This is a genomic window from Tessaracoccus sp. OS52, assembly GCF_020687685.1.
In the GTDB taxonomy this organism is placed as follows: Bacteria; Actinomycetota; Actinomycetes; order Propionibacteriales; family Propionibacteriaceae; genus Arachnia.
In genome coordinates this window covers 171,161-227,053 of the sequence record NZ_JAJEWM010000003.1, presented here as the reverse complement: position 1 = coordinate 227,053, position 55,893 = coordinate 171,161, and the positions used below count along the sequence as shown (strand labels likewise).

General features: G+C 68.3%; 52 protein-coding genes (2 of these 52 only partly in view). 23 read left to right on the top strand and 29 right to left on the bottom strand.

Annotated elements, in window-relative coordinates:
* From LKO27_RS12180 to LKO27_RS12155, 6 genes are all read right to left on the bottom strand, one after another.
* Positions 1 to 523 carry the 5' portion of a deoxyribonuclease IV gene (locus tag LKO27_RS12180; protein ID WP_370630022.1) on the bottom strand. The gene continues 275 nt to the left of window position 1, outside the view, so 523 of the gene's 798 nt are visible here — the first part of the coding sequence; its start codon is at positions 521 to 523; its stop codon lies beyond the left edge, outside the window.
* 97 nt (positions 524 to 620) lie between these two features.
* Positions 621 to 3,221: a glycoside hydrolase family 3 N-terminal domain-containing protein gene (locus LKO27_RS12175; RefSeq protein ID WP_227737780.1), complete on the bottom strand. Its 2,601-nt coding sequence runs from the start codon at positions 3,219 to 3,221 to the stop codon at positions 621 to 623.
* Between the two features lie 292 nt (positions 3,222 to 3,513).
* Entirely contained in the window at positions 3,514 to 4,962 is a 1,449-nt protein-coding gene (locus LKO27_RS12170) for a hypothetical protein (RefSeq protein ID WP_227737779.1), read from the bottom strand.
* 165 nt (positions 4,963 to 5,127) lie between these two features.
* Complete coding sequence (locus LKO27_RS12165; RefSeq protein WP_227737778.1) at positions 5,128 to 7,221, bottom strand: MDR family MFS transporter; 2,094 nt, start codon at positions 7,219 to 7,221, stop codon at positions 5,128 to 5,130.
* Positions 7,218 to 7,640 carry a MarR family winged helix-turn-helix transcriptional regulator gene (locus tag LKO27_RS12160; RefSeq protein WP_227737777.1) on the bottom strand — a complete coding sequence of 141 codons (423 nt, stop codon included), beginning with the start codon at positions 7,638 to 7,640 and terminating at the stop codon, positions 7,218 to 7,220. The genes LKO27_RS12165 and LKO27_RS12160 overlap by 4 nt, the downstream gene beginning before the upstream one ends.
* Positions 7,641 to 7,724: 84 nt before the next feature.
* On the bottom strand, positions 7,725 to 9,668 hold the full coding sequence (locus LKO27_RS12155) for an alpha-glucosidase (protein WP_227737776.1): 1,944 nt from the start codon (positions 9,666 to 9,668) through the stop codon (positions 7,725 to 7,727).
* Between the two features lie 261 nt (positions 9,669 to 9,929).
* On the opposite strand from LKO27_RS12155, the gene LKO27_RS12150 reads away from it, so the two are divergent.
* Together LKO27_RS12150 and LKO27_RS12145 are read left to right on the top strand one after the other, a co-directional pair.
* A complete protein-coding gene (locus tag LKO27_RS12150; RefSeq protein WP_227737775.1) occupies positions 9,930 to 11,441 on the top strand; it encodes a DHA2 family efflux MFS transporter permease subunit in 1,512 nt (503 codons plus the stop codon).
* 154 nt (positions 11,442 to 11,595) lie between these two features.
* Positions 11,596 to 12,192, top strand: a complete 597-nt coding sequence (locus LKO27_RS12145) for a DUF305 domain-containing protein (RefSeq protein WP_227737774.1) — start codon at positions 11,596 to 11,598, stop codon at positions 12,190 to 12,192.
* A gap of 52 nt (positions 12,193 to 12,244) precedes the next feature.
* On the opposite strand, the gene LKO27_RS12140 is transcribed toward LKO27_RS12145, so the two are convergent.
* From LKO27_RS12140 to LKO27_RS12130, 3 genes are read right to left on the bottom strand one after another with little or no spacing between them, the layout of a single operon-like run.
* On the bottom strand, positions 12,245 to 12,865 hold the full coding sequence (locus tag LKO27_RS12140) for a peroxiredoxin (RefSeq protein ID WP_227737773.1): 621 nt from the start codon (positions 12,863 to 12,865) through the stop codon (positions 12,245 to 12,247).
* Positions 12,862 to 13,836, bottom strand: a complete 975-nt coding sequence (locus LKO27_RS12135) for a cytochrome c biogenesis CcdA family protein (RefSeq protein ID WP_227737772.1) — start codon at positions 13,834 to 13,836, stop codon at positions 12,862 to 12,864. The genes LKO27_RS12140 and LKO27_RS12135 overlap by 4 nt, the downstream gene beginning before the upstream one ends.
* Complete coding sequence (locus LKO27_RS12130; RefSeq protein WP_227737771.1) at positions 13,836 to 14,138, bottom strand: glutaredoxin; 303 nt, start codon at positions 14,136 to 14,138, stop codon at positions 13,836 to 13,838. The genes LKO27_RS12135 and LKO27_RS12130 overlap by 1 nt, the downstream gene beginning before the upstream one ends.
* Positions 14,139 to 14,261: 123 nt before the next feature.
* On the opposite strand from LKO27_RS12130, the gene LKO27_RS12125 reads away from it, so the two are divergent.
* The 4 genes from LKO27_RS12125 (at position 14,262) to LKO27_RS12110 (ending at position 18,253) form a co-directional block, all read left to right on the top strand.
* Complete coding sequence (locus tag LKO27_RS12125; protein ID WP_227737770.1) at positions 14,262 to 14,963, top strand: response regulator transcription factor; 702 nt, start codon at positions 14,262 to 14,264, stop codon at positions 14,961 to 14,963.
* Positions 14,960 to 16,087, top strand: coding sequence for a cell wall metabolism sensor histidine kinase WalK (locus LKO27_RS12120; RefSeq protein WP_227737769.1), 1,128 nt, complete (start codon positions 14,960 to 14,962; stop codon positions 16,085 to 16,087). The genes LKO27_RS12125 and LKO27_RS12120 overlap by 4 nt, the downstream gene beginning before the upstream one ends.
* 94 nt (positions 16,088 to 16,181) lie before the next feature.
* Positions 16,182 to 16,787: a DUF305 domain-containing protein gene (locus tag LKO27_RS12115; protein WP_227737768.1), complete on the top strand. Its 606-nt coding sequence runs from the start codon at positions 16,182 to 16,184 to the stop codon at positions 16,785 to 16,787.
* A 41-nt stretch (positions 16,788 to 16,828) separates the two neighbouring features.
* Positions 16,829 to 18,253: an NAD(P)/FAD-dependent oxidoreductase gene (locus LKO27_RS12110; protein WP_227737767.1), complete on the top strand. Its 1,425-nt coding sequence runs from the start codon at positions 16,829 to 16,831 to the stop codon at positions 18,251 to 18,253.
* Between the two features lie 117 nt (positions 18,254 to 18,370).
* On the opposite strand, the gene LKO27_RS12105 is transcribed toward LKO27_RS12110, so the two are convergent.
* Positions 18,371 to 19,777, bottom strand: coding sequence for a glycoside-pentoside-hexuronide (GPH):cation symporter (locus tag LKO27_RS12105; RefSeq protein WP_227737766.1), 1,407 nt, complete (start codon positions 19,775 to 19,777; stop codon positions 18,371 to 18,373).
* Positions 19,778 to 19,816: 39 nt separating this feature from the next.
* Positions 19,817 to 21,757, bottom strand: a complete 1,941-nt coding sequence (locus LKO27_RS12100; protein ID WP_227737765.1) for an AarF/ABC1/UbiB kinase family protein — start codon at positions 21,755 to 21,757, stop codon at positions 19,817 to 19,819.
* Positions 21,758 to 21,863: 106 nt separating this feature from the next.
* On the opposite strand from LKO27_RS12100, the gene LKO27_RS12095 reads away from it, so the two are divergent.
* From LKO27_RS12095 to LKO27_RS12085, 3 genes are all read left to right on the top strand, one after another.
* The gene (locus tag LKO27_RS12095) at positions 21,864 to 22,010 is read left to right on the top strand and encodes a hypothetical protein (protein WP_227737764.1); all 147 of its coding nucleotides are present in this window, start codon (positions 21,864 to 21,866) and stop codon (positions 22,008 to 22,010) included.
* Positions 22,011 to 22,104: 94 nt separating this feature from the next.
* Complete coding sequence (locus tag LKO27_RS12090; protein WP_227737763.1) at positions 22,105 to 23,889, top strand: long-chain fatty acid--CoA ligase; 1,785 nt, start codon at positions 22,105 to 22,107, stop codon at positions 23,887 to 23,889.
* Positions 23,889 to 24,233, top strand: a complete 345-nt coding sequence (locus LKO27_RS12085) for a hypothetical protein (protein WP_227737762.1) — start codon at positions 23,889 to 23,891, stop codon at positions 24,231 to 24,233. Before LKO27_RS12090 ends, LKO27_RS12085 begins: the two co-directional genes overlap by 1 nt.
* 4 nt (positions 24,234 to 24,237) lie before the next feature.
* On the opposite strand, the gene LKO27_RS12080 is transcribed toward LKO27_RS12085, so the two are convergent.
* Positions 24,238 to 24,789 (bottom strand): 4'-phosphopantetheinyl transferase superfamily protein, encoded by a 552-nt coding sequence (locus tag LKO27_RS12080; protein ID WP_227737761.1) that lies wholly within the window; start codon positions 24,787 to 24,789, stop codon positions 24,238 to 24,240.
* 51 nt (positions 24,790 to 24,840) lie between these two features.
* Between LKO27_RS12080 and LKO27_RS12075 the strand changes: the two genes are divergently transcribed.
* From LKO27_RS12075 to LKO27_RS12050, 6 genes are read left to right on the top strand one after another with little or no spacing between them, the layout of a single operon-like run.
* The gene (locus LKO27_RS12075; protein WP_227737760.1) at positions 24,841 to 27,462 is read left to right on the top strand and encodes an AMP-binding protein; all 2,622 of its coding nucleotides are present in this window, start codon (positions 24,841 to 24,843) and stop codon (positions 27,460 to 27,462) included.
* Complete coding sequence (locus LKO27_RS12070; protein WP_227737759.1) at positions 27,459 to 28,499, top strand: iron ABC transporter substrate-binding protein; 1,041 nt, start codon at positions 27,459 to 27,461, stop codon at positions 28,497 to 28,499. Before LKO27_RS12075 ends, LKO27_RS12070 begins: the two co-directional genes overlap by 4 nt.
* Entirely contained in the window at positions 28,483 to 30,018 is a 1,536-nt protein-coding gene (locus tag LKO27_RS12065; protein WP_227737758.1) for an iron ABC transporter permease, read from the top strand. Before LKO27_RS12070 ends, LKO27_RS12065 begins: the two co-directional genes overlap by 17 nt.
* Positions 30,015 to 31,091 (top strand): ABC transporter ATP-binding protein, encoded by a 1,077-nt coding sequence (locus tag LKO27_RS12060; protein ID WP_227737757.1) that lies wholly within the window; start codon positions 30,015 to 30,017, stop codon positions 31,089 to 31,091. The genes LKO27_RS12065 and LKO27_RS12060 overlap by 4 nt, the downstream gene beginning before the upstream one ends.
* A gap of 54 nt (positions 31,092 to 31,145) precedes the next feature.
* Positions 31,146 to 31,520: a rhodanese-like domain-containing protein gene (locus tag LKO27_RS12055; protein WP_227737756.1), complete on the top strand. Its 375-nt coding sequence runs from the start codon at positions 31,146 to 31,148 to the stop codon at positions 31,518 to 31,520.
* Positions 31,517 to 32,272 carry an SGNH/GDSL hydrolase family protein gene (locus LKO27_RS12050; RefSeq protein ID WP_227737755.1) on the top strand — a complete coding sequence of 252 codons (756 nt, stop codon included), beginning with the start codon at positions 31,517 to 31,519 and terminating at the stop codon, positions 32,270 to 32,272. The genes LKO27_RS12055 and LKO27_RS12050 overlap by 4 nt, the downstream gene beginning before the upstream one ends.
* 2 nt (positions 32,273 to 32,274) lie before the next feature.
* On the opposite strand, the gene LKO27_RS12045 is transcribed toward LKO27_RS12050, so the two are convergent.
* From LKO27_RS12045 to LKO27_RS12005, 9 genes are all read right to left on the bottom strand, one after another.
* On the bottom strand, positions 32,275 to 32,832 hold the full coding sequence (locus LKO27_RS12045; RefSeq protein WP_255622560.1) for an A24 family peptidase: 558 nt from the start codon (positions 32,830 to 32,832) through the stop codon (positions 32,275 to 32,277).
* Positions 32,833 to 32,886: 54 nt separating this feature from the next.
* A complete protein-coding gene (locus tag LKO27_RS12040) occupies positions 32,887 to 33,774 on the bottom strand; it encodes a type II secretion system F family protein (protein ID WP_227737753.1) in 888 nt (295 codons plus the stop codon).
* A 2-nt stretch (positions 33,775 to 33,776) separates the two neighbouring features.
* Positions 33,777 to 34,691: a type II secretion system F family protein gene (locus tag LKO27_RS12035; protein WP_227737752.1), complete on the bottom strand. Its 915-nt coding sequence runs from the start codon at positions 34,689 to 34,691 to the stop codon at positions 33,777 to 33,779.
* Between the two features lie 26 nt (positions 34,692 to 34,717).
* Positions 34,718 to 36,262, bottom strand: a complete 1,545-nt coding sequence (locus LKO27_RS12030) for a CpaF family protein (RefSeq protein ID WP_227737751.1) — start codon at positions 36,260 to 36,262, stop codon at positions 34,718 to 34,720.
* On the bottom strand, positions 36,259 to 37,419 hold the full coding sequence (locus tag LKO27_RS12025; RefSeq protein WP_227737750.1) for an AAA family ATPase: 1,161 nt from the start codon (positions 37,417 to 37,419) through the stop codon (positions 36,259 to 36,261). Before LKO27_RS12025 ends, LKO27_RS12030 begins: the two co-directional genes overlap by 4 nt.
* Entirely contained in the window at positions 37,416 to 38,195 is a 780-nt protein-coding gene (locus LKO27_RS12020) for a Flp pilus assembly protein CpaB (RefSeq protein ID WP_227737749.1), read from the bottom strand. The genes LKO27_RS12025 and LKO27_RS12020 overlap by 4 nt, the downstream gene beginning before the upstream one ends.
* Positions 38,196 to 38,214: 19 nt before the next feature.
* Complete coding sequence (locus tag LKO27_RS12015) at positions 38,215 to 39,201, bottom strand: pilus assembly protein TadG-related protein (protein WP_227737748.1); 987 nt, start codon at positions 39,199 to 39,201, stop codon at positions 38,215 to 38,217.
* The gene (locus LKO27_RS12010; protein WP_227737847.1) at positions 39,189 to 39,527 is read right to left on the bottom strand and encodes a TadE/TadG family type IV pilus assembly protein; all 339 of its coding nucleotides are present in this window, start codon (positions 39,525 to 39,527) and stop codon (positions 39,189 to 39,191) included. The genes LKO27_RS12015 and LKO27_RS12010 overlap by 13 nt, the downstream gene beginning before the upstream one ends.
* A 141-nt stretch (positions 39,528 to 39,668) precedes the next feature.
* Entirely contained in the window at positions 39,669 to 39,854 is a 186-nt protein-coding gene (locus LKO27_RS12005; RefSeq protein WP_227737747.1) for a Flp family type IVb pilin, read from the bottom strand.
* Positions 39,855 to 39,946: 92 nt separating this feature from the next.
* On the opposite strand from LKO27_RS12005, the gene LKO27_RS12000 reads away from it, so the two are divergent.
* The 6 genes from LKO27_RS12000 (at position 39,947) to rplI (ending at position 45,323) form a co-directional block, all read left to right on the top strand.
* The gene (locus LKO27_RS12000) at positions 39,947 to 41,422 is read left to right on the top strand and encodes a VWA domain-containing protein (protein ID WP_227737746.1); all 1,476 of its coding nucleotides are present in this window, start codon (positions 39,947 to 39,949) and stop codon (positions 41,420 to 41,422) included.
* A gap of 106 nt (positions 41,423 to 41,528) precedes the next feature.
* Positions 41,529 to 42,965: a GH1 family beta-glucosidase gene (locus LKO27_RS11995; RefSeq protein WP_227737745.1), complete on the top strand. Its 1,437-nt coding sequence runs from the start codon at positions 41,529 to 41,531 to the stop codon at positions 42,963 to 42,965.
* A gap of 609 nt (positions 42,966 to 43,574) precedes the next feature.
* Positions 43,575 to 43,862 (top strand): 30S ribosomal protein S6, encoded by a 288-nt coding sequence (gene rpsF / locus LKO27_RS11990; protein WP_227737744.1) that lies wholly within the window; start codon positions 43,575 to 43,577, stop codon positions 43,860 to 43,862.
* A gap of 130 nt (positions 43,863 to 43,992) precedes the next feature.
* Positions 43,993 to 44,517 (top strand): single-stranded DNA-binding protein, encoded by a 525-nt coding sequence (locus LKO27_RS11985; RefSeq protein ID WP_227737743.1) that lies wholly within the window; start codon positions 43,993 to 43,995, stop codon positions 44,515 to 44,517.
* Between the two features lie 101 nt (positions 44,518 to 44,618).
* Entirely contained in the window at positions 44,619 to 44,861 is a 243-nt protein-coding gene (gene rpsR / locus LKO27_RS11980) for a 30S ribosomal protein S18 (protein ID WP_227737742.1), read from the top strand.
* A gap of 15 nt (positions 44,862 to 44,876) precedes the next feature.
* Entirely contained in the window at positions 44,877 to 45,323 is a 447-nt protein-coding gene (gene rplI / locus LKO27_RS11975; RefSeq protein WP_227737741.1) for a 50S ribosomal protein L9, read from the top strand.
* A 74-nt stretch (positions 45,324 to 45,397) separates the two neighbouring features.
* Here rplI and LKO27_RS11970 read toward each other — a convergent pair whose 3' ends face one another.
* Complete coding sequence (locus LKO27_RS11970) at positions 45,398 to 45,793, bottom strand: MmcQ/YjbR family DNA-binding protein (RefSeq protein WP_227737740.1); 396 nt, start codon at positions 45,791 to 45,793, stop codon at positions 45,398 to 45,400.
* A 93-nt stretch (positions 45,794 to 45,886) separates the two neighbouring features.
* On the opposite strand from LKO27_RS11970, the gene LKO27_RS11965 reads away from it, so the two are divergent.
* Positions 45,887 to 46,627 carry an SDR family oxidoreductase gene (locus tag LKO27_RS11965; RefSeq protein ID WP_227737739.1) on the top strand — a complete coding sequence of 247 codons (741 nt, stop codon included), beginning with the start codon at positions 45,887 to 45,889 and terminating at the stop codon, positions 46,625 to 46,627.
* 6 nt (positions 46,628 to 46,633) lie between these two features.
* On the opposite strand, the gene LKO27_RS11960 is transcribed toward LKO27_RS11965, so the two are convergent.
* The gene (locus LKO27_RS11960) at positions 46,634 to 47,983 is read right to left on the bottom strand and encodes a 6-phospho-beta-glucosidase (RefSeq protein WP_227737738.1); all 1,350 of its coding nucleotides are present in this window, start codon (positions 47,981 to 47,983) and stop codon (positions 46,634 to 46,636) included.
* A gap of 199 nt (positions 47,984 to 48,182) precedes the next feature.
* Here LKO27_RS11960 and LKO27_RS11955 point away from each other — a divergent pair, with 199 nt between their 5' ends.
* The gene (locus LKO27_RS11955) at positions 48,183 to 49,316 is read left to right on the top strand and encodes a PfkB family carbohydrate kinase (protein WP_227737737.1); all 1,134 of its coding nucleotides are present in this window, start codon (positions 48,183 to 48,185) and stop codon (positions 49,314 to 49,316) included.
* A gap of 9 nt (positions 49,317 to 49,325) precedes the next feature.
* On the opposite strand, the gene LKO27_RS11950 is transcribed toward LKO27_RS11955, so the two are convergent.
* The 6 genes in view from LKO27_RS11950 to LKO27_RS11925 are tightly spaced (at most 34 nt apart) and all read right to left on the bottom strand, a layout consistent with a single transcriptional unit that may run on beyond the window.
* Positions 49,326 to 50,192, bottom strand: coding sequence for an oxygenase MpaB family protein (locus tag LKO27_RS11950; RefSeq protein ID WP_227737736.1), 867 nt, complete (start codon positions 50,190 to 50,192; stop codon positions 49,326 to 49,328).
* Between the two features lie 34 nt (positions 50,193 to 50,226).
* Positions 50,227 to 52,560, bottom strand: a complete 2,334-nt coding sequence (locus LKO27_RS11945) for a pyruvate dehydrogenase (RefSeq protein ID WP_227737735.1) — start codon at positions 52,558 to 52,560, stop codon at positions 50,227 to 50,229.
* A 7-nt stretch (positions 52,561 to 52,567) separates the two neighbouring features.
* Positions 52,568 to 53,404 carry a carbohydrate ABC transporter permease gene (locus LKO27_RS11940; protein WP_227737734.1) on the bottom strand — a complete coding sequence of 279 codons (837 nt, stop codon included), beginning with the start codon at positions 53,402 to 53,404 and terminating at the stop codon, positions 52,568 to 52,570.
* Positions 53,401 to 54,345 carry a carbohydrate ABC transporter permease gene (locus LKO27_RS11935; RefSeq protein ID WP_227737733.1) on the bottom strand — a complete coding sequence of 315 codons (945 nt, stop codon included), beginning with the start codon at positions 54,343 to 54,345 and terminating at the stop codon, positions 53,401 to 53,403. Before LKO27_RS11935 ends, LKO27_RS11940 begins: the two co-directional genes overlap by 4 nt.
* 5 nt (positions 54,346 to 54,350) lie before the next feature.
* Positions 54,351 to 55,667, bottom strand: coding sequence for a sugar ABC transporter substrate-binding protein (locus tag LKO27_RS11930; RefSeq protein WP_227737732.1), 1,317 nt, complete (start codon positions 55,665 to 55,667; stop codon positions 54,351 to 54,353).
* 26 nt (positions 55,668 to 55,693) lie between these two features.
* On the bottom strand, positions 55,694 to 55,893 hold the end of the coding sequence (locus LKO27_RS11925; protein WP_227737731.1) for an aminotransferase class V-fold PLP-dependent enzyme. The gene runs 1,021 nt beyond the window's last position; the window shows 200 of its 1,221 coding nt (coding positions 1,022-1,221); its start codon lies off the right edge, out of view; it ends in the stop codon at positions 55,694 to 55,696.

The window sequence follows — 55,893 nt, the reverse complement described above, 5'->3', positions numbered from 1 at the left end:
GGCAGGTGTCGAGGCAGAAACCGACCGAGTCGATGTTGTCCGAGTCGCCGATCGCGGCCCACAGCAACTCGATGGCCTCGACGGTGCGGGCCATCGCGTGGTCGCCGCCGGCGGTGTTCTCGATGAAGATGGGGACGTCGAGCTTCAGCCCGTCGACGGCCTTGCGCCAGTTGGCGAAGCCGACGGCGTAGTCGTCGTCGGCCGTGACGTGCCCGCCGTGGACGATGACCCCCCTGGCGCCGACGGCGGCGGCCTCGGTGACCACCTGCTGCAGGAGCTTGCGCGACGGGATGCGGATCCGGTTGTTGGTGGAGGCGACGTTCAGGGCGTACGGTGCGTGGACGTAGAGGCCGAGGCCCAGTTCCTCCGCCGCGGCGCGGAGTCCGGCGGCGCCGCCCGGGTACTCGGTCACGGGCTTCTTCCAGCTCTGCGGGTCACCCAGGAACATCTGTGCGATGTCGGCCCCGCGGGACTTGGACTCGACGATCGGGTCGTCGCGACGGACGTGGGCTCCGAACTGCATCATGCCCGCCAGCCTAGCCGGATCGCGACCGCGAGCCAGCCGAGAAGCGCAGGAGGGGCGCCCGCTGTGGGCGCCCCTCCTGTCCATCGTTTGTCGGTCACAGCAGGCCGACGATCACCTCCGCCCGTCCGCCCAGATCGGCCTGGGCGTCAGCCGACAGGGTGTCGGGCTTCTTCGGGTTGTCGAGCAGCCGCTGGAACCGCTCCAGCGCAACCGTGGCCGGCTCGGTGCGGCCCTCGGCCTGGTGCTTGCTCGCCTGCTCGAGTGCGCTGGTGAGCTGCTTGGCGATGGGTCCCGCCACGTCACCGGAGGCGATGTGGGCTTCGAGCTCCGCGGCCAGTTCCGCCAGTTCGACGCCGGCCTCGTAGGTCAGGCCGAACCCGAACGGGAAGAGCGTGTCTTCCGCGTCGTAGCCGGGCAGGTCCGGCGCCTGCGTCTCGATGGCCTCGACGTTGTTCGCGAGCGCGAACGGCATCTTGCCCTGCGGGGCGAAGTTGCCGGAGAGCACATCCCAGAGCGCCGCGTCGGTCACGCCGAAGCCGGCGACGATGGCGCCAGCGTCCTGCAGGCCGCTGGCCTCGTCGAGGACGTAGGGCTGGCGGAAGTAGACGCTCAGGACGGTGTTCTCGGCGCCGACTTCGTCCATGACGGCCTGGATCTCGTCGAGCGACGGGGTGATCTTCCAGGACTGGGACTCGGCCATGCCGGTGAAGTCGAGGATGTTCGACTCCCACGGCAGCGCGCCACCGAATCCGAGGCGGTTGTCCGTGCACGACGGCGTCGGGTTCGGGTTGTTGATCGCCTCGGTGCCGCCCTCGAAGACGCACCGGTCCGACGCTCCCCACGGGCTGTTGCCGTCGAGGCCGGGGACGCCCTCCAGGACGACGGGGTTGTGGCCGTACTCGGGATCGAGACCGCCGACGACGTAGAAGTCGGCGTTGGTGCTCAAGTCATCGGTATCGGTGAACGAACGGGTGGCCGGGTTGAACCAGCCGGTGTCGGTGAAGTTGGACCGATACGCACCGGTGACGGAGCGATCGGTTGCCGCCGTGACGTTGATCACCGCGACGTCAGCATCGGCAGCCGCCTCGACGCCCGCCTCGTTGCCGTTGATGACCTGGAAGCCGGCCTCGGCCACCTGGTCCTCGTTGTAGGCGCCCATCACGAAGACGTCCTGGTTGCCCGCCAGTGGCAGGACCCCGCTGTTCTGGAGCAGCACGACAGACTTGCGCTGCACTTCCTGCGCGACGGCGCGGTGCTCGTCGGCACCGACGGTGGCGGTCGCCACGGCCGGGTCGACGTAGGGGTCCTCGAAGAGGCCCAACTGGAACAGCGGTGTCAGGAGACGCTCTGCCGCGAGGTCGACGCGCTCCTCGGTGATGAGACCGGCGTTGACGAGGTCGAGGATGACGCTCACGTTGCTGAACCCGGACAGGGTGTCCGTGCCGCCGTTGACGGCCGCAGCGACGCGCTCCGGGACGGTGGAGTCCTCCAGGCCCCAGGCCCGGTCGTTGATGATGCCGGTGTCGGAGTTGACGTAGCCCTTGAAGCCCAGCTGGTCACGCAGCAGCCATTCGACGATCTGCTCGGAGAAGGCGAAGCCCACCTCGTCGAAGGTGACGCCGTTGTAGGTCACGTCGACCGGGACGCCGTAGTACGGCATGATCGCCGCGACGCCCGCGTCGATCGCGGTCTGGAACGGCTTGAGCGCGTCCTCGAAGCCGCTGCCCGGGTAGGTCTGGTCCTTGCCGTGGGCGTAGTGCGGGTCGAGGCCGAGGGTCTGTGGACCGCCGCCCGGGAAGTGCTTCATCGTGAGGGCGACGTCGGTGTCCGGGGACAGGGACACGCCGTCGGCGTCGACGGGGCCCTGCAGGGTCTCGACGAGGGTGCCCATGATGTCGGCGCCCAGGTCCGAGTCCTCGGTGAAGGTCTCGTGGACGCGGTACCAACGAGGATCGGTGGAGAGGTCGGCCATGTAGCCGTACATGCCACGCAGGCCGATGGAGGCCCACTCGTCGCCCATCACCGTGGCGAAGTCCTCGACGACGCCCATGTACTCGGGATCGCCGAGGGCCGCGGATGCGACGCCGGCCTCTTTCGGGAAGGCGCTGAACGCGCCGGCCGCCTCGTTGATGCCGACGCGCGCGTCGTGGTCGATGTGGTTGCGGGCGTTGGACTTGAACAGCGACGGGATGCCGAGCCGGGTGGCCTCGGTCATTTCCTGGACGGCGTTGGTGAATTCGGCCGCCTGGGCCGGGGTCACGCGCGGGGTTCCGGATGTGCCGCAGGGGGTCGACGCGGAGTCGACGACGTTACGGAGGATGAACCGGTGCATGTATTGGTTCTGGATGTAGTCCGTCGCCGGGTTGGCGACGGTGCCCTCACACCCCGCGTTGAGGGTGTTGATGAGCATGAGGCCGGATTTCTCCTCGATGGTCATCTGGCTGACCAGGTCGGCGACACGCTCCTCGACTGACAGCCTCCAGTCCTCGTACGGGTCCAGTGCTCCGTTGTCGTTGAGGTCCTTGAACTGCAGCGCATCATGCTCGATGACGTCCTTGACGCGTGCCTCGAGCGTTGGCTGCTCCACCGCAGCGGCTGATATTGGCGTCGGCGCGATCGTTGCGCCGACCCCGAGGCCCAGTGACAGTGCCATCACTGCGGCCCCCAGTACCTTCCGAGACTTCGGTGTACTCATTCGACTACTCCTTCGGGTCGTGGTCATCGGCTGCCCCTTTGCGTCGATGACCGGGTGTGAAGGTAAGTCGGGGCCCGGGCCGGCTTCAAGCAGTTGCAGTCGTTTGCCCCGACCCTTCCCTGAGTCCTACGTCACTGAGTCGTCACTCGAAGCGGTTCGCCGCTCCTCGAGGTCCGGAGTCCGGCTCGGCCGTGACGTGCCCGCCGTGGACGATGACCCCCCGGACGCCGAATTGGGGGTTTCGTTGTGGAATGACCCACAACGAAACCCCACTCGGCGTCCAGTCAGGTAATCAGCTGAACCGGACGATGTTGTTCAGCACCCACTTGTCGCTGACGGTGTACGTCCAGCCCTCGGTTGCTCGGTCCCAGTTCGCGGTGGCGACCTTGGCCTGGGCGTAGCTCCGGCAGCCATTGCCGCCCGTCACCGGGGTGTCGCAGTCGGTGCGCCAGCGACGTCCGTCCTTGGCGGTCCAGGAGCCGGTGTGCCCGAGCGGGTTGTTCGCCCAGAGCTTGCGGGTGCTGGGCGCGTAGGTGAGGTTGTTGAAGGTCCAGTCGGTGACTCGCGTGTAGGCGCCGGCGATGTACCTGACCGTCGTGGCGAGGATGTCGGTGCGGCAGCGGATGGTCTGGGAGTACGACTCGCAGGTTGTCTTCCACTGGCGGCCGTTGAAGTCGTGGAGGCCGGGGGTGGAGTAGATGCTGGTGGCGGTGCTCGGGCTGGCGACGAAGCCGCGGGTGTCCCCGCCTTCGAGTAGCGCCGTCCCGACGATCTGGCCCTGGGTGTTGATGTCCGCGACGTCGATGAGCTTGAAGGCGCGGTTCTTGACAACGAGATCGTTGAGGTCGTGAATGGCACCGTCGTGCCAGACCACCGCGGTGCTCTCGCTTCCCGCGGAGGTCTCACTCCACGACCTGCCCGCGATGACGCCCGAGTTGTTGATGACTTCGGCGCAGGTGTTCCGGTGCTTGGCGAAGCTGGGGAGCTTGCTCCAATTCCCGGCGGCGTCGTAGTAGGACGGCGTCGACGGGATCCCCACGCAGCTGACCAGCTCGCCGCGGTCGTTTGCGGCTCCGGCGCCCAGGTTCCGGGCGCCGCTCGGGGCCTTGAGCGCCCGGGCCACGCCGTCAGCCCACAGCACCGGAGTCTCCACACCGTCGCGCTGCGCCAATCCCGCCACAAAGCGCCCGTTCTCGGAGATGCGGCCCGCCACGGGGGAGGTGTATCCCTGCGGAGCGGCCAACGGGGTCGCGCGGTCCGGTCCGTCGAGGAGGAACGGGGACGCGTCGCCCAAGCCGTTTGTGACTGCCACGCCCGTCCCCGAGATGTTGACCACGCCTTCGCGCACTGGGTTGGTGACGTAGTCCGTGCCGTCGCGATCCGCAAACCAGATTGCCGGATCACCGGCTTCATCGAGCGCGTCAGCCACCACCCGGTTTGCCTGGGACGAGACGTCGACGGCGGCGGCCTGGGAGGGTTCCAGCGCGTGGAAGTACGGGAGAGGGTTGCTGTCCCAGTAGGTCAGCCTCGTGTCCTGGCGGTACCAGTCCGACGAGACGCCGACGATGGTGCCGTCGTTGTTGAGGCCTGTCGCGTAGGAGTTGGGGAAGTCTGCCGAGGGGTCGAGCAGGATGACAGCGTAGGACGGTGGGGGCGGGGCCGCGCCGCTGGGCTCGGTTGCGACGAACATCGAGGTCGCGACGAGGGCGGTGGTGCAGGCGGTGGTCAGGAAGCGCTTCATGGGGCTCTCCGGGTCTGGTGGTTGGGGCTCGACGCTGGGAGGCGTCTTGCCCTTACAACGCAGCTGGGGAGGGACCGGTGTACCGGTCGGCATGCCTTTTTGCACGACTTTGCCGACGCGGCAATACATGGTGCGGCCAAGGAAGCAGGTTGGCGCGGGAAACTCTCAGTCGACCGGACGGGCGACTTCCGGGATCCCCGGCTCGGGGCGCGCCAGGTCCAGCAGCAACACCGTGGAGAGATCGCTGGTGGCGTAGCGCAGTTGGTTGACGTCGACGGCTTCGTAGTCCTCGGTGACCGACGGTTCGAAGGAGGCGAGCACCTCGGAGCGTTCCCGGTCTGCTGCCACCCGGACGGCGATCTCCTTTCGGAGGTCCTCACTGATGACCCCGCCCTTGCGCTTGGAAGCGCGGGCGAGGGCAGCCGCGTACTTCTCCGCAGCGACGATCTCGCGCGCGTCGTCGGAACCGAGCATCCGGGCGGTCTGTTCGACGATGGCCTGGCCGGCCGCCAGGTCGCCGTCGCCGATGTCGGAGATGGCGCGCCGCAGCAGTTCGCGGTCGGGCCTCCGGCTCTCCCTCAGCAGCAGACCCAGATGCACCGCAAGGATGCGCTCCCGGGTGCGGATGCCCTCGTCGTGGGCGCCGAGGCCGGGGACCACCTCGTCGCTCATGGCCGACTGGCCCATTGTGTCCAGCAGTTCGCGGCGCGCCTCGTCGACGCTGGTGACGGTGTCGGCCAAGGGAATCGCCCTGATCAGCAGCGTCGCAGCGAACGCGATGGCCAGGATCGGGAGGCAGGCGAGGAAGACGATGTGGAGCTGGTCCGCCAGGGCCATCCGGACCGCGGCCAGGACCTCCGGCGGCAGCGCGGCCATGGTCTCGGGGTCGAGCACCGAACCGGCGTCGATGTCACCGATCCCGTCGCCCAGTTCCGCGACGATGCTCTCGGGCAGGTGCGACGCGATCGCGGCTGCGAGCCCGCCGGTCATGATGGAGCCGAAGATGGCGATTCCGACGGTGGAGCCGACGTTGCGGAAGAACTGCGTCGAGGCGGTGGCGACGCCGAGGTCGCGGCGGGTGACCGCGTTCTGCACCACGAGCGTATAGAGCTGCATCGCCAGACCGAGGCCGATGCCGAAGACGGCCATCGCGGAGGCCAGCTCCAGCCGCGTCGAGTCCACGGTGAGTCGGGTCAGCAACCCGACGCCGGCGGCCATGACGATGACGCCGACCAGCATGATCTCCTTGTAGCGGCCCGTCCGGGTGACCATCACCCCCGCGACGATGCCGACCAGCACCAGCCCCAGCATCAAGGGGAGCAGGATCAGGCCGGATTCGGTGGCGCTGACACCCATGACCCCCTGCGCGAAGACCGGGATGTAGATGATGGACCCGAACATCACCATTGCGATGGTGAACGCCGCCACGTTGGCGTAGGTGAAGATGGAGTTGCGGAACAGGCGCAGCGGGAGGATCGGCTCGGCCGCGCGCACTTCCACCAGGACGAAGGCTGCCAGGCCGACGGCGCCGAACGCGAACAGCCCGATGACCTGGGGGGAGTTCCAGGCGTAGCTGGTGCCGCCGAACGACGTCGCCAGCAGGATGGCGACGAGCGACGGCGTGAGCGTCGCGATGCCCAGGTAGTCGATCCTCGCCTCGCGCCGCTCGTGCGGGATGTGAAGGAACCGGGCGATCACGACCAGGGCCAGGACTCCCAGGGGGAGGGTGGCGAAGAACAGCCAGCGCCAGCCCAGGACGTCGGTGATGAAGCCGCCGGCGAGCGGACCGGCTACGGAGGTGACGCCGAAGATCGCGCCCATGTAGCCCTGGTACTTGCCGCGCTGGCGGGCGGGGATGATGTCGCCGATGATGGTCTGGGAAAGCGGCATCAACGTCCCCATGCCGAGGCCCTGGATGCAGCGCCCGAGCACCAGCATCCAGAAGTCGACCGAGAATCCGCACACGATCGAACCGACCATGAAGACCACGAGTCCGCCGATGTAGAACGAGCGGCGGCCATAGAGGTCGGAGAGCTTGCCGACGATGGGGACGCTCACCGCCGACACGAGCATGGCCGCCGTCGCCACCCACGAGTAATGCTCCATGCCACCGAGGTCGGCGACGATGCGGGGCATGCCCGGACCGACGATGGTCTGGCTGATGGATGAGACCAGCATGCCGATCATGAGGCCGATGAACACGCGACGGTGTTCCGGACTGAGTTCGTAGGGTTGCGGGGCGGCGGAGGCGCTTGTCACAGGGATAGTTCCAGGTTCTGGTTGAGGCGGGAGAGCATGCGGGCGAGCTGGGACTTGTCCTCCTCGGACCAGTCGTCGAGCGTTTCTGTGATCAGCCGGACGCGGCGGGATCGTTCCTTGGCGACGGCGGCGCGCCCGGCCTCGGTGAGGTGCAGCAACTGTGCGCGGCGGTCCCCGGGGTCCGGCTGGCGCTCAACCATCCCGGAGCCAACCAGGTGCGCGACGCGGCGGCTCATGGTGGAGACGTCGAACCCTCGGGCCTCGGCGAGGTCGCTCAGCCGCACGCCGTCGAGCGAAGCGCGGTTGGCCATCCAGGCGAGGACCAGGTAGTCGAGGTTGCGGAGCCCGTCGTCCGGCATCCGCGAGAACGCGGGGCCGAGGTTCGCGAACAGGCGCGCGAGTTCCTCAGATAGTTGCATGCAGCAAGCATATACCTACGGCATTGCTCGCCCGTTCCTGAGCGTCTCAGGACAGCCCGGCTGCGCTACGCGAAACGGGCGGGTTCAGCGGCGGTGGCGGTAGCGGTGGTGGTGGCGGTGACCGCGGGGAGCGTGCAGGATCTTGACCTCGTAGGGGCCGAGCACACGGTGCGCCCCCGGGACCCGGCGCGGCCGGACCGTCGGGTACTCAAGGAGGTTCACCTCGATGAACCACCTGTCCGGCTCCCCGGCCGCCGCGTCGATCTCCCGGTACCAGGCGAAGTAGTTGCGGCGCCGTCGGGCGATGAAGTGGATGTCGCCAATGGTGAGAGCCGGGTACTGGCGGCGCAGCGCGATCAACCAGCGGTAGTAGTTGAGCACCGAGTCCGGGTCCTGGCGCTGTTCGGCGACGGTGTAGCCCTCCGACGTCTCGTGGAACCCGATCCACGGCTCCCCGGTGGTGAAGCCGTGCTTCTCGGTGGCGTCCCAGCGCATCGGGGTCCGGGTGTGGTCGCGGGAACCGGGCAGGACTGCGGAGAGGCCGTCGCGCCCGAGCAGTTCCTGCTCCGCGATGCGGTTGATGCTCTCGAGGTCGCGCAGGTGGGTGGCGTCGGGGAAGTTCTGGTTGATCGCGGCGATCTCCTGTCCCTGGTACATGAACGGGGTGCCGCGCATCAGCATCTGGATGGTGGCCAGGGCCTTGGCGAGCTGGGTGCGGTACTGCGGGTCCGGGTTGACCTTGGAGAGCATCCGCGGGTTGTCGTGGTTGTCCCAGAAGATGCTCATCCAGTCACCGGATCCGATGCGGCTCTGGTAGTCGATGTAGTGGCGCTTCAGGTGGTTGAGGTCGTAGCGGTAGTCGTCCCAGCGGGTCTTCCCGGGCCCGTCGAGGTGGTCGAAGTTGAAGATCATGTCCAGCTCGTGCCGGTCCTCGCCGGTCAGGAGTCGGCCCATCTCCACGCCGATCCCGGGCGTTTCACCGATCATGACGCCGACGGCGTCGCGGCCGGGACCCACGTCGTCGGGATCCGCATCCGGCCGGACGAACCCGTTGCGACGGAGTTCGGCCAGGTACTCGTGCAGCTTGGGGCCGTGGAAGTAGTGCTCGATGCCGTAGAACTCCAGCAGCTTGCCGACGAACTCGCTGCCGTCGGGAAGCCCCGGCCGCTTCGAGATGTAGTTGATGACGTCGAGCCGGAAGCCGTCGACGCCCCGGTCCATCCACCACCGGACGACGGCAGCGACCTCGTCGCGAACGTCCTGGTTCTCCCAGTTGAGGTCGATCTGCTGCTGCCCGAACAGGTGCAGCACCCACTGCTGGCGCTCCTCCACCCACCGCCACGCCGGTCCGGAGAAGAACGAGACCCAGTTGTTGGGCGGGGTGTCGGGGTCGCCGTCGCGGAAGAAGTAGTAGTCGCCGGTCGGTCCGTCGGGCTCGCTCACCGCTCGCTTGAACCACTCGTGCTCGTCGGAGGTGTGGTTGACGACGAGATCGAAGATGATGCGCATGCCTCGCTCGTGACAGCCGGCGATCAACTCGTCGACGTCCTCGAGCGTCCCCATCTGTTCCATGACGGCCCGGTAGTCAGAGATGTCGTAGCCGTTGTCCGCGTCGGGGGACTCGAAGATGGGGGAGAGCCAGAGGCAGTCCACGCCGAGTTCGACGAAGTGGTCGAGGTGCTCGATGATGCCGCGGACGTCGCCCATGCCGTCGCCGTTGGAGTCGGCGAACGAGCGTGGGTAGACCTGGTAGAACACGGCCTTCTTCCACCACTTCGGCGTGATGGCGCCGCTTCGGTAGGAGGGGTGGTCGTGGGTGTCGTTGAGGAGCGCGACGAGGGAGTCGGTCAGGTCGTGGCCGAGGCCGATCCTGCCCAGCAGCTTCAGCGGGAGCGCCCGTACGGCCGGGTTGTCCACCCAGGCCCGCGAGAGGCCCAGGCCCAGCATGATCCGGTCCAGCGCGTCGCGTCCCACCGGGTGCGCGTAGGCGTCGCCGACGGTGGAGTGGTGGGTGATGTGCGTGGGCATCTGGTACCTCCTGAACAAATGGTGGCACGCCGGGCAAACCCCCACGTCCGATTGTGGAGGTGGGCACACTGGGGCCCCCGGTTCGAACGTGCCGGCGCTGATCGGGCACCGTGGAGAGCAGGACAGAAACTCCGTTTTCTTTGCACTCGAGAGCAAAGAAAACGGAGTTTCTGGCCAGTCCTCCTCCGGCTCCGAAAGCCAGCCCTCCTGAGCAGGGTCGGACGTCTACAGTTGAGCAGCCAAACCGGAGAGCAGGAGCCCATGTCAGCGAACACCCGACCCGACGCGAGGCCATGGCCCGCGCTGTGGGCGCTCGTCATCGGGTTCTTCATGATCCTGGTGGACACCACGATCGTCTCCGTGGCCATCCCCACGATCATGGCCAGCTTCGGCGCCGATGTCTCCGGTGCCATCTGGGTCTCCAGCTCCTACCTGCTCGCCTACGCGGTGCCGCTGTTGATCAGTGGGCGGCTGGGTGATCGCTACGGGCCCAAGCGGCTCTTCCTCGCAGGCCTGGTGGTGTTCACCCTCGCGTCGCTGGCCTGCGGCCTCGTCGGCACGGTGACCGGTCTGATCGTCGCGCGCGTGGTGCAGGGCCTGGGCGCCTCGATGATGTCGCCGCAGACGATGTCGTTCATCACCAGGCTGTTCCCCGCGAGTGAGCGCGGCAAGGCGATGGCGCTGTGGGGAGCCGTGGCCGGCGTCGCGACCCTGGTGGGTCCGATGCTGGGCGGGGTGCTCATCGACACTCTCGGCTGGGAGTGGATCTTCTTCATCAACGTGCCGGTCGGCGTCGTCTGCTTCGCGCTCGTCATGCGGCTGGTGCCCCGGCTGGAGGTCAGCCCGCACCGCTTCGACTGGCTCGGCGTCGCGCTCAACGCGGTGGGGCTCTTCCTGATCGTCTTCGGCATCCAGGAGGGCAACACCTACCAGTGGGGGACCATCGCGGGACCCATCACCGTGTGGGGGCTGATCGTCGTCGGGGCGCTGGTGATGGTTGCGTTCTTCGTGTGGCAGCGGGTCAACCGAGGCGAGCCGTTGCTGCCCCTGGAGCTGTTCCGGGACCGCAACTTCGCCGTCTCCAACTCGGCGATCGCACTGGTCGGGTTCGCCGTCACCTCGATGCCGTTCGCCTTCATGCTGTGGGCGCAGAGCGCCCGCGGTCTCAGCCCCACCCAGGCCGCGCTGCTCAACGTTCCCCTCGCGCTGGTGACCCTGGTGCTCTCACCTTGGGTGGGTGGCCTGGTGGACCGGCACCACCCGAAGAAGCTGGCGGCCCTCGGCACGCTGGTCTGGTCGGCGAGCCTCCTCGGGCTCAGCGCCCTGATGGCATCCCCGGCTTCAATCTGGTGGGCGGTGGTCCCGATGGCGTTCCTCGGGCTTGGGAGCAGTTTCGTCTGGGGGCCGTTGTCGACCGCCGCAACGGGAAACCTGCCCAGGCTGCGGGCGGGCGCGGGGTCGGGGGTCTACAACACGACGCGCCAGATCGGGGCGGTGCTCGGCAGCGCCGTGATCGCGACGGTCATGGGCTGGCGGTTGTCCGTCCACGTGGGGGAGGCCTCACTCGCGGAGATCCAGGCCAACGGGGCGGAACTGCCTGCACAGGTCCGCGACGGCGTCGCCGCAGCGATGGCCGAGGCCGTCCTGGTGCCTGCGGTGGCGATCGGCGCCGTCGCCCTGGTGGCGTTGTTCTACGAACGTCCTCGACACCAGCGCGCCGACGTCGGATCCTCCAGGCCTGCACGGGCGCCGGAGGCGGGCGAGGTCAACTGACCACCGCAACTGCAGACGTTTCTTCGGCCGAGTGGCCCTACTCGACGATCACCTGTGGAAATGTGGGTTCCCAACGATCCACGCGTCGGTGAGGCTCTGGTCGGACGGCACCGCTTCTCGCCTGCTGGAACCGGCGCCCGAGGTAGGAGGTCAGATGTCAACGCACGAGGAACAACCGCAGGGCCAGGAGCCCCGGCCGGATGACTCCGGTTCCCACGACGGGCCCATGTACCTCAGGTTCGCCGCGATGATCCTCACCGGGATGGTCGTCATGTACTTCCTGATGTTCGTCGGTTCCTGGGAGTGGGGCCACATCCGGTTCAGCCAGAGCCGTATCTTCATGGCCTTGACCATGGGTGGGGCCATGGGGCTGGTGATGCTGGCCTGGATGCTCAAGATGTACAAGAACATGCGCTGGAACGTCGCCATCGTCGTGGTCAGCCTCGTGCTGCTGTTCGCCGGCGCGTACCTCGACCGAAGCCAGGTCACCGTCGATGACGAGGCCTTCATGAGCGGAATGATCCCGCACCACTCGCTGGCCATCACGCGGTCGGAGCGAGCCGGGATCATCGACGTGCGCGTCTGCGAGCTCGCGGTGGGGATCAGTGAGGCGCAGCGCCGGGAGATCAAGGAGATGGACTGGCTCATCGAGGACATCGAGAACAACGGGGCCGCCACCACCGCCGAGGAGGCCGCTTCCCGGCCCGTTCCGGACTTCGCCGAATCCGCCAAGCGGCAGTGCCCCAGCTGACGCGGCAGCGCCCCGGACCCACCAGGGGGACCGGGGCGCACCGTGAAACGGCTCAGCCCAGACGATCCAGCGCCTCGTCCAGCAGTTCCTGGGGGTCCAGCCACATCGAGGGGTAGTTGCCGTACCAGCGCTGGACGCCCTCGCCGTCGATGAGGACGAACCCGTGCCCGGGCATTCCGGGGTGCATTCCCTTGTCGAGGACGTCGTAGGCCTTGGAGACGGTCCCGTCGTCGAGTAGGTAGGGCGTGGTGACGCCGAACTGCTGCATGTCAGGCAGGATCTGCTCGGCGGTGTTCATGACGATGGGGATCACCTCGATGCCGGCCTCGGCGAAGCCCGGGTTCTTCTCGATCTCGGCCATCTGCATGGTGCACGACGCGCAGCCGGCGCCCTCGTTGAAGTAGATGATGACCGGGTTCGGTCGCAGCGCGCTGAGGGTGACGGTGGTCCCATCGGTTGTGGGGAGCGTGAAGTCGGGTGCGAGGTGCGAGGTGTCGCCCTGCTCGGGGACCGCGGTCCACAGGCCGTAGCCGGTGATGCCGAGCACGACCACCGCCACGACGGCGCTGATCACGCGCGTCCAGGAGCGGGTGCGCCGGGTCCGCTGCTGCTCGCTCTCCTGCTGGGCCCGCAGTTGTGCCCGCCGGGAACGTTCGGGTCTGGTCTGGGTCATCGGTGCTCCTTCGACGGGGCGGTTGCCAGGTGAGGGGTCTCGGCGTCCGTCGCGGAGCCGGGCGCTGCGTCGTCACAGCAGGCGTGCTCTTCGACGGCGGGGGCGGGGGAGTGCTTGCTGCGGTCCCGCAGGGTGGCCAGGACGAAGACCGACACCAGGGCCAGCAACGCCAGACCGAGGATGGCCTCCGGGATGGGGGCGGTGATCGCCAGCAGCCAGGCGAACGCGTCGCTCAGCCAGGCGCCCATGCCGACCAGGGGTGCGTCGGCGCCGGTCATCTCGGTTGCCCCGGCCTGCCCGATCACGGCGATGCCCATGACCACGAACCCGACCGCGACCAGCAGGTTCACCGTGTTGGTGGCCAGCGTGAAGCGGCCCAGGCGCAGGCGCACCGGCTTGGCGCGGAGGCTGCGCATCCGCTCGGGCCGCTTGTCCCACAGCAGGGCCATCACGAACAGGGGAATGACCATCCCGAAGACGTAGGCGAGTCCGAGGACGAGGCCACCCGTCGGGGATCCGGAAAGGGCCGAGAGCGTCATCACGCCCGCGAGGACGGGCGCGCAGCAACTGGAGGCGATCCCGGAGAACACGCCGAGGCTGAAGAAGGTGGCGGTGTCGCTGCGTGCGGTGTCGGGGGCCCGCAGGACCGACGGCATGGACCACATCCGCCCGGAGAGGGCGAACAGGCCGAGGCCGATCATCAGCAGGCCACCGGCCCAGTACAGGACCGAGTGGTACATGGCGATGGCGCCGGCGATGAGGCTGACGCCCATCGTGATCGGCACCAGCACCAGCGCCAGCCCGGCCGCGAACACGAAGGTGAGCGGCAGCAGCCGCCAGCGCCGGTTCTTGGCGGCGGCCGCCAGATAGCTGGGCGCGAGGAAGACGATGCAGCACGGCGCGAACAGCGCCACACCGCCGGCGAGGAAGGCCGCGAGGATGCCCCCGGCGCTCAGCAGGTCGGCGCCCATCAGCGTGCTTCCAGCTGTTCGACGAGCCGGGCGAGCTTGCCGCGGGAGATCCTGCCGTCGTTGAAGAACCGCCCCCCGACCAGGGTGAGCGGGAACATCCGGGGGCGGTGTTCACCGATCAGGGCCTGGCCGGCGGGGGAGTCAGCGGGCACCGTCGTCAGGTTCAACAACCCGCGGCCGGCGAGTTCGACGAGGCGCTCGTGGGCGTCGTCGCAGAAGTGGCACGCCGTCGTGGTGACCAGCGTGACCTCCGCGACGTCGGTCCGTGCGCTCGGTGGGGACGAAGTCAGGGTCTCGTTCACGCATCCAGACTCACCCGGCAATATTGAGGATCGATCCGGGAGTGGTCAAGATTCGGCCAAGATCGCGTCGTCCGCAGCCGGGGGCGGTGTCGGGTCGCGCTCGGTCTGGTTGATACTGGCTTGATGGTTGACTCATCGGGCGCCCAGGTGCTGGTCGTGGACGACGAGCGCGCGCTCGCCGGAATCGTCAGCTCCTATCTCCGTCAGGCAGGATTCGGGGTCACCGAGGCCTACACCGGGCCCGACGGCGTCGCGCTCGCCCAGGAACTGGACCCTGACGTCATCATCCTCGACCTCGGCCTGCCGGGCATGGACGGGATCGAGGTCTGCCGGCAGGTCCGGACGTTCTCGGACTGCTACGTGCTGATGCTGACGGCCCGGGTGGACGAGGTGGACAAGCTGATCGGTCTGTCGGTCGGGGCCGACGACTACCTCACCAAGCCGTTCAGCCCGCGCGAGCTCGTGGCCAGGGTGAAGACGGTGCTGCGGCGGCCCCGTCGCGCCGACAGCCGCCCACCGGAGTCGCGCCGGGCCTTCGGTGCCCTGAGCGTGGACCCGGGCGGCCGCGACGTGTGGGTGGGCGGTGAGGCCGTCGACGTCACACGGACCGAGTTCGACATCCTCGACGCCCTGTCCGCGCGCCCCAACCTGGCCTTGAGCAGGCGCCAGATCATCGACGAGGTGTGGGGTCCGGGGTGGGTGGGCGACGAGCACGTCGTGGACGTCCACGTGGCCAACCTCCGCAAGAAACTGGGCGACCCGCCGGCCGAGCCCCGCTACATCCTGACCGTGCGCGGGGTGGGCTACCGCATGGGTGCCGGATGAGGGGGCTCCGGGAGCGGGCAGGCAGGCTGCGGTGGGGCACCCGGACGTTCCTGACGCAGGCGCTGGTGGTGACCGCGAGCGTGATCACCGCCGCGTTCGTGGCCCTGGTCGTCGGGCCGCCCCTGTTCCACGAACACCTGCTCGAGTTGGGACTCCCCGCGGGCTCGGCCGAGATGGCACACGTCGAGGAGGCCTTCGTCGACGCCGGTGCGACGTCGCTTGGCGTGGGCCTTGCGGTGGCGCTGGTGCTGGCGACGGCGCTCGCCTGGGTCGAGACCCGGCGGCTGCGGCGCCCGCTGGAGCAGTTGACGGCCGCGGCCAGCCTCGTCGAGGCGGGTGACTACTCCGCGCGCGTGCCGGCCGGGGATGCCGGGCCGGAGTTCGACGCCGTCGGCGAGGCCTTCAACGGCATGGCCGAGCGGCTCGACTCCACCGAGGAGAGCCGGCGGCGGCTGCTCTCCGACGTGGCTCACGAACTTCGCACGCCGCTGGCCACCCTCTCCGCGGAACTGGAGGCCCTGGCCGACGGGGTCATCCCGTGGGACTCCGAGAGCGAGCACCTGTTGGCACTCCAGGCGGCGCGGCTGCAGAAGATCGCCCATGACCTTGACGACGTCTCCCGCGCCGAGGAGGGTCGGTTCGTCCTGGACCGGCAGCCGATCGCAGTCGCGGAACTGCTCTCCCACGCCGTCGCGTCGTTCGCTGCCCGGTACGCGGCCAAGGGGGTGGAACTGTCGTCGGACCCGGACGGGAGCGTGACGGCCGTCGACCCGCAGCGCGTGGGCCAGATCCTCGGGAACCTGCTCGACAACGCCCTGCGGCACACCCCGGGTGGCGGACGGGTGCAGATCAGGGCGCGCGGGGCGAGGGATTCAGCCGTCATCACCGTGACCGACACCGGGGATGGTCTGGCGCCGGAGCACCAGGACCGGGTCTTCGAGAGGTTCTACCGGGCCGACGCCGCCCGCGCACGCGACGCGGGTGGCTCGGGGATCGGGCTGACGATCGCGCGCAGCCTGGCGCTGGCGCACGGCGGCACCCTCACCGTTGCCAGTGCAGGCGTCGGCAGGGGGACGACGTTCACGTTGCAGCTTCCGCTGGCCGGCACAACGGGCGCTTCTTGATCATTTCTTGACCTGGTGCGGGTGGTTTTGCGCGGATTGGCTCATAGCATCCACTGCGTAGCCGGCGACCGCGTCGGCGGAACGGAGTCCCAAGATGAACCGGAAGCAACGGATCGCGACCACGCTCGGCGGGCTGGTCCTGACGGCGTCACTGTCGGCTTGTGCGGCCCCGACGACCACTCCCGCGTCACCTGGAGCGACGCCCGTGGCGACGGCGAGCGCATCGTCGGAGCACAACGAGGCGGACACCACCTTCGCGCAGATGATGATCATCCACCACGAGGGCGCCATCGAGATGGCCGAACTGGCCGTGGAACGGGCAGAGACCCCCGAGGTGGTTTCCCTGGCCGAGCGGATCGCCGCCGCCCAGGGTCCCGAGATCGAGCAGATGAGCGCCTGGCTCACCGCCTGGGGTGAGGAGACGTCGCCGTCGGAGCATGGCGGGATGGACCACGGCGGGATGGACATGGACGGCATGAGCCAGGAGGAGATGATGGGCGAGCTGGACGGGTTGTCCGGGGCCGAGTTCGACGAGCGGTTCCTGAGCGGGATGATCGCCCACCACCAGGGCGCCGTCGAGATGGCCGAGGCCGAGTTGGACGAGGGTGAGAACGCCGAGGCCCTGGCGCTGGCGGAGAAGATCATCGCGGACCAGCAGGCGGAGATCGCCGAGATGGAGGAACTGCTCGGCGAGTTGTGAGGCTCCGCTGCACGACGAGCCCGTCGGGGTGAGGATGGAGCATGGAAACCACGGACTTCGACCTCATCGTCATCGGCGCCGGCTCAACTGGCGAGAATGTTGCCGACCGCGCCGCCCAGGGCGGCCTCAGCGTCGCGATCATCGAGGACGAGCTCGTCGGCGGGGACTGCTCCTACTGGGCGTGCATGCCCTCCAAGGCGCTGCTCACCTCCGGTGAGGCGCTGCGAGCCGCGCAGGCGGTGGGCGGTGCGCGGGAGGCGGTCACCGGCGGCCTCGACGTCGCAGCCGTCCTGCGACGTCGCGACGAGTTCACCTCCAACTGGGACGACAGGTCGCAGGTGGAATGGGTGGAGGGAGCCGGGCTCACCTTGTTCCGTGGCAAGGGCCGGATCACGGCCGAACGCGAGGTGACGGTGCAGACCGACGGCGGACCCGCCCAGGTCCTCCGCGCGAGGCACGCCGTCGCCGTCGCGACCGGGTCCGAGGCTGCGATCCCCGGCATCGAGGGGCTGCGCGCTGCCGGGCCCTGGACGAGTCGGGATGCCACCAGCGCCCGGGAGGTGCCGGAGAGTCTGGTCATCATCGGCGGCGGGGTGGTGGCCTGCGAGCTGGCGACGGCGTTCGCGGACCTGGGCTCCGACGTCACGGTCCTTGCCCGCAGCCCGCTGCTGAAGAGGATGGAGCCCTTCGCAGGTGAGGCGGTGACCAAGCGGCTCCGGGAGCGCGGCGTGACCGTCACCGTCGGTGCGGAGACGACGCGGGTGACGCGGGCCGGCGGCAGGGTCACGGTCGAGACCGGGGATGGCCGAAGCGTCGTCGCGGCAGAGGTGCTGGTGGCCACTGGACGCCGGGCGCGCACCGACGATCTGGGCCTGGCCGCCGTCGGGCTCACCGACGGCGAGTACCTCGACGTCGACGACACGATGCGGGTGGCGGGAGTGGACTGGCTCTACGCGGTGGGGGACGTCAACAACCGGGTGCTGCTGACCCACCAGGGGAAGTACCAGGCACGCGCTGCGGGCGACGTGATCGCGGCCCGCGCGGCGGGGCGCCGGGTGGACAGCGGGGCCTGGGGCGCGCACGTCGCCACCGCCGACCATTCGGCGGTGCCGCAGGTGGTGTTCAGCGACCCGCAGGTGGCCGCGGTGGGCCTCACCGCCGCCGCGGCCAGGGATGCCGGTTTGGACGTGCGGGTGGTCGAGACGCCGTTGGGCGCCGTGGCGGGGGCGAGTCTTCGCCGCGACGGCTACGAGGGCACGGCTTGCATGGTGGTCGACGAGGCGAGGTCGGTGGTGGTGGGCATGACGTTCGTGGGCGCCGACGTCGCGGAGTTGCTCCACGCGGCGACCGTCGCGGTCGTGGGAGAAGTGCCGCTGGGCCGCCTATGGCACGCGGTCCCCACCTACCCCACCATGAGCGAGGTGTGGCTGCGGCTGCTCGAGGCCTACGGTCGTCCCGAGGCATAGGTAGCCACCCTTGGAGGAATTGCCAGAAACCCCGTTTTCTTTGCACTCCCATGCAAAGAAAACGGGGTTTCTGTCCATTCCTCCAGGGGCCACGAACCACCGGCCCGCCCGACCCGCTCAGTTCGCGGTGGTCCGAGCCTCCCGCGCCGCGAGTTCGGCGACGATCGCCGCGTAGCGCGGCTCGTCGATCCTGTACTTCGCCCGCAGGATGACCCAGCTGATGATCATCAGGATGAGCGGGATGATCATCATGACCACCTTGAAGTTGTTGATCCCGGCCTCGGTCATTTCGGACGGAGAGGCGATCCGGCTGATCCCGGACCAGAGGAGCGCCAACCCCACCAAGGCTGTCCCCAGGGCGTTGGAGCCCTTGTAGATGAACGGTTGGAGCGAGAAGGTGACCGACTCGTTGCGACGTCCCAGCTTCCATTCGCCGTACTCGACGCAGTCGGCGACGAACATCAGCATCAGCAACTGGATGAACGCCTGCCCGACGAACAGCAGCACCCCCGCCACTCCGATGACCAGCATGTCCTGGGCGGCGAGCGCGAACACCAGCAGCCCACCCACGCACAGCACGGTGGCCAGCAGGTGGATGGCGCGCCGGCTCAGGACCTTGGCGACCAGCGGGAACACCGCGAGTCCCGTGAGCTGGGCGACGCCGAGGATGGCGGCGAAGATCGAGTACATGCCCTCGTCGCGGTAGACGTACTTGAAGTAGTAGATGCCCAGGCTGGTCGTGGCGGTGTAGCCGGCCATGAAGATCACCATGGCGAGGGTCACCCAGAGTAGTTGGTCGTTCTTCCCGATGACGCGAGCCAGGTCGCGGAGTGGCGTGTGCTCGACCGGCACCGCGACCCGCTGCCGCGCGAACACCACGGTCAGCGACTGGAACGCCAGCATGACCACCACGAGGATCACCGAAAGGACGAGCCAGCCCTGCTGCAGGCTGCCGAGCCGCTCCCCGAGCATCGTCGTGATCGGCACGATCGCGACGACGACGGCGAACAGGCCGATGTTGGCGCAGATCCGGGCGATCACGCCGATGGCCTCGCGCTCCTTCTGGTTGCGGGTCAGTGACGGCAGCAGGCCGTAGAAGGAGATGTCGTTGATGGTGTAGCTGATCTCCCAGGCCAGGTACACCAGCGTGAACACCACCAGGAAGGCGGTGCCGCGGAGGCCCGTGTCGACGAACATCAGCACCGTCGTGAGACCCCACAGCAGCGCTCCGACGGCGATCCACGGCTTGAACTTGCCCCACCGGCTGCGTGTGTTGTCCACCACGACGCCCATGAAGGGATCGTTGACGGCGTCGAAGATCCGCATCACGACGAGGATCACCGTGACGGCCGCGAGGACCGGTTCCGAGACGTCGAGGACGTCGCTCAGGTAGAACATCAGGAACATGCTGACCATGGCGGCCGTCATGTCCCGGCCAAGCGTGCCCAGCCCGAACGCCAACCGGTTCCGCCAGGGCCTCGGCTCCGACTCGACTGCGGGCAAGGGGGTGGCGACGCTGCTCATGGCGTCAGTCTGGCACGCGGGCCCGTGCGTTCGGGCGGGCTAACGGTCCCGGCCGTGGAAGATGTCGATGAGCACCCTGGTGCCCAGCACGAATGCGATGAACAGGAACGTGAGCCCCAGGAACGGCCACATGCCCAGGCCCGGCAGGAAGGTTGGGCCACCGTCGGCCTGCAGGAGCATGACCCCGCCGATCCCCGCCGCGGAGGCAAGCAGGCTCGTGCTCACCTGCTGCACCAGACCGGTCACGTAGGAGCGCTCGTGCTGGCTCCCCATCGTGCGCATGTTGACCACGAGCGTCCCGTCCTCCAACTGCTCGGTGATCCGGGAGATCCGACGGGGCAGGCGCTGGATCAGCGGTACCAGCGTGGCGAGTTGGTTCTCGAGCGTCGTGCGCACCGCCTGCGGAGTGGCCTGCGCGCTCATGATGCCGGCGCCGTGCCGTCGCGCCATGGAGACGAGGTCCACCTCCGGCGCGAGCAGGGCCAGCGAGCCCTCCAGGGCGCCGAGGGCGCGGAAGGCGGCCGCCAGCTGCGGCGGGATGCTGAAGCCGTGGTCGAGGACCAGCTCGATCAGTTGCGCGAACACCTCACCGGTGCCGGAGGCACCCACGCCGTCGCCGAAGCGCAGGATCAGCTGACCGACCTGGCGCTCCAGGAGCCGGTCGTCGAGACCGTCGGGACGGTCGAGCAGGTCGATGAGCGCGTCGGTGGCTGCGATGGCGTCCTCGCGGTCGATTGCGAGCAGCACCATGCCGAGGCTGGTGCGCGAGGTCTTGTCGAGCCGCCCGACGGATCCGAAGTCGAGCAGCGCCAGCCCGCTGGGGGTCAGGAAGATGTTGCCCGGGTGCAGGTCGGCGTGGAAGACACCGGTGACGATGATCTGGTTCAGGACGGCGGCGAACAGGTCGTCGGCCAGTTCCCGACGGCGTTCCCGCGGCATCGCCTGGAGCAGTTCGCCAGCCCTGGACAGGGGCTGTCCATCCAGCCTCTCCATGACCAGCACCCGGCTGGAGGAGAGATCGGGGTAGGTGTCCGGGACGCGCACGGCGCCGTCGGCCGCTCCGACGGCGCGGGTGTTGGCCAGCTCCGTGCGGTAGTCGAGCTCCTCGTTCAGGGAGTCCCGGAACCCCTCGGCCAGCGCGAGCGTCCCCATCCGGCGTCCCCAGTCCGTCTGCCGCTCCAGCCGCTCGGCCAGCCGCGTGACGATGTCGAGGTCCGCCGTCGCCTGGGCGCGGGCGCGGGGGCGCTGGACCTTGACCACGACGTCGGTGCCGTCCAGCAGCGTCGCGGTGTGGATCTGGGCAACCGACGCTGCGGCCAGCGGGGTCTCCTCGACGTGGGAGAAGACCTCGCCGATGGGCTGGCCGAGCGAGTCCCGCAGGATCGGCTCGATGGTGCTCCAGGGCTCGGCCTCCACCTCGCTCTGCAGGCGGGAGAGCTCGGCGATGAAGGGGGCGGGGAGCACGTCGGGGCGCGTGGAGAGCATCTGGCCGAGCTTGATGAACGTCACGCCCGCCCTGGTGAGGGCTTTTCGCAGCGACGACGCGAGCCGCGGCACGTCGGGGTCCCGCGCCTTGTTGGGGCCCAGGTAGGCCGCCAGGCCATGCCGGACGGCGATCCACCACAGCACGACGTAGCGGCGCACCCGACGCAGCATCGCGGGAAACTCCGTCACGACGGTGGTGAGGCTCGGCACGGAGCGGGTTGGCAGCACCGCCTCGAGGACGGTGAGCACGATCAACTGGATGGTCAGCGCCCACGCGCCCAGCAACAGCGTCAGCAGCAGGACCTCGACGCCGGGCACTCGCACGTCGGCACCCACCACCTCGAAGATGGTGGTGGCCGCGGGGATGGCGAGGGAGTTGACCATCAGGCCGACGAGGACCGTGCGCCCCCAGCCCACCGGGACACCCAGGAGGCGCCTCGAGAGGACCAGAAGGACGCCGACGTTGAACGCGGTACCCAACAGGGCGATGAGCATGGCACCTCCTGCGGCTCAGTCTGGCATGCAGACCTGTCAGGAGCCCGGTGGCCGGTCCGCCGAAGGCCTACTGTGGGAGACCAGTTCAGGTGATAGGAGACACACCATGAGTGAGCAGCCGAACGAGACCGAGCGCAACAACCCCGAGGAGCCCGCCGAGGGCGCCGTCGCGCCCGGTGGACCCACCAAGGAGCGCGAGCACACCCAGGACCCGGCAGAGGGCCCCGAATCCGACGAGCCCGAGGAGGGCTGAACGGGGCCGCCCGGAGTGGACTGCGCCCGCTCCGGGCGGCCGCCGACGCCTCCCCAGTAGGCTGAGTGAAAACCCGAGCCCGAGGGGGCACCACATGATCGAGCACCTCGCAGTGCACCTCCGCAATGTCGTGGAGCAGAACCCGGACAAGACCGCCACCCGCATCCGGGTGGACGACGAATGGGTCACGCAGTCCTTCTCCCAGTTCTGGGACCGGATCGAGCGGGTGGCGCAGGGACTACTGGATCTGGGCATCCAGCCGGGGGAGCGGGTCGGCCTGTTCGCCAACAACTGCCCCGAGTGGTCTGAGATCGACTTCGGCGCCACGTCGGTGCGTGCCGTGCCGGTGCCGCTGTATGCCACCTCCACGCCGTCGCAGATCCGTCACATCGCGCTGGACTCCGACGTCCGCGTCATGTTCGTCGGCGGTCAGTCCGAGGCCGAGCGCCTGCTGCAGGTCCGCGACGACCTGCCGGTACTCGAGCGCGTCGTCGTGCTCAACCCGTACGACGACATGCCCGACGGCGTGGTCTCCTACGACGACTTCCTCACCACCCCGGACCGCGCGGCCATCGACGCCCGGCTCTCCGAGGCCAGGGACGACGACCTGGCCTCCATCATCTACACCTCGGGAACCACCGGCGACCCGAAGGGCGTGATGCTGGAGCACCAGGCCCTGATCAAGCAGAAGTACGCCGTCGAGGAGTTCTTCACGTTCGGCCCCGACGACCACTCGATGGCCTTCCTGCCCTTGTCGCACGCGCTGGAGCGCGCCTGGACCACCATCGTGCTGCTCAAGGGCTGCATGAACACTTACGTCTCCAACGCCCGCACCGTCGCAACGCAGATGGTGCTGGCCCGGCCGACGCTGATGGTGAGCGTTCCGAAGCTCTACGAGACAGTGTTCTCGACGGCGCACGCCAAGGTGGCGTCGTCGGCGGCCAAGCGGGCCGTCTTCAAGTGGGCGCTGGGTGTTGGGGCCAAGAATCAGCACGCCTACCGCAAGGGCGCCAGGCCCTCGCCGTTCTGGGCCGCGCAGTTGCCGCTGGCCGACAAGCTGGTCCTCAGCAGCGTCCGGGAGGCGATGGGCGGCCCCAAGACGGTGCTGGCCTGTGGCGGGGCGCCCCTGCGCAAGGAGGTGGAGGAGTTCTTCTCCGCCGTCGGGATGCCCGTCTACACCGGCTACGGACTCACCGAGGCCTCCCCGCTGGTCAGCTTCAACTCCCCGCAGGGGTTCAAGATCGGCACTGCGGGGCGGGTGATGAAGGGATCGGAGATCCGGATCGGCGAGCACGGCGAGATCCTCTACAAGGGGCCCAACATCATGGCCGGCTACTGGCGCAACCAGGAGGCCACCGACGAGGCCATCGTCGACGGCTGGCTGCACACCGGCGACGCCGGCTACGTCGACACCGACGGCTACCTGGTGATCACCGACCGCATCAAGGACATCATCGTCACGCTGGGTGGCAAGAACGTGGCGCCGCAGCCCATCGAGGGCATCATCCTTTCCGACCCGCTGTTCGAGCACGCCGTGCTGCTGGGTGACAACCGGCCGTTCATCACGCTCCTGGTCAAGCCCTCGCTGCCGCACGTCGAGGAGTTGGCGAGGGTGCGCAGCTGGCCCGGTGAGGTCTCCGACTGGCTGAAGAGCAACGAACTCCTGGACGAACTGCGCACCCGGGTCGAGGCGCTCACCGAGCACCTCCCCAGCCAGGAACGGCCCAAGGAGACCGCCGTGATGGACGACGACCTCACGATGGAGAACGGGATGCTGACGCCCACGCTGAAGGTGCGCCGTCGGCAGGTGGAGGAGAAGTTCAGGTCCGCGATCGAGGAGATGTACAGCCGGTTGGAGCGTCTCCGCAAGGGCGAGTGATGGCGCGCCGCAAGGATCACCGGCCCTGGTGGTCGCAGTGGCCGGCGGCACTGCTGCTGGGTCTTGGGTCGTTCACGATGGTGCTGACCGGGGTGATCCCCCTGTTCCTGTTCGCGCTGCTCACCGGGCCGGACACCCGGCCGTCGGGTACCGAGTACGACTTCGAGGCCGGGCCGGGCATCGGGCTGCGGATCGCCTACGTCGCCCTCTGCCTGGCGTTCCTCACGTTCCCCGTCATCACCGTGCGGTTCGCGCGGCGTCGCCTGCTCGGCTTCCTGCTGCTGGCCCTGATCGCGAGCTCAGCCGTCATGCTCTGGGGGCTGGCGATGTTCGGCATCGTGTGAGTCCTCACTGCAGGAAGTGCTCCCTCACGCGGATCCCCGACGGCGTCGCCACGGCCAGCGCGGCGACGTAGCCCTCGAAGGGGCAGGTCAGGGGTTGGATGGTCGCCGTTTCGTCCGCCGCCAAGGCGGCCTTCATCCGCGCCTCATGCTCCACCCAGTCGCGCAGTTCCGCAGCCGTCGCTGGCGGGGTGTCGGGGGCCAGGCGTTCGACGTCGACCCCGACGGCCGCCTCGGCGCAGGTGGCCACGGCGATCACCAGGCCGGAGTGGGAGACCGAGACGTGCGGTCCCAGCCCGTCGGCCACCACCGGCCGCCCGTGCTGCGCGCCGCACTCGGAGCATGTCCTGTCGATCTCCACGGGCTCGTCCGAGTCCAGTGCGCGCGCCTGCCGGACCGCGTGCTGCAGCAGCAGTGCCCCGGCGAGGCGACGCCCTCGCTCGGTCTGGTCGGAGAGTTCGTGCAGCCGTTCGCGCTCGGCCGCGGGCAGGGTTGCGGCCACGGACAGGTCCGCTGTCCGCAGGTCCGTCCACCAGAGCGCAACGTCCACGAATGCCATTAAAACAACTCCCGTTTGTCCTAAATCGCACGGTAAGGCTACCCTAACGGGGTGTCCCTGTCGCTGAGGCCCCCACGGGTGCGGATCGGCTCGCTGCTGCCGTCGCCCGGCGAGGTCGACCCGCGTAGTCCTGCCCTGTCCGCGCAGGACGGCACCGTCCTTGACCACGGCAGCCTCCGCGAACGCGTCGAGGCACTCGCGGCGCAACTGCCCGACGTCGCCGAGGGCCGGCTTCTGGCCCACGTCCGGCTCAACCCGACCGTCGAGGACGTCGTGGCCTACCTGGCCATCATCGAGGCCGGGCACGTCCCGCTCCTGGTCGGCAGCGGCGACGCCGTCGCGCGCGCCTGGCACGCCGACCTGGTGGCGGCTGCCGGGTCGGTCACCAGAGCCTCCGGCGCGGACGGGTCCCCGCGCCATCTCCTGCACCCGGAGCTCTCGCTGCTGCTCAGCACCTCCGGCAGCACTGGCTCGCCGAAGCTGGTGCGGCTGTCGCACGACAACGTCGCCAGCAACGCCCGCGCCATCGCCGCCGCCCTCGGACTCGGGCCGGAGGACCGGGGCGTGACGAGCCTCCCTCTCCACTACTGCTTCGGCCTGTCGGTGCTGCACAGCCACCTCGCGGTCGGCGCCTCCGTGGCCCTGACCGACGCCTCGGTCCTGGACCAGGCGTTCTGGGACGTCGTCGACGACGGCGTCACCAACCTGGCCGTGGTGCCCCACATGGTGGAACTGATGGAGGGGACCGGCGCCCTGGAGAGGCCCCACCCCTCACTCCGACTGGTCGCGCAGGCCGGCGGCCGGATGTCGCCCGAGCGCGTCACCCGAACCGCACGGCTGGGTCAGCGGCATGGTTGGGGCCTGGCCGTCATGTACGGGCAGAGCGAGGCCACGGCCCGGATCGCGGTCCAGCCGCCGGAGTTGGCGACGGTTTCGCCCGAGAGCGTCGGCCACCCAGTGCCCGGCACGTGCATCCGGCTCGACACCGACGTCCCGGAGGCCGACGCGGCCACCGGGAGCGGCGAGATCGTCGTCTCCGGCCCGGGCGTGATGCTTGGCTACGCCGAGCACTCCGACGACCTCGCGCTCGGCCGGATGGTGCCCGAACTGCGCACCGGGGACCTGGGCGTCGTCGGTGCCGACGGCGCGCTCCGGATAGTGGGCCGCCGCTCGGGCTTCGTGAAGGTGCTCGGACTGCGCATCGACCTGGGACGGGTGGAGGCCGCGCTCGAGGCTGCCGGGCTGGTGGCCTGCGTCACGGGTGACGACACCGGAATCCGCGTTGCGGTCGAGCCCACCCCGCCAGAGGCGGAGTCCGCCACCCGCTCCCGCGCGCGCCGGACCGCGGCGGAATCCTGTGGCCTGGGGGTCGGGCACGTCCGCGCCGCGGTGCTGCCGCTGGCGCGACTGGCAAACGGGAAGGTGGATCGCGCCGGCTGCGACGCCCTCGTGCGCGTCTCGGACCCCGAGGAGTGCGCGGACACCCGGCAGCGGATCGACACACCCGGACCCGCGGTTCGGGCGGCTGCGGTGTTGCGCGACGTGCTGGGCCGTGACGACGTTGACCTCCAGCAGTCGTTCGTCGCCCTGGGCGGGGACTCCCTCTCCCATGTGACTGCCTCGGCGCGCCTGAGTGGGATTCTCGGAGACCTGCCGCGCGACTGGCACCGGCGTCCCGTCGCCGAACTCGTCGCCGCAGCCGCTCCCGTCGACCAGGCACGAGGAGCCCGACGACGCCGCTGGCAGCGACTGGAGACGCCGGTCCTGCTGCGGGCGCTCGCGGTCATCATGATCGCCGGTTCCCACGCCGAGTTGTTCCGGCTCCTCGGGGGCGCGCACACGCTGATGGTCGTGGCCGGCTTCAGCGCCGCAATGTTCGGACTCTCCGCGCCGAGCGCGGGGCAGCGCTGGCGTGGCGCCGCTCGCTTCATCATCGGGATCGGGGTGCCGACGATGGCCATGGCCGCCATCGGGATGGCCTACGGCCGCTACCACTGGGGCAACCTGCTGCTGATCAACTGGGCCACGGGGTCCTCCGGAGCGTTGCGCCGCAACGAACTCTGGTTCATCGACGCCCTCATCCTCTGTGTGCTCCTGGCCACCGCGGTGCTCTCCGTCGGCCGGATCGCCCGAGTCTGGTCCTCGGACCCCTGGCGGGTCGCCTTCGCGCTGCTGCTGGTGGGGCTGGTCTCCCGGTTCGCGATCCTGGAGACCTTCGAGGGCACGCTGCGCGGCATCATGCCGACGGTGTTCTTCCTGTTCGCCGCCGGGCTGGCGCTCGCGCACGCCGGGACCTGGCCGCGGCGGGCCGTCACCCTGGCGGCTGCGGCCGGGGGCGTCGTCGGCTTCTTCCCCGACGACCCTGCCCGCAACGCGACCATCCTGGCGGGCATCGTGATCCTCGCGCTGCTGCGCTCGGTGAAGGTTCCCGCGGTGGTGGTCCCGCTCATCACCCTGCTGGCAGCCGCCAGCCTGCACATCTACCTCGTGCAGTTCCACGTGCAGGAGCTCATCGAGTCGCCCCTCCTGGGAACCCTCGCATCCCTGGCCGCCGGAGTGCCGTTCTGGCGGCTCACCGCAGGCCCCCTCCACCAACTGCAGGAACTCGTCCCCACCCTCCGACGGCGTGAGCCCGCGTCGTCGACCCCCGTCCCCGAGAGGACCACCCCGTGAACCACAAGCTCAGTCGTCGCCTCCTGCTCTCGGCCGCCGCCGTCGCGCCCTTCGCGCTCGCCGCCTGCGGCAGTGACCAGCCGGAGGGCGAGGAGTTCGTCGAGGACGCCGAGGCGCTGCTGATCTACTCCAGCCAGCACCAGAACGTCACCGAGGCGTGGGCCCAGGCATTCACGGAGAAGACCGGGATCAAGACCCAGGTCCGCCCGGGCAAGGACTCCTCCATGGGCCACCAGATCGTCGAGGAGGGCGACAACAGCCCCGCCGACGTCTTCCTGACCGAGAACTCGCCCGCGATGACGGTGGTGGAGCGTGCAGGCCTGCTGGCGCCGGTGGCCGACGCCACACTGGCCCAGGTGGCCGAGGACCTGGCGCCCTCGAGCGGGGACTGGATCGCGATCGCGGCGCGCTCGACCGTCCTGTGCTGGAACCCGTCGCTGATCTCGGAGTCCGAACTGCCGGCCTCGATGATGGACCTCGCCGACGAGTCCTGGGACGGTCGTTGGGGCTGCGCCCCCGGCGGCGCCGACTTCCAGGCGATCGTCGCCGGGATGCTGGCCGACCGCGGTGAGGAGGAGACCGCCGCCTGGCTGGAGGGCCTCGAACGCGGAGCCCAGATCTACCAGAACAACATCGCCACAATGCAGGCGGTCAACGCCGGCGAGGTGCCGGTGGGCATCATGTACCACTACTACTGGTACCGCGACCAGGCCGGGAACAAGGAGGGCTCGGGCAACACCCAGCTCCACTACTTCGGCAACCAGGACCCCGGAGCCTTCGTCTCGCTCTCGGCCGGCGGTGTGCTCGCCAGCAGCGACAAGCCCGAGCAGGCGCAGCAGTTCCTCGAGTTCGTGACCTCCCCGGAGGGTCAGGAGGTCTTGGCGACCTCCAAGAGCATGGAGTACGCCGTCGGCAAGGGGGTCGCCTCCGACCCCGCACTCCCGCCGCTGGACAGCCTCGACAACCCCCCGGTCGACCCATTCACCCTGAACTCCGACGAGGTAACCAACCTGATGGTCGATGCGGGCCTCCTCTAGCCGTCTGTGGCTGCAGGTCCCCGCGGCGGTGGTCGCGGGGCTTGTCCTGCTTCCCATAATCGTGATCGCGGCCTCCGCGGTCAGCGTCGGTGCGGGGGAGGCCGCGGACTACCTGTTGCGGCCGCGCATCGGACGACTGCTCGGCAACACCGCCCTGCTGATGCTGTTCACCGTGCCGCTGGCTGTCGTGATCGGGGTGGCGGCCGCCTGGCTCGTGGAGCGGACCGACCTCCCCGGCGCCCCCGTCTGGCGGGGCCTGATGCTGGCTCCGCTCGCTGTCCCGGCCTTTGTCGCGAGCTACGCCTGGATCTCCTGGCAGCCCGGTCTGGTGGGGCTGGAAGGGGCGGTTCTGGTCACCGTGCTGTCCTACTTCCCGTTCGTGTTCCTCCCCGTGGCAGCGCTCCTGCGCGCGCTGGACAGTGGGGAGGAGGAGGCGGCGCGATCCCTCGGCCTGGGGCCGGTGGCGGCGTTCCACCGGACCGTGCTGCCGAGGCTGCGGCCTGCGGTCAGCGGCGGCGCGCTGCTGGTCGCCCTGCACATCCTTGCCGAGTACGGCGTGCTCGAGATGATGCGCTTCCAGACCTTCACCACCGCGATCCTGCAGCAGTACGCCGTCGGCTTCAACGACGCCCGGGGGTCGCTGCTCGCTTCAGTCCTGCTGTTGCTGTGCCTGATGGTGCTGACCCTGGAGGTCGTGGTCCGCGGCCGACGGCGGGTGTCGCGGCTGGGCGCGGGGACGATGCAACCGCCGGTTCCACTCCCGCTCGGCCGGTGGAAGGCCCCGGCGCTGGTCGGGCTCACGCTCCTGGTGGGGTTGTCGGTGGTCGTGCCCGTGGCGCTGGTGATCCGCTGGCTCGTGGCGGGCTCCAGCCAGTCGGGCGCCGTCGCCGACGACTTGTTGCAGGTGACGGCGGCCACCGTCGGGCTGGCCTTCCTCGGCGGGCTGGTCGCCGTCCTCCTGGCCCTGCCGGGTGCGCTCCTCATCAGCCGGGTGGGCGGGCGGCTCGCCACGCTGCTGGAGCGGGCCACCTTCGTCGGCAGCGCCCTTCCCGGAGTGGTGGTGGCGCTGGCGCTGGTCGGGCTCACCGTCGCCCTGGTGCCTGGCCTCTACCAGACCCCGGTGCTGCTGGTCGGGGCCTACGCCATCCTGTTCCTCCCGCGGGCGATGGTGAACCTGCGCTCCGGTTTCGCCGCGGCGCCACCCGAGCTCTCCGAGGCTGCCCGTTCCCTCGGCCACCAGGGCCCGGGCGTCCTGGCCCGGGTGGTGCTGCCGCTGGCGATGCCGTCGGTCCTGGCCGGGTTCGTCCTGGTGGCACTGGCCATCTCCACCGAGTTGACGGCCACCCTTCTCCTGGCGCCCACCGGGACGAATACGCTGGCACTTGCGTTCTGGGCCGCGAGCGATGAACTCGACTACGCCGCCGCGGCCCCGTACGCAGCGCTGATGATCGTGCTGTCCGTCCCCCTGACGGTGCTGCTGCGCCGTCAGATCACACATGAGAGGCGGGTGAGGCGATGAGCGAGGTGCGGGTACGTGACCTCCGGGTCGGTTACGGGGACACGGAGATCCTTCACGGCGTCTCTCTGACGGTCAGGACCGGGACGACCACCGCCGTGCTCGGGGACTCGGGCTCGGGGAAGACCACGCTCCTGCGCTCGATCGCCGGTTTCCTTCGCCCGACGGCGGGCGAGGTCGTCGTCGGCGGCAGGACCGTCGCGGGGCCGGGGGAGTGGGTGGCGCCCGAGAAGCGCGGCATCGGCTACGTCCGGCAGGAGGGCGCGCTGTTCCCGCACCTGAGCGTGGCGGGCAACATCTGCTTCGGTTTGCCCTGGCGCGGATTCGGCCGACGGGAGCGGGCCCACCGCCAGCGGGCGCTGGAACTCCTGGAGCTGGTCGAACTGCCCGCCGAACTCGCGGACCGGTATCCCGCGCAACTCTCGGGCGGGCAGCAGCAGCGGGTCGCGCTGGCACGCGCGTTGGCGCCGGAACCCAGCGTCGTCCTGCTCGATGAGCCCTTCTCCTCTCTGGACACGGCCCTTCGCACGTCCACCCGGGAGGCAACCGCCCGTGCCCTGCGTGCCGCCGGCGCGACCGTCGTCCTCGTCACCCACGACCAGGGTGAGGCCCTCTCGTTCGCCGACGAGGTGGCTGTGCTGCGCGACGGTGAGGTGCGGCAGGTGGCCGCGCCGCGGATCATCTACGGTGAACCGATCGACGCGCACGTCGCGGCCTTCATGGGTGACGCCGTCATGCTGAAGGGCGAGGGCGTCGGGCCCGTGGTCCGATCCGGCCTCGGCTCCCTCACCGTCGTCGGCTTCGTGCCGCGGGGTCCCGTCGACGTGCTCCTGCGCCCCGAACAGATCCGGCTCACGCATCCGACGGGTTCGACGGTCACGGCCCGGGTCACGGGCGTGCGCTTCTTCGGCCACGATGCAGTTGTTGACCTGGAACTTCCGGACACCGACCCCGCCGATCGAGCCCCGAGCGGCCCGTTCGCGCTGCGCGCGCGGGTGCACGGCAACGAGACCCCGCAGGTGGGCGCCATGGTCGGCGTCAACGTCGTCGGGCCGGTGCGCGTCTTCAAGCGCTGACTCCAGTGGCCCTGCCCTTTGCGCCGGTGGTGGCGAGGGGGCACGATGGGTGCCATGGGACTGATGGATTTCCTCGGCAAGAAGATGCCGGGGCTCAGCGTCGATGATGCGATGCTCGCGCTGAGCCGCGGCGCCGTGCTGATCGACGTGCGCACCACCCGCGAGTACGAGGCGGGCCACGCGCCTGGTGCGCGTCCGGTGGACCCGAAGGCCCTGCAGGTGGACCCGGTCCTGGCCATCCACGGTGACGACCCCCTCGCCGAGCACGACGCCGCCATCATCGTGATGTGCGACAACGGCCTGCGCTCTTCCATCGCCGCCGCCCAGCTACGGGAGAAGGGCCTCTTGGCCGAGTGCATCGCAGGCGGCCTGATCGCGTGGGTGAAGGACGGCAACCCGGCCATCCCAGGACCGTACCGGCGGCGATGATGAAGTGGTTCCCGCTCGCCGCCGCCAGCGCCGCCGCGGTCGGCCTCGGCGCACTGACGGCCGACTACCTCCGCGGCCGGCGCACGGTCCTGCGGCACGTGACCGAGTACCGGGACCACTGGGGCCGACGCCCCGGCGACCATCCCGACGACGTGCTCCACTACGTCGCGCTCGGTGACTCGGCGGCGCAGGGGGTCGGCGCGTCGTCGGTGGACAAGGGCTACGTCGGACTGCTCGCCTCCCGGTTGTCCGAAGCAACCGGACGCCCCGTCGCCGTCACCAACCTCTCGGTCTCCGGGGCCATCAGCGCCGACGTCGTTCGCGACCAGCTGACCACGTTCAGGTCCCTGCCGTTCACCCCCGACGTGGTCACCCTGGACATCGGCGCCAACGACGTCATCTTCCCCCGCAGCAACCTCGAAGTCTTCACCGAGTCCCTCTCGGTCATCCTCGACACGGTGCCGCGGGGCAGCTTCATCGCCGACGTCCCTTGGGTCATGATCCCGGGCATGGACAAGCAGTCAGTCGCGATGGCGGAGAGGGCCGCCGAACTGATCGCGGAGCGGGGTCACCACCTCGTCGAACTGCACCGGCCCTCGCGTGAGCTCGGGTACTTCCGGTACCACCGCAAGACGGCCAAGGACTGGTTCCATCCGAATGACGCCGGTTACCGGGAGTGGGCCGACGCGTTCTGGAACGCCATCGAGCGCTCCGGAATCCTTGAACAACTGGGGCAGAGGCAGCGGGGCTGACCTCAGACGAGCAGCGGTCCGACCAGCGCGCCGAAGATCAGGAAGGGTCCGAATGGGAGGTCCGTCCGGCGTCCCACCCGCCTCATTGCAAGCAGCATCAGACCGAGCAATGAGAACGCCAGGAAACCGGCGCCAGCACCTAGCAGCACCGCCCGCCATCCCCACCAGCCCAGAGCGGCGCCCGTTGTCAGCCCCAGTTTTACGTCCCCGAGGCCGAAGCTCCGCGGGGAGATCCACGCGACCACGAACAGAGCGGCGCCCGTGGCCAGCCCAGCGAGCGCAACCCGGAGAAGCGGAGCGTCCTCCAGCAGCAGCGCCGGCAGGAGTAGCAGCAGAAGCCCGGGGTATGACGGGATCGTCAGCGCGTCCGGCAGGCGGAGCGACACGACGTCGATGACCGCAGCCATGCTCCAGACGGCAACCAGTGGGAGGAATCCCAACAGCGTCCAGCTCCAACCGAAGCTGAGCGCGGCCCATGCCCCTAACGCTGCGCTGAGAGCCACTTGCCACCACCAGGGTGGTCGGGGGGTGACCCCAAGGTGCCGGTGAAGCGGCAGCATCACCAACGCGAGCAGGGCAGCTACTGCGGCGGTCAACGTGGTGACTGCCATCGCCTACATGCCCGAGAAGATGGCGACGATCTTGATGGCCGCAGGTCCCATGATGACGATGAACAGGACCGGCAGGATGGTGATGATCAGCGGAAGCGTGATCTTCACCGGGATCTCCATGGCCTTGCGCTCGGCGTTCGCGCGACGCGTCTTTCTCATCTCATCCGCTTGGGTGTGGAGGATGTCCGAGAACGGAATACCGTAGGCCTCTGCTTGTACGACGGTGCGCAGGAACCGGCGCAGAGGGACGGAACCGGCGCGTAGGTTCAGTTCGTCGTAGGCCTGCCTCCGGGTCTGGCCAACCTGGATGTCCTGCATGGTGCGCAGAAGTTCCCCCGGCAGAATTCCGCGGCCATTGCGCGCCACCCTCATCATGGCGGCATCGAATCCCAGCCCCGCCGAGACCGCGATGCTCATCTGGTCGAGCATGTCCGCCAGTTCCAGGTCGATGGCTTCGCGTCGCTTGATCCCACGGTTGTAAAGGAGGATCTCCGGAAGGTAGAAGGCCAGGACCACGAATCCGGCAAACAGCAGTTTGAGCGAGAGATTGTCGGTGCGAGTCGCAATCGCGTAGGCCAGGAACCCCATCACCGCCGGAAGGAGCAGCTTCGCCGTCATAACCTTGGAGACCGTCCAGCCTTCTGGGCGGCCAGCCCGGTTCAAGAGCCTTTCGATCCGGCCACGGCGGGAAGGTGTCGCCAGCCAGGCCACGAGCACGCTCTTGGCTCCCGAGGCCGCTGTCTCCTGAGGCACGGCACGCCGGGGCAGGCCGCGATTCAGGTTGTCCGTGCTGCGCTGGTGTACCGGATCGGCCCCTGCCAACAGCAGCCACGCACCCAAGGAGAGGCTGCCGGCGAGGCCGACAACTGCGATGATGACGATTGGCGGCATGCTCAGTACTTGATCTTGATCGAGGCGCGAAGCCAGAAGATGCCGACTGTCAGCATGACCCCAGCGAGACCGAGCAGCACCCACCCGAGGGGTTCCTCGAAGAGGGGGTCGAAGTAGCCGGGGTTCAGAACGCTCACGAACCCGGCCACCCCGAACGGAAGGATGCCAAGGACGTAGGCCGATATCTTGCCCTCAGCGCTGAGGGCGTCCACCCGACGATGTAGTTCCGCACGCTCTCGCAGGGTGTGACCGACACCCTCCAGGACTTCCGCCAGGTTGCCACCCACCTCACGGTTGATCGCCACTGCCTGGGCCAGCCACTCGAAGTCGGTGCTGCGCATTCGTTCAGCGACAGAGATCATCGCTTCTCCCATGGGCCGCCCCAGCCGCAACTCGTTCCCGATCCTCGTGAACTCGTCCCGGGTGGGGCTCTCCGCCTCCGCCGCGACGGTGGTCACTGCCTGCCCCAGGGAGTAACCCGCGCGAAGGCTCCCAGCCAAAAGTTGGGCCGTCTCGTCGAGTTGCTTGGTGAACGCCGCGCGCCTACGGGAGGTGCGAATCGTCAGCCATACCCAGGTGCCGAGGGGAACCAGCAAGGCGAGTAGTAGTCCGGCAACGCCATTGCCCAGCAACAACCCGAGCGCGATGGCAGCCACGGAGGCGCTGCCGACGATCACGACGAGATCGCGAGCGGGCGTCCTCACCCCGGCGAGGTCCAGCCGGTCCGAGAGATTGCTGCCGCGCCTCTCCAATACCCGGTCCACACCGCTCGTGGCCACGTTCGCCATGCGGGACAGGGCCGTGATGTCGTGGGCCGCGCCCGGACGTCGCCGGTGCATCGGCACTTTGGTGCGCGGGCGAAGCATGAGGATCAGTGTGATCAGAAAGGCGAGCCCGACCAGGACTGTCGCAGTCACCAGAGCTTGTGAGGACGCCCAGAAGTTCATCGGTACTGAGTCTCCGTGGCCCCGAAGATGCGCGGCGAGACCTGGATGCCGAGTTCTGCGAACCGGTCGGTGAAGGCAGGGCGTACGCCGGTGGGCATCGGTCGGCCAAGGTAGCGGCCGAACTCATCCATGCCGGCGGCATAGTCGAACGTGAAGATGTCCTGCGTCGTGATGGTCTGCCCCTCCATGCCGTGCACCTCCGTCAGCGTCACCACCCGTCGCGTGCCGTCGTGGAGGCGTGCGATCTGGACAATGAGGTTGACGGCGGACGCCACCTGCTCGCGGATGGCTCGCAGCGGCAGGTCCATGCCGGCCATCAGGACCAGCGTCTCGAGCCGAGACAGGGCGTCGCGAGCGGAGTTTGCGTGGATGGTGGACAGCGAGCCGTCATGTCCGGTGTTCATCGCTTGCAACATGTCGAGAGCTTCGGCGCCACGGACCTCACCCACAACGATCCGGTCGGGACGCATGCGCAGCGCGTTGCGCACGAGGTCGCGGATCGTGATCGCCCCGCGACCCTCGATGTTCGGAGGCCGGGACTCCAGCCTCACGACGTGGCTCTGCTGCATCTGCAACTCGGCGGCGTCCTCGATGGTGAGAATCCGGTCTCCCTCAGGAATGAATCCGGACAGCACGTTGAGCAGCGTGGTCTTTCCAGTACCGGTACCGCCCGAGACGATGATGTTGAGCCTCGCGCGGACGCAGGCGTCGAGCAACTCGGCCATCTCCGGGGAGAGTGTTGCGAGTCCGATCAGGTCGTTCACGGTCAGTGCCTGCTTGGCGAACTTCCTGATCGTGAGCGTGGAGCCGGTGAGTGCCAGCGGGGGAATGATCGCGTTGACTCGGGAACCGTCCTGCAGGCGAGCGTCAACCATGGGGGAGGACTCGTCGATGCGGCGACCGATCCTCCCCACGATCCTGTCGATGATGGCCCGAAGGTGTGCCTCGTCGCGGAAGCGGACGTTTGAGAGCGTGATGCGGCCGCTGGCCTCGACGTAGACACTGTCGGGTCCGTTCACCATGATCTCGGTCACGACGGGGTCTCCAAGCAGCGACTCAAGTGGACCGAGGCCCACCACGTCCGCCATCACCTCGCTGGTCAGACGGCGCCGCTCTGCCCCAGTGAGCGCTGTGGCGTCCGACTCCAGCACCTTGCCAAGTTCGTCCTCGACCAGGCTGTGGAGTTGCGTCTCCGTCAGCTCGGCGTCGTTCAACCGGGCCCCGAGCTTGTCGTAGAGGGTCTTGGTGGCATGCTCCTTGAGCTTCGCCAGCGCGTCCAGCTTCGGCGCAGGGACCGCGGACCGCGCTGCCAGGCTGCCGGGGCCCTGCCTCTCCGGGCCAAGGTCAGCAGCCGATGCGGCTGAGAGCGGGGGCGGCGCAGTGGGGAGAGTGTTCGTGTCCCATGGCGCCGGGGCGGGTGCAGGCTCGTCGAAGCCGGGCATCGGGGAGGTCCGCGTGGCTGGGTCCGGCGGTGCGAATGCCGTCGGATCAGCATCGGGCATCGCGCGGCGCGCGGCGGCCAGACGATCTGCAAGGGTCATCTTCTGGCTCCGAACAGGCCCCGGCTCCGCTGCGGCTCGGCGGGAGGTCCAGTGATGGAATGCACAAGTGCCCGTAGTGACTTCGTCACCTTGTCAGTGCCGTGGCTGTGCAGCAGAGGTACCCCTTGGTTGACCGAGATCGGGATGAGCTTGGTCGGGGGGATCGCCAGATTGATCTTGCTCCCGAGCGTGGCCTCAACGTCCTCGAGCGAGAGACCTCTGGCGGGATCGGCGAAATTGATCACGACCTGTCGGTTTGGCAGGAGCATGCCGAGTTCCGTGAGCGTTTCCATTTCCTTGCGGAGTCCGCGGATGCCCGGGACGTCGAGGCTGCTGACCAGCACTTGGTGATCAGTGGCGTCGAGAGCCGCGAGGGTGTGTTCGGTCAGTCCGGGTGAGGTGTCCACGACAACGTAGGCGAAGGACTCGGCTAGCAGCTTCAGAAGATTGTGGATGTCTTCGGCGCTGACCGCGTCGGCCGCGGCGGGTGAGTCGGATCCCGGAACCACGAAGAGGCCACTCTCATGCCTGGTGAGGAACGTCTTGAGAGCCAAGGCGTCGCCTGCGGCGGCGGCCTTGGTGGTGTCGGGGAGGCTGTACTCGGGCTCCAGGTTGAGCGCGCTGGCGACATCGCCGAAATGGATGTCGAGATCCACGATGACTGTGTTCTCGTGCGCCTGCTGGGCTATTCCGATGGCCAGGTTGCTGGCCACGGTGGTCTTGCCCACACCGCCCTTGGGTGAAGCCACGGTGACGACGCGCCCAGTCTGGCGTTGCGCCTGTTGCCCGTTGAGGGGCTGCTGCACGGGGACCCGCTCCACCGCGGCCCGGAAATCCCTTGCGGGAGCCGCCGCATCGACCACGTCCACGACGCCCGCCCGAAGGGCGCGCACCGCCAGCCATGCGTCGTTCTGGTCGCCCACAAGGATGACCGGAATCCGGTGGTACTCCCGCGTCCAGTCAGCGAGAGATAGTGCGCCCTCAGGATCCTGAGTGGCGTCCACGATCAGGATCGAAGGCCGGTTCGCCAGCGCTTGGGACACCGTCGCGGGATCGCCGAGGACTGATGAAGGAAGCACGTCCAAGGCTTGGGCCACGACCTCATTGAAGCGTTGCTGTACTCCGGGGTCGGAGGTGATCAGGAGTATCCGGCTCATGACTCCCCCAGTGTTTCGGCGAGCGGCCGCGAGCCGACATTCTCCGGGATGATCGGGGTGGTCCCCTCCACGTCGGTGGTCTCCCGTTCGAGGCTGAGCCAGATGGTGCCGTACTCAGCTGCCCAAATCACTCGTTGCGCGTCCTGGGCGGAGACGGCCAACGTGATGAGGGGTGCCTCGGCTATCGCCTCGACCTGCCCTTCCTCGGCCACGACTCCTGTCTGGACACGAGTGACCAGGACCTTGTGGAGGATGGCGTCCGTGATGGCATACGTAGAGTCGTCTTCGTCCTCCCGGACGAACTCTCCCGGCACGCCTACATGCCTGACGATGTAGGAGATGTTGACCCCCACCGTGTCGCCCGCCTTGAGCCGGGACCCCAAGGTACGTTGCGCATCCAGAGCGATGGTCACCTGGGCCAACTCCTCCGGCACCTCAACGTCGTCGCCGGTGACTGATTCGGGGCTGATGAATCGTGATTCCAAGACCTGTTCACCGACCAGCAGGTCCGTGCTTGCCACCCGGTCGTCGAGGTCCTCGATGTCCGAGACCGCATCCGGAGGGATCGCTGTCAGCGGCAACTCCCGAAGCTCAACGTTCGTTCCGAGGACGGCAGCTTCGCCCTCCGGGATCGGCTGGGTGACCACGAGGACGGGCGTCGGCTCGAGCTCAGCGGACGCCCGCTTGTCGGCGTTGACCACGTAGGAGGCCACCAAAGCAGCGGCCACGAGGAACAGGACGACGGCCACTACAGCCGGGATGACTCTTCTACCCATGTGTTGCCTGGTCCTGTTCCTACTCAGAAAGCCGGACGACGGACACTCCGAAGTCCTCTCCACCGGTTCCGCCGGCGTCCTCGAGGGACACGAAGCGCACGAAGTAGCCGGTGATCCAGCGCTCAGAGCCCGTGCACTTGGTGGTGTTCCACTGAATCTTCGGGCTACCGCTCGCCAAGCAGTATGCCGTGACCCGGATGGCTGCGAAGCCGGTGATGTGGTATTGGGCGTTGTTACCCGTGCCTGTGACGTCGTCGAACAGCGGCAGCAGGACCTCGTCCGATTGAAGGGCCGCCGTCAGCGCGCTGCTGTCGCACCCACTGGGGTTCGTGTTGCCAGGGGAGGTCGGTGCGAAGTCACCCGCTGCCAGTTCCACCTCACAACCACTGTCCGGCGACAGCCACTGAAAGCCTCCCTCCACCACGTGGGGGCTGGGTGCGGGCGGGCAGACAGGGCCGGGGACGGCGGGACTCGCCGACGCCGACGGGCTGGGACTTGCGGTGGGCCCGGTGGGGCTGGTCTTGGTAATGACCGTGAAGAGGTTGCTGGGGTCGTCCAGCACGTCGTCGAATGCGCAGTGCGAAACCGTCAGCGGGATTGTGGCCGCGCTGCTGGGGACCTCGTCCCAGGAAGCCACGGCCGTCGCGTTGAGGACGCTGCTGGCGATACCAACGACCGGCGCCAACCAATGTGTGCGTGTGGTGGTGGCTTCAACCCGTACCGACGTGCTCGTCGGGAACTCCACAGACACCGCAGCTGCGTTGGTGTCGCTCTTGTTGCCTTGGATGTACTGGTTGGCCTCGGCGATGTTGTCCGCGGGTGGATTGCCATCGGCGTACTGCTGCGCGATGGCAAGTGCGGCCGCATCTGCGCCGTTCTGGATCTCCTTCTGGTCCCACCAGAGGCTCCCGACGTCAACGCTGACCGCCGCGAACCCGACAAGAGACGTGAGCAGTAACGCCGTGACGACGGCAGTGGCGCCCCGGTCGTTTCTCAGCCTCCGCATCGCATGACCCCCTCGCCTGTGGCGGTGAAGTTGGCGCCGAAGAATCCGGTCAAGGAGGGGTAGGTGTGGTTGATCGTCACCGTGACATTCGAGCCTGGGGTGCAACTCCCGGGCGCGATCGCGACCTCTCCCGTCGTCAGCCCGGCCGGACCGCTGGCTGCGACTGCGACACCACGGGCCTTGGCGGCGTCATCGTGGATCGCGAAGTCGCGCGCTGCCTCTCGGGCGGCTCCCGCCACTCCCCCTTGGACCATGAAAGTCCAGCCGAACTCAATCGTCCCAAGAAGCAGAGTCAGCAGGACTGGCAACACAAGGGCAAACTCCACTGCAGCGGCACCGCGTTCATTGCTTTTCACAGGGTCCCCCAACCCATAGGAATTCGGAAGTCAATTGGCCCGTGAGGACAAACTTGGTGGTGGGTGGCGTTCGGCCACCCACCACCAAGGACAAGCTTTGGATGGCAGAAATCAGATCGCGGCTGCGATGGCGTTGAACATGGCGTTGAGGTTACCGCCGAGGAGAGTCACGGCGCCGATGATGACGACGGCGATGAGCGCGACCATCAGGCCGTACTCAACGGCGGTTGCGCCCCTTTCCTTGTCGGCGAAGCGGGCGGAGATCAAAGCTGTGGTGTAAGCGACCAGTTCGCTCATGGTGTTTCCCCCTAAGATGGAATGTATTCAGCATTTGTCAGCTGTTGTGCATGAAGATAGTCGCGCGAAGCATAGAGTGTCAAGGGGGCAAAATGGGGGACTTTCGCGGGTGGGTTTTGGGAGCCGTGGTTGGGCTGCTGGTCGCCGCTCCCGGCCAGGCCGTGGCGGACGACTCGGTCACCGACGTAGCCGATCAGATCGGAGTCGCAGCAGCTCCCGTGGACTACGTGCTGGTCGTGGACACCTCCGGCTCAATGACCACTGACAACCGGTGGGGTGAGGCTGTGCAGGCCATCGGGCAGCTGCCTGCCACCCTGAAACCGTCCGATCATGTGACGCTCGTCACCTTCGACACTTCGCCCCAGATCGTGTGGGAAGGGCCGGCCCCGGCGGACGGCCAAGTTCTCGTCGCGGCCCTGCCGGCCGAGCCGGCGGGGGACTATACAGACATCGGCCGCGCAATGCAAACAGTGCTGGAAATCCTCGAAAGGGACGCCGCGCTCCCCATTGCCGCGGTGGTCCTTTTTACAGACGGGCTTGTAACAACTGCCCCGGATTCGGCCTATGAAGTCGGTTCTGAGGCATGGCTGACCTTACGGGCCAGGGCGGAGGCGCTGACCACTACCGTCGGGGCATTTGCGCTCAGTTTGGGCCCGGAAACGGATGCGGCTGTGATGCGGACGGTCTTTCCGGAGGCCGAGGTGGCGGACCAGGCTGTCGTCAGTGATTACCTGGCTGGACTGGCTGGGCGAACCCGCGAACTGCAGGTGGCTCAGGCTTTGCAGTCTGATCTCGCACAGCAGGTGGCCGTCTCATGGTCTGGAGTCGGCGCCACTGCGAACTTGATCATTTCTTCACCATTCGCTCACCTTCCCGTTGAAGTGACCGCTCTCGCAATCACCACTGAGGGTGGAGCAAAGGCGGAATGGGACGCCCCGGCCAACGTCCTGCTGGAACCTGGTGGAACGCAGACGTTCAAGGTTGAAGTGACCAGAGGTTCGACGGCTGGTTCGCTCAGGCTGACCGGCGATGTCACTTCGCGCTGGTCTTCAGCGCTCTCATCGCTGGGGCTGGGCCTGCCGGCGCTGGCCGACAATTCCCTGTCCGTCGCCGCGGAACCGGCACCCAGGCCGTCCCCCACGCCACCACCAACTCCCGAGTCGACGCCGCCCGCGGTCACCCCGCAGGCGGAGTCGTCGACGTCGTCGAGGCAGATTGCGTGGGTAGTGCCGGGCCTCGTCCTTCTGGGACTGTTGCTGGCGGGCCTGCTGATGCGGGTCGTCATAGGGGGGAGGGCGCCGCTCAACGGCACCCTGGTGATCCGTGAAGGTGACAGCAGCCAGGAGTTCCTCCTCACCGGACGGCAGTTCCGAATTCCTCCGGGCGCGTCCGGGCTTGCCGGCACGGTCACGTCCAATGGAAAAGCGGGAGAGGTGCGGGCGCAGTTGAAGGTGAACGGGACTTCGCAAACTGCAGTACTCCGCGACGGGGACAACGTCCAGATGGGTCAGGTGAAGATCGGGTGGATCGCACAACGCACCCGTGTGCTTCGCAAGATTCAGGGCTGAAGCGGTTCGGCTCTGGCTCCGAGGGGACCGACTTGCGGCTGGCCGTCCCTCCCGCTTAGAGTCTGATCGAAGCGTTTCGAACACACAATTGACGATGGAGTCTCCCGTGACACTCACCAACGACCGCCCCAGCGCCGCCCAAGCCGACATCGAGTTCCCGCCGGGTTTCGTCTTCGGCTCCGCGACGGCCTCCTACCAGGTGGAGGGCGCTGCCGCCGAGGACGGTCGCGGGCCCTCCATCTGGGACACCTTCAGCCACACCCCCGGCAAGGTCTGGAACGGCGACACCGGCGACGTCGCGTGTGACCACTACCACCGGCTGGACGAGGACCTGGACCTGATGGCCGAGCTCGGCCTGAACGCCTACCGGTTCTCCATCGCCTGGCCCCGCATCCAGCCCACCGGCCGTGGGCCCGCCAACCTCGTCGGTCTGGATTTCTACCAGCGGCTGACCGACGGCCTCCTCGCGCGAGGCATCGCACCGGTGGCGACGCTCTACCACTGGGACCTGCCGCAGGCGCTGGAGGACGAGGGCGGCTGGACAGCCCGGTCCACGGCCGAGGCCTTCGCCGACTACGCCACCGTCGTGGGCGAGGCGCTGGGAGACCGGATCCACACCTGGACGACGCTCAACGAGCCCTGGTGCTCCGCCTACCTGGGCTACGGGCAGGGCGGTCACGCGCCCGGCCGCACCGACCCGGCCGCGGCGCTCGCCGCGGTCCACCACCTGAACCTGGCCCACGGCCTCGGCCTCCAGGCCCTCCGCGCAGCGAGTTCGGGGGATCCCGAGTACTCGGTCACGCTGAACCTGCACGTCGTCCGAGGCGTCGGCGAGGGGGGCGAGGAGGCAGTCCGGCGCATCGACGCCGTCGGCAACCGCGCCTTCACCGGCCCGATGCTGCGCGGCGAGTACCCCGCCGACCTGCTCTCCGACACCGCATCGGTCACCGACTGGTCCTTCGTCCGGGACGGCGATCTGGCGGCCATCAACCAGCCCATCGACGTCCTGGGCGTCAACTACTACTCCACCACGACGGTGCGGCTCTGGGACGGGGCCTCCCCGCGGCAGGCCAACGACGGCCACAAGCCGTCCGAGGGGACCGCGTGGCCGGGCAGCGACCAGGCCGTCGAGTTCCTCGAACAGCCCGGACCCCACACCGCGATGGGCTGGAACATCGCCCCGGACGGGCTGGAGGAACTCTTGCTCTCGATGCATGAGCAGTTCCCCGGGCTCCCGCTCATGGTCACCGAGAACGGGGCTGCCTTCGACGACGTCGTCCTTCCCGACGGCAGCATCGACGACGCGAGTCGCGTGGACTACCTGAGGCGCCACTTCGAGGCGGCGCACCGGGCGATGTCGGCCGGGGTGGACCTGCGCGGCTACTTCGTGTGGTCGCTGCTGGACAACTTCGAGTGGGGCTACGGCTACGCGAAGCGGTTCGGGATCGTGCGGGTGGACTTCGACACCCTGCAGCGCACCCCGAAGCGGAGCGCTCGCTGGTGCCAGGAGCTCATCGCCACCCGCCGTCTTCCGGAAGCCTGAGGGGCGGGAAAGCACGCTGGTCGAGTAGGCTGCGCTTCACCGTTGGTCGGGTAGCCGGCGAGGGACGCAATGGAGGGGCTGCGCTTCACCGTTGGTCGAGTAGCCGGCGAGGGACGAGTCGGCGTGTCGAGACCACAACCCGCCGCGACCCTCCATGGTCTCGACACGGGCGCTCGCAGAGCTCGCCGGCCCTACTCGACCACCGGAGAAGGAATGAGTACCTCGCTGGTCGAGTAGCCGCGGCGAAGCCCGGCGTGTCGAGACCAAACCCCGCGGCCCTCCCTGGTCTCGACACGGGCGCTCGCAGAGCTCGCCGGCCCTACTCGACCACCGGAGAAAGCGAACCCGCTCGTCCCAGTCGACCAGTACCCCGCTGGTCGAGTAGCCGGCGAGGGACGAGTCGGCGTGTCGAGACCACTCCCGCTCTTCACCGCTGGTCGAGTAGCCGGCGAGGGACGAGTCGGCGTGTCGAGACCACTCCCGCGCCCCGGATTTCTTCCCACGCCGCAGGCTCGGGTAATGTGACCACTTGGCCGACGATCCGTCGGTCACGCCCTCCTGCCGCGGGAACGACCCGTGGCCGTTAGTCCGAAGGAGGTTGGGCTGCGCATGCGCAAGTACGAAGTCATGATTCTCATCGACTCAGACGTGGATGAACGACAGGTTCCCACCATCGTCGACAAGCACCTCGAGACCATCACCAAGGGTGGTGGCACCGTCGACAACATCGACATCTGGGGTCGCCGCCGTCTGGCCTACGACATCAACAAGAAGTCCGAGGCCCTCTACGCGGTGGTCCAGCTGACCGCCGAGCCCGCCGTCGTCAAGGAGATGGACCGTCTCCTGGGCATCGACGAGCAGATCGTGCGGACCAAGGTTCTCCGTCTCGAGGACTGAGTTCTTCCAGAGATCCTCTGTGGATACTGACGCGAGGCCGTCCCCGACGACCATAGTTAGTTGGTAGCCACCCGGTTCCTGTCAGAGGGACCGATTAGGATCAAAGACCAATTACTCGAAGGAAAGAAACATGGCAGGCGAAACCCAGATCACGCTGGTAGGCAATCTCACGGCTGACCCCGAATTGCGCTTCACCCCCAACGGTGCAGCAGTCGCGAACTTCACCGTCGCGTCCACGCCCCGTACCTTCGACCGTCAGACCAATGAATGGAAAGACGGCGATGCCATGTTCATCAACTGCTCGGTCTGGCGCCAGTACGCCGAGAACGTGGCCGAGACCCTCACCAAGGGCTCCCGCGTCATCGTCCAGGGGCGCCTGAAGTCCCGTAGCTACGAAACCCGCGAGGGTGAGAAGCGTACGGTCTTCGAGGTTGATGTCGACGAGGTTGGTCCCTCCCTGCGTTACGCAACCGCCAAGGTCACCCGCACCAGCGGTGGCACCGGCGGCGGCAACTGGCAGGGAAACCAGAACCAGGGCGCCCCCGGCGGCCAGCCCTCACAGGACCCGTGGTCCAGCAGCGGAGCCGCCAGCGGCGGCAACCGTGGCGGAAACGATCCGTGGGCGCAGTCGAACGCCGAAGAACCCCCGTTCTGACCCACAGCTACACTGGCCGGTTCCCCGGCCAGCTGGCACATTCCGTCGAGAGACGGGCTTCCAGGGCCTGACCAGGCCCATCACACAAGGAGTGCACCACAATGGCCGGTCCACAGCGCAAGCCTGTGAACAGCAAGAAGAAGATCATGCCGGTGAAGACGACTCGCGTCGCCAACATCGACTACAAGGACACCAACACGCTGAAGCGGTTCATCTCCGAGCGCGGCAAGATCCGCGCCCGTCGGGTTACCGGTCTGTCCGTCCAGGACCAGCGCAAGGTTGCCATCGCCGTCAAGAACGCCCGCGAGGTGGCTCTGCTGCCCTACGCCTCAACCGCGCGCTGACAAGGAGAATCAACCATGAAGCTCATTCTCACCAGCAACGTTGACAAGCTCGGGATCCCCGGCGACATCGTCGAGGTCAAGGACGGCTACGGCCGTAACTTCCTCCTGCCCCAGTCCAAGGCCATCCGCTGGACCAAGGGCAACGAGAAGCAGATCGAGGGCATCAAGCGCGCTCGTGACGCCCGCGAGATCCGGGGCGTCGAGCACGCCTCCCAGGTCCGCGGCCAGCTCGAGGAACTGCAGATCAAGGTGCCCGCGAAGGTCTCCGACTCCGGACAACTCTTCGGTTCCGTCACCGCCAACGACCTCGTCGTGGCCGTGAAGAAGGCCGGCGGCCCCTCGCTGGACAAGCGCAGCGTCTCTTTCGCCAAGCCGGTGAAGAGCGTTGGCAACCACACCGCCAGCATCAAGCTCCACCAGGCAGTGACCGCGCACGTTCCCTTCGAGGTCGTCGCGGGCTGATCCCTGCAAACCAAGCAGGACCCCGGCCGGAAACGGTCGGGGTCCTCTTGTTTCGCTGGGCTCGGCTGGGTGGATCAGGCGCGGGCATCGAGGAGGTCGAGGAGCGACCGGGGAGCCGTCATGCGGTAGGAGTCGTCGAGCAACTCCGATATCTCGTCCCAGTCGGTGTCCTCGTCCAGGTCGAAGCCGAGCCAGCCGAAGGGCCCGATGTAGCCCGGAACCCAGCACTCCGGGCGCCTGCGTGCGGCCAGCCGCTCATCCTCTGACAGCAGGAGGCACACCGACTGCGGATGTTGGACCCAGGATCCGTCCACCTTGCTGGACATCGCGTAGTAGGCGAAGACCTTCTTCGTGAAGAAGACCGGGCGGCCGTGGGAGACCCGCTCCTCGGCCCCGGGGAAGGAGAGTGCGAGTTCACGGAGCCGGAGGAGGATCGGGTCGTCGTCACTGAACCTGAGTGCATGCGCCATGTTGGAATCCCCCCTATCCATTGCTACTAGGAAACCACGTCCCGGCGCTGGTTCCCAGCCCCGCGCCGCACCGGTCACCGGTAGGGTCGAGACATGAAGATCGTCATCATCGGAGGACATGGGAAGGTGGCCCTGCTGGCCACGCCACTGCTGGTCGCAGTCGGCCACCAGGTCACCTCGGTCATCCGTTCGCAGGACCAGGCCGGTGACGTGGAGCAGGCCGGCGCCACGCCCCTGGTCGCTGACATCCAGCAGCTGGGGCGCGAGCGCATCGGCGAGATCATCCGCGGACACGAGGCCCTGGTCTGGTCCGCCGGTGCGGGCGGCGGGGACCCGAAGCGCACCTTCGCCGTGGACCGCGATGCCGCCATCCGCACCATTGATGCCGCCCAGGCAGAGGGCGTGAACAGGTTCGTCATGATCTCCTACGCGGGAGCCGGCCGCGACGACGTCGCCCCGGACAGCTCGTTCAGGCCCTACGCCGAGTCCAAGGCGGAGGCGGACGCACACCTGCGACAGTCCAACCTCGCCTGGACCATCCTCGGCCCCGGCATGCTGACCCTCGACGAGCCCTCGCTCCACATCGAGTACGGACCGCATGTGACCGGTGGCCCGACGTCACGAGCCAACGTCGCCCAGGTCCTGCTCGCGACGCTGCCCCGAACCGACCACGCCGGGGCCACCATCAACTTCCGCGACGGCAACGTGGCGATCGAGGAGGCCATGGAGATGATCGCGCGTCAGTTGGCGGACAACCCGGTGGCGCCCCTGCGCGAGGGATTCCCGCAGCCGTTCCCGGAGCCCGGCACCCCTGGGGACCTCACGGGTCGTTGACAGGGATCACCTGAACAGTCGTGCGATGGCCGGGTGTGCCTGGACATAGCCGTCCAGCAGTGCCTTGCCCAGCCGCGGCGAGTCCACCAGGGGATGCGTGGAAAACCCCTCCCAGGCCAGGTCGCGATTGCCGCTGGTTGCAGCCTCGGCGATCGCCTGCTCGGAGGCCCGCAGCCGCGCCATCTGCCCCAACATTCCCAACCCGACGGGGGCAACGGCCAAGGGCCGGATGCCGGCGTCATCGACCGTGCAGCCCACCTCCACCACGACGTCGTCTGGCAGTCCCTCCACCACCCGGTCTCCGACGGTGCCGTTGCCGACGTTCAGGATCATCCGCTCCGGCTCGCCGGTGCTGAGCGCGGTCATCAGCCGCATGGCCACCTCCTGGTAGCCGCCGCCGGAGATGTCCTCCTCGCGTCGTTCCTCGTCAGTGCCGCGGGCCTCCGCCATGTAGGTGGCCTCCCGCTCGTGGAGGACGTCGCGCCACAGCGCAAGGGGGGACTGGCAGCCGTCGGCATGGGCGTAGAAGCGATCCTGCTGGCGGTGGAGGAACTGTCCCCGCGTCTGGCCCGCGGCGCGGATGCTGGCGATGGCCTCGTCGGTCTTCCAGTAGTAGTACAGGTACTCGTTCGGCAGGGCTCCGACGGCGCGGACCCAGTCCTTGCCGATCAGCCGGGCCTCCTCGATGTGCTCCAGCCGCTCGTCGGAGGCCAGCACCGCGGGCAGCCGGTCGGTGCCGTCGACGCTCACCGAGCGCAGCCAACCCAGGTGGTTCAGGCCGATGTAGTCGTAGTCGACGCGCTGGTGGTCGTGCTCGAGGGAGACGCCCAGGAGCCGGGACACTCGCCGCACCAGACCGATCGGGGTGTCGCAGATGCCGACCACGCGCTCGCCCAGCGTCTGTCGCATCGTCTGGGTGATGATGCCCGCCGGGTTGGTGAAGTTGATGGTCCAGGCCTCCGGGGCGACGTCGGCGATGGTTCGAGCGATCTCCTGGGTCACGGGGATGGTGCGCAGCGCGTAGGCGAGCCCGCCCGGCCCCACCGTTTCCTGCCCGAGCAGCCCGAGGTCGAGCGCCACCTGCTCGTCCCGCACCCTGCCCTCGGCCCCACCGACGCGGATGGCGGCGAAGACGAAGTCGGCACCCCGCAGGGCGTCCCGCAGGTCGGTGGTGATCCGCACTGCAGGGGCGTGAGGGCGTCCCGCCGCCCGCTCCTCGACAACCCCTGCGATGGCGGCCAGCCGGGTCGCCGAAGTGTCGTGCAGCACGACCTCGTCGATGAGGCTCCCGCTGGCGACGGCTTCGTGGACGAGCGGCACGCGGAAACCGCCACCGCCGAGGATCACAAGCTTCATGACCCGACACTAACGCGCGCACCTCGATGCCTGGTTACTCCGTCGACGCCAATCCCCCCGGTTGGGTGTGGCCGCAGCGACGGTCCTTCGTCCTTCCGGCCACACGCAAGCGGCACGGGGGCTGGGCGGCCCGCAGCAGCAGCCCTTGTCTGGGCGTAAGGTGGCCGTGTCAGCGGTGAGCGCGTCAAGAAGGAGCGACGTGAAGGACCACGAGCACGACGATGACTTCTGCCCGACGTGCTGGGCGTGGGATCCGCTCGCCGACGCGCGAAAGCCCGACGACCCGCCCCTCGATGTCCTGACCACCGGGCCACTGTTCTTCGACCTGATCTTCACAGGTCTGCCGCGGCTGCCCGAACCCGGTGAGGAACTGCACAGCGCCGGCATGGGCTCCTGCCCGGGCGGGATCGCCAACCTCGCGACGGCGGCCGCCCGCCTCGGCCTGCGGACCGGGCTGGTGGCCGGCTTCGGGGACGATGCCTACGGCGAATGGATGTGGGAGACGCTCTCGGGCCAGGAGCGCATCGACCTCTCGGCCTCGCGGCGGTTCGCCGACACCCATTCGGCGCTGACTGTTTCGATGGCCTTTCGGGGCGACCGGGGAATGGTCACCCACTCCCACGCGTTGCCGGAGTCACTGGAGGCAAACCTGCTGGCCGCGCCCCGCGCGCGGGCGGCCGCCGTCGACCTGACGTCCAACACCTCGTGGTGGGAGGAGCTCAGTACCCGGGGCACGCTGATCTTCGCCGACGTCGGCTTCGATGAGACGGGCACCTGGGATCCGGGTGACCTCGACGCCCTGGACCACTGCCATGCGTTCACCCCAAACGCAGGAGAGGCCATGCACTACACCCGGACCTATTCGCCCAGCGACGCCGTGCGGCGCCTGGCCGAACGGGTGCCGGTGGCCGTGGTCACAGACGGCGTCAGCGGATCGTTCGCGATCGACCAGCTGAGCGGGGAGGAGGTCTTCTGTCCGGCGCTCTCGGTGGAGGCGATCGACCCGACCGGCGCCGGAGACGTGTTCGCCGCCTCGTTCATCCTGGGAAGCCTGGCGGAGTGGCCCCTGGAACAGCGGTTGCGGTTCGCCTCTCTGTGCTCTTCGCTGGCGGTGCGCCAGTTCGGTGGTTCGCTGGCGGCGCCGGGCTGGGGCGACATCTCCGACTGGTACCGCAGCCTGGCCAAGCTGGCCGCTGCGGGCGACCTGCGCGCCGGTCACGTGCTGCGTGACTACGGCTTCCTCGGCGACCTCATCCCGCAGCACCAGGTCCAGGGCGTCCGCCGGGCCGAGGGTACGTTCGCGCTCGCCTCCGACGCAGGTCACCACCACTGACTCGCGGGCTCAGTGCGGCGAGAGCCGTCTGGGACCCAGACCCCAGCGCACCACCGCCGTCGAGAAGCGGCCCAGTGGGAGACCGATCAGGACGTCGAACCAGCGGCCTGTCGGGAGCCCGAGCTCTTCCCGTGCCCAGACCGGAAGGGTTGCGATGGCGCCCGCGGCCAGCATCCAGTAGCCCGGCCTCGCCAGCCACGGAACCGGCGGAGTCCTCAGGATGAAGTCGACCGTGTCCTTCGCCGCGGGCGAGGCCCTCAGCTCCGGGCGGAAAGCCTCGATCGCTGCCAGCAACTCAGCCTCCGTGCGGGGCAGATCGACGGCGCCCAGCAACTCACCGACGGGCGCGGCCTGGGCCACGTACTCGTCGCACTCCTGCTGGGTCAGCCGACGGTCCCCGAAACGCTTGAAGCCCTCCAGGAAGCTCTGGGTCTCGGCGACGTGGACCCACGCCAGCAGGTGCGGGTCGGAGGCCCGGTACGGGGTGCCGTCGTCGGTCTTGCCGCGGACGCGCTCGTGGATGTCGCGGATCCTGGCGATCATCTCCTCCGCAGCGGGGATGGGCCCGTAGGTGGTCATCGCGATGAACTCCGAGGTGCGCTGCAGCCTGCCCCACGGGTCCGAACGGTAGCCGGAGTGCCCGGCGACGCCGGCCATGGCCGCGGGGTGCAGGGCCTGGAGCAGCAGGGAGCGGATGCCGCCGGCGTACATCGCACCGTCCCCGTTCACGTGCCAGATGACGTCTCCCTCGCTGTGCCAGCGTTGCCCCTCCGAGCCCCAGATCTTCGCGGCCTTCGCCTCGGCGTCCGGACCGGCGACGCGGCTGCGCAGCACGCGCCCCAGCAGTCTTCGTGACATCTCCAGCGGGTTCCCCATCCTCCAAGCCTAGGCAGGGGTGAAAAGCTGGTGCTCAGAGGCCCAGCACTCCCAGCGCGGCGTTCACGATGGAGCCCCGGTCCAGGTTGTGCTCGCGGTACAGGTCCGCGATGGAGCCGGACTGGCCGAAGGTGTCCACGCCGAGGCACGCCGTCGGCACTCCGAGCGCGGCACCGAGCCAGGCGAGCTGGTGGCTCGAGGCGTCCTGCACCGTCAGCAGCGGTGTCCGCGCCGGGAAGATGCGCAGCGCCCCGGGCAGGTCCGGCACCCGGGCGCTGCGGATCCCGGCGACGGTGCTCTCGCGCCAGGCGCGGTGCAGCCGACCGGGGCTGGGGACGTCGATCACGTCGACGGCGACCCCCTCCTCGGCCAGTTCAGCCCCGGCGGCGAGGACTTCGGGTACGACCACGCCGCAGGTGGCGATCGTGACGTGCGGTGCACCGTCGGAGGGCGCGCCGTCGGCTGGGAACGAAGCCAGCAGATAGGCGCCCTGCAGGACCTGGCGACGTAGCGCCGACGCCCCCGTCCGGGCAAGGGCCTGCTCGAAGGGTCGCTGGTCCAGCGTCCGCGTGGAGAGCCGGAAGTAGGCGGAGGCCGCGTGCTGGTCGTCGCTGGCGGCCACCTCGGCCAGGGCGTCGCACAGGAGCCAGTCGAGCGCCTTGACGTAGGCCGGTTCGTGCAGGGTGACCCCGGGCAGTTCGGTGCCGATGGAGGCGGTGATCGTCGACTGGTGCGCCCCGCCCTCGGGTGCGAGGGTGATGCCGGAGGGGGTGCCGGCGAAGACGAAGCTCGCGCCCGAGTAGAGGCTGTAGATCAGCGCGTCGAGACCGCGGGCCACGAACGGGTCGTACAGGGTGCCGACGGGCAGCAGCCGCTGGTCCGAGAAGTGCTCGGCCAGGCCCAGCTGGCCCAGCAGGAGGAAGAAGTTCATCTCCGAGATCCCCAGCTCGATGTGCTGGCCGGACGGTGTCTCGAGCCAGCGCAGCAGGGGGTCGTCGGACCAGGTGGGCCGCTCGTGCTCGGCGAACACCCCCACCCGGTTGATCCAGCCGGCGAGGTTGGTCGAAGTCGCGACGTCGGGGGAGGTGGTGACCAGGTGGCGGCGCACCTCCTCGTCGCGCGAGAGGTCGACGAGGATGCGGCCGAAGCCCTCCTGGGTGGAGACGGGCTTGCTGACCTTCGGTGAGGTCTGCGCCGGCACGCTCGGGCGACGGCGCTCCGGCCGTGGGGCGCGCCGTAGGTGCTCGGCACGCTGGGCCAGGAGCCGGCCGGCGGGGGAGTTGTCGGGGAAGCGGTCCCATTCCTGTTCGGCGCTGATGCCCAGACTGTCCCGGAAGGCCTCGACCTGTTCAGTGCTCAGCACGGCGGCGTGGTTGCGCGCGTTGCCCTGGATGGGCAGGCCCCAGCCCTTGTGGGTGTAGGCGAAGATCGCGGTGGGGTGGTGGGGATCGGCGTCGGCCTGGGCCAGGGCCTCGAGCACCGAGGCGAGGTCGTGGCCGCCCAGATCGGTGACCAGCGTTGCCACCTCGTCGTCGGAGAGGTCACGAAGGAGTGCGTGGACCCGCTCGGGCGCCCCTTCCAGGAACCGCGCCCGACGCTCCGCCGGGCCGAGTCCGAACAGGGACTGGTAGCGCTCGTTCGGCATCAGGTCGATCCATTCGAGCAGCGCCCCGCCGTCGTTCTCGGCCGCGAAGGTGCGCAGCCTTGTGCCGTACTTGACCTCGATCACCTGCCAGCCGTGGGCGGCGAACGCGGCGTGCCAGGGGCTGATCCGCACGTCGGGGACCACCCGGTCCAGGGACTGGCGGTTGAAGTCGATCAGCCAGGTCACCGAGCCGAGGGCGTTCGAGGCGGGGTCGTGCACCGCTTCCCAAACATTGCCCTCGTCGAGCTCGGCGTCGCCGAGGACCGCGACGAAGCGCGACGGTGGGCGCTCACCGAAGTGGGCGTCGACGTACTCCCGCGTGCTGGCGGCGAACAGGGTCGCGGCCGGGCCGAGGCCGACGGAGCCGGTTGAGAAGTCCACGCGGTCCGGGTCCTTGGTGCGAGACGGGTAGGCCTGCAGCCCGCCGAACTCCCGCAGCATCGTGAGGTACTTGGGGTCCAGCGTGCCCATGAGGTGGTTCAGGGCGTGCAGCACGGGGCTGCCGTGTGGCTTGACCGCGACGAAGTCGTCGGCGTCCAGGTGGTGCAGGTAGAGCGCGGTCATCAGCGTGACCATGGAGGCGCAGGACGCCTGGTGGCCGCCGACTTTCAGCCCGTCGTGGTTCGGCCGGCGGTGGTTGGCCACCTCGATGATGTTGGTGGCGAGCCACAGCACGCGCTGCTGGATCTCGTCCAGCACGCCCAGATCGGCGTCGGTTCCCATGGCGTCATCACCCCTTCGTGGCGCCCTGCGTGAGTCCGGCGACGATCCACCGGCTCGCGAAGGCGAACAGCACCATTGTTGGCAGGATAGTCAGCACCGCGGCGGCGGACATCGGACCCCACTCGATGTTGAAGCTGGAGATGAATCCGTTCAACGCCGTTGGGATGGTCTTGTTCGAGTCCGAGTTGATCAGTGTGACGGCAAGGAACAGCTCGTTCCATGAGTTGACGAAGTTGAAGATGAACGTCGCGATGATGCCTGGGGTCATGACGGGGACCAGCACCCGCCACAGCGCACCGAAGCGCGACGCGCCGTCGACCATCGCCGCTTCCTCGAGACTGTCGGGCACGTTGTCGAAGAAGCCGCGCAACATGATGGCGGAGAACGGGATCGTCATCGCGATGTAGACCAGCACCAGCCCGAACCGGCTGTCGACCAGCCCGAGGTTGGTGAACATCTGGTAGAGCGGGCCGAGGGCGATGAAGGCGGGGATCATCTGCGTCACGAGGAACGCGAGCATGACGGCCCCCTTCCCCTTGAACTGGAACCGGGAAAGCACGTAGGCGCTGAGCAGCGCGATCGTCGTGGCGACGAGGGCCGCCGCCGCCGAGACCACGATGCTGTTGAACATGTACTGGGCGAACTGCGACTTGTCGAAGAGGCTGGCGTAGTTCTCGAACGAGAACTCCCTCGGCCAGTAGCGCACCGGGAACTCGGCGATCTGGCTGGCAGGCTTGAACGACGTGAGGAGGATCCAGTACAGCGGGAAGAGCGTGATGAGCATCCACACCGTCAGTCCCACGGCTCGGAAGATCTTCAGGCCGAGCGGATCACGGTTGATCATGGCTTGCGCTCCCTCGAAAGCAGGGTCAGGTAGAGGCCGGTGAAGACGACCAGCACACCCATCACGATGAAGCCGAGCGCCGACGCAAGGCCGTACTCGCCCTGCTGCGTGAACTGGATCATCCAGGTGGCGGCGATCTGGGTCTGGTTCCCGGGCCCACCCCGGGTCATCGCGAAGATGATGTCCGGGAAGTTGAAGATCCAGATGATGCGTAGCAGGACCGTGAGCATCAAGGTGGTGCGGATGGTGGGGATGGTGACACCGAACAGGGTGCGGAGCCGGCCGGCACCGTCGATTGCGGCAGCCTCATGCAACTCGTCGGGGACGGACTGCAGCGCTGCGAGGATCATCATCGCGAAGAACGTGACGCCGTACCAGACGTTCGCCGTGATGACCGCGAACAGGGCCAGGTCCGGGTCCGCCAGCCACGGGACGGGCGACTCCACGATGCCGGTGCGCATGAGCAGGTCGTTGATCACCCCGAACTCGGCGTTGAACATCCAGCGGAACAGGATGCCGATGAGGAAGCCGGAGACGGCCCAGGGGTAGAACACCACGGCCTGGTAGAGCCCGCGCAGGCGGAACTTGCGGCGGAGACCGAGGGCGATGAGGAAGCCGATCACGAACTGAGGAACCAGGGATCCGACCACCCAGACCAGGGAGTTCAACATGGTCTTGGCGAAGACCGGATCCGAAACAAGGGTCTGGAAGTTGGCCAGACCAATCCACGGCGTGTTCGTCAGGTCCCACAGCGACCACTGCCGGAACGCCATCTGCGCACCCACCAGCATCGGCCAGTAGGTGAAGACGATCACGAAGATGAACGCCGGTGCCAGGAAGGAAAGCAGCATCAGCACGAAGCGCCGGTTGAACTGGCGCCGCCCGGCGGGGCGGGTGCGACGGGCACCCGCCCCCTCGGCGACCTCGACGGTCGAGGACATTCAGCTCAGCCTTCCCACTTCTCGGTCCAGTACTCGTCCCAGCCCGACAGCAGATCGGCGGTGCTCATCTTTCCAAGGAGCACCTGCTGGAGGTCGGCCTCGGAGCGTTGCATCCACTCGGTCCACCACGCCGAGTCGCGGGGCTCGACGACCGAGACCCAGGTCTCGGGCGAGGAGGTCATCTCCACGTAGGCGGCCCAGGGGCCCGTCTTGAAGAACTCGTCCTCGCCGGCGGCCTCGAGGATCGGCACCAGCGAGTTCTCCTTGGCGAACTGGGTCGACGGCTCGCCGGAGAGCCACTGCACCAGCTTCACGGCCTCCTCCTTGTGCTCGGATGCCTCCGTGACGCCCCAGCCTGCCGTGGCCATCGGCCATGCGGCCTTGCCGGTAGGTCCGACGGGGTTCGGAGCGACGCTCCACTGGTCCTCGGTCAGCGAGGAGTCGTTGACGACGGCGATGACCTCCGGGTCCTGCAGCAGGAACGCGGTGGAACCGTTCGTGAAGGCCTGCACCATCTCGGGATACCCCCACGCCACCGACGACTCGGGGGAGCCGGTCTCGAACAGCTCGATGTACTTGTCGAGCGCTTCCTGAGACTCGGGCGTGGAGAAGATGGTCTCCCCGCTGGTCACCTTGTAGGCGTTCTCGACGTCGAGGTTGTCGGCGTTGTACGCCTCCAGGATGCTCATCAGCTGGCCCGCCGAGTTGGAGCCGCCGCGGAAGGCGTAGCCGTAGCGGTTCTGCGTCGGGTCCTGGATGGCAGCTGACTGCTCGATCAGCTCCTCCCAAGTGGCCGGTGCGCCGTCGAATCCGGCTTCGGAGACCAGATCGGTGCGGTAGAACAGGCTGAGGCCGTAGAAGCCGTAGGGGACGAACCAAGAGTTGCCGTCCGCGTTGGTGGCGACGGAGCGGGCCTGGTCTGTCAGCTGGTCCATTCCGTCCCAGCCCTCGAGATCACCGGACATGTCGTAGAGCCAGCCGTTGTTGCTGAAGGGGCCGACGGTGAGGTCCCGCACCTCCAGGACGTCGACACCTGAGCCGGACTGGAGCATCTGCTGGATCTTCTGGTCGGCCTGGTCCGTGGGCGGGGAGACCAGTTCGACCTTGATCCCGGGGTTCTCGGACTCGAACTCGTCGAGCATGCCGTTGAGCAGTTCGGTACGGGCGGGGTTGGTCAGGGACTCGACCATTTGCAGGGTGACCTCGCCACCCTGCTGCTCGCCGTTGTCGCCGTTGCTCCCCGGGTCGTCCGTTCCGCAAGCGGTCAGGGCGAGTGTGAGCGCAGACACCGCCGCGACGGCGGTCGTCATCTTGTTGCGCATCGATCCTCCTTGATGATGGTTGGTTGTCATGAAACTGAGGTCCCCCTGACCTTTTCGAGTGACCAGCGGTGAAGCAGGGGTAGTCCCACCGAGGCCAGGTACTGGTAGTCGTGGATCGAGTTGTAGGCGTGCGCCGACAGGCGCAGGTAGCCGCGGGACTCGAAGTTGGTGAAGGCAGCCGCGATTCCCGTGGCGTCGGTGAACGGGACGCGCAGGCCGTCGGCCT

Excerpts from the sequence above, each read along its gene's own strand:
- LKO27_RS12175 (WP_227737780.1), bottom strand. The coding sequence starts at position 3,221 with ATGAGTACACCGAAGTCTCGGAAGGTACTGGGGGCCGCAGTGATGGCA.
- LKO27_RS12170 (WP_227737779.1), bottom strand. The coding sequence starts at position 4,962 with ATGAAGCGCTTCCTGACCACCGCCTGCACCACCGCCCTCGTCGCGACC.
- LKO27_RS12160 (WP_227737777.1), bottom strand. The coding sequence starts at position 7,640 with ATGCAACTATCTGAGGAACTCGCGCGCCTGTTCGCGAACCTCGGCCCC.
- LKO27_RS12155 (WP_227737776.1), bottom strand. The coding sequence starts at position 9,668 with ATGCCCACGCACATCACCCACCACTCCACCGTCGGCGACGCCTACGCG.
- LKO27_RS12150 (WP_227737775.1), top strand. The coding sequence starts at position 9,930 with ATGTCAGCGAACACCCGACCCGACGCGAGGCCATGGCCCGCGCTGTGG.
- LKO27_RS12145 (WP_227737774.1), top strand. The coding sequence starts at position 11,596 with ATGTCAACGCACGAGGAACAACCGCAGGGCCAGGAGCCCCGGCCGGAT.
- LKO27_RS12140 (WP_227737773.1), bottom strand. The coding sequence starts at position 12,865 with ATGACCCAGACCAGACCCGAACGTTCCCGGCGGGCACAACTGCGGGCC.
- LKO27_RS12135 (WP_227737772.1), bottom strand. The coding sequence starts at position 13,836 with ATGGGCGCCGACCTGCTGAGCGCCGGGGGCATCCTCGCGGCCTTCCTC.
- LKO27_RS12125 (WP_227737770.1), top strand. The coding sequence starts at position 14,262 with ATGGTTGACTCATCGGGCGCCCAGGTGCTGGTCGTGGACGACGAGCGC.
- LKO27_RS12120 (WP_227737769.1), top strand. The coding sequence starts at position 14,960 with ATGAGGGGGCTCCGGGAGCGGGCAGGCAGGCTGCGGTGGGGCACCCGG.
- LKO27_RS12115 (WP_227737768.1), top strand. The coding sequence starts at position 16,182 with ATGAACCGGAAGCAACGGATCGCGACCACGCTCGGCGGGCTGGTCCTG.
- LKO27_RS12110 (WP_227737767.1), top strand. The coding sequence starts at position 16,829 with ATGGAAACCACGGACTTCGACCTCATCGTCATCGGCGCCGGCTCAACT.
- LKO27_RS12105 (WP_227737766.1), bottom strand. The coding sequence starts at position 19,777 with ATGAGCAGCGTCGCCACCCCCTTGCCCGCAGTCGAGTCGGAGCCGAGG.
- LKO27_RS12100 (WP_227737765.1), bottom strand. The coding sequence starts at position 21,757 with ATGCTCATCGCCCTGTTGGGTACCGCGTTCAACGTCGGCGTCCTTCTG.
- LKO27_RS12095 (WP_227737764.1), top strand. The coding sequence starts at position 21,864 with ATGAGTGAGCAGCCGAACGAGACCGAGCGCAACAACCCCGAGGAGCCC.
- LKO27_RS12090 (WP_227737763.1), top strand. The coding sequence starts at position 22,105 with ATGATCGAGCACCTCGCAGTGCACCTCCGCAATGTCGTGGAGCAGAAC.
- LKO27_RS12085 (WP_227737762.1), top strand. The coding sequence starts at position 23,889 with ATGGCGCGCCGCAAGGATCACCGGCCCTGGTGGTCGCAGTGGCCGGCG.
- LKO27_RS12080 (WP_227737761.1), bottom strand. The coding sequence starts at position 24,789 with ATGGCATTCGTGGACGTTGCGCTCTGGTGGACGGACCTGCGGACAGCG.
- LKO27_RS12065 (WP_227737758.1), top strand. The coding sequence starts at position 28,483 with ATGCGGGCCTCCTCTAGCCGTCTGTGGCTGCAGGTCCCCGCGGCGGTG.
- LKO27_RS12060 (WP_227737757.1), top strand. The coding sequence starts at position 30,015 with ATGAGCGAGGTGCGGGTACGTGACCTCCGGGTCGGTTACGGGGACACG.
- LKO27_RS12055 (WP_227737756.1), top strand. The coding sequence starts at position 31,146 with ATGGGACTGATGGATTTCCTCGGCAAGAAGATGCCGGGGCTCAGCGTC.
- LKO27_RS12050 (WP_227737755.1), top strand. The coding sequence starts at position 31,517 with ATGATGAAGTGGTTCCCGCTCGCCGCCGCCAGCGCCGCCGCGGTCGGC.
- LKO27_RS12045 (WP_255622560.1), bottom strand. The coding sequence starts at position 32,832 with ATGCTGCCGCTTCACCGGCACCTTGGGGTCACCCCCCGACCACCCTGG.
- LKO27_RS12040 (WP_227737753.1), bottom strand. The coding sequence starts at position 33,774 with ATGCCGCCAATCGTCATCATCGCAGTTGTCGGCCTCGCCGGCAGCCTC.
- LKO27_RS12030 (WP_227737751.1), bottom strand. The coding sequence starts at position 36,262 with ATGACCCTTGCAGATCGTCTGGCCGCCGCGCGCCGCGCGATGCCCGAT.
- LKO27_RS12025 (WP_227737750.1), bottom strand. The coding sequence starts at position 37,419 with ATGAGCCGGATACTCCTGATCACCTCCGACCCCGGAGTACAGCAACGC.
- LKO27_RS12020 (WP_227737749.1), bottom strand. The coding sequence starts at position 38,195 with ATGGGTAGAAGAGTCATCCCGGCTGTAGTGGCCGTCGTCCTGTTCCTC.
- LKO27_RS12015 (WP_227737748.1), bottom strand. The coding sequence starts at position 39,201 with ATGCGGAGGCTGAGAAACGACCGGGGCGCCACTGCCGTCGTCACGGCG.
- LKO27_RS12005 (WP_227737747.1), bottom strand. The coding sequence starts at position 39,854 with ATGAGCGAACTGGTCGCTTACACCACAGCTTTGATCTCCGCCCGCTTC.
- LKO27_RS12000 (WP_227737746.1), top strand. The coding sequence starts at position 39,947 with ATGGGGGACTTTCGCGGGTGGGTTTTGGGAGCCGTGGTTGGGCTGCTG.
- rpsF (WP_227737744.1), top strand. The coding sequence starts at position 43,575 with ATGCGCAAGTACGAAGTCATGATTCTCATCGACTCAGACGTGGATGAA.
- LKO27_RS11985 (WP_227737743.1), top strand. The coding sequence starts at position 43,993 with ATGGCAGGCGAAACCCAGATCACGCTGGTAGGCAATCTCACGGCTGAC.
- rpsR (WP_227737742.1), top strand. The coding sequence starts at position 44,619 with ATGGCCGGTCCACAGCGCAAGCCTGTGAACAGCAAGAAGAAGATCATG.
- rplI (WP_227737741.1), top strand. The coding sequence starts at position 44,877 with ATGAAGCTCATTCTCACCAGCAACGTTGACAAGCTCGGGATCCCCGGC.
- LKO27_RS11970 (WP_227737740.1), bottom strand. The coding sequence starts at position 45,793 with ATGGCGCATGCACTCAGGTTCAGTGACGACGACCCGATCCTCCTCCGG.
- LKO27_RS11965 (WP_227737739.1), top strand. The coding sequence starts at position 45,887 with ATGAAGATCGTCATCATCGGAGGACATGGGAAGGTGGCCCTGCTGGCC.
- LKO27_RS11960 (WP_227737738.1), bottom strand. The coding sequence starts at position 47,983 with ATGAAGCTTGTGATCCTCGGCGGTGGCGGTTTCCGCGTGCCGCTCGTC.
- LKO27_RS11950 (WP_227737736.1), bottom strand. The coding sequence starts at position 50,192 with ATGGGGAACCCGCTGGAGATGTCACGAAGACTGCTGGGGCGCGTGCTG.
- LKO27_RS11945 (WP_227737735.1), bottom strand. The coding sequence starts at position 52,560 with ATGGGAACCGACGCCGATCTGGGCGTGCTGGACGAGATCCAGCAGCGC.
- LKO27_RS11940 (WP_227737734.1), bottom strand. The coding sequence starts at position 53,404 with ATGATCAACCGTGATCCGCTCGGCCTGAAGATCTTCCGAGCCGTGGGA.
- LKO27_RS11935 (WP_227737733.1), bottom strand. The coding sequence starts at position 54,345 with ATGTCCTCGACCGTCGAGGTCGCCGAGGGGGCGGGTGCCCGTCGCACC.
- LKO27_RS11930 (WP_227737732.1), bottom strand. The coding sequence starts at position 55,667 with ATGCGCAACAAGATGACGACCGCCGTCGCGGCGGTGTCTGCGCTCACA.